Genomic DNA, 56,344 nt, shown 5'->3' on the forward strand with positions numbered 1-56,344 from the left:
GCGGCGCGACTCGCCGGGCGTCTCGTTTTCCTCGTCCAGCTCCTCGCCATCGTCGTCGGCTGCAGCATCCGAGACATCGTTCTCGCCCTCTTCCGGCTCATCATCGGAACGCTCGGCATCCTCGGCCTGAGCGTCTTCGCCGCCAGTTTCCTGCTCAGAACCGTCATCCTCGCTTTCCTCTGCCTGCGGCTCCTGATCCTCGTCAGGAGTCTCCGCGTCCGGCTCGTCGGATTCGTCCTCGATATCCTCCGCCATCTGCATGGCGCTCAACATGCGGCGCACAGCGCGGGCGAACGCATTCTGATCATCGAGCTCCTTGACGAGCCCGGAAAGATCTACGCCCGCCTTTTCCTCGATCCAGTCACGCCAGAGCGCAACAAGCGACTCTGCACTCTTCGGTACAGCCTGGCCGGTAAGCTTTTCACGAACCAGCATCGCAACCGCCTCCGAAAGCGGGGCGTCTTCGCGACTTTCCACCGTCTGCATATTGGCGCGACGGTATTTGTCTTCGAGCATCGCGCCAATATTAGCGGCAACACCCTCCATATTGCGCGAACCGATGGCTTCCACACGCGCTTGCTCGACGGCATCGTAGATGTCGCGGGCTGGCTTGGAAGCAGGCGCGAGGCGCGAATGCACCACAGTGTCATGACAGGCCAGCTTGAGCGCCATGGAATCACCCATGCCACGAATGACGGAGATTTCTTCCGCCGTGGGCTTGCGAGACGGTTCAGGCAGGCGCGCACGGTTGCCAACCAGCGATGGACGATCCTTTGAAAAGGCCACTTCCATCTCATGATCGCCAGCAATCGAGCGCACACAGACGGACACGGAGCGTTTCAGCACATCGCTATTGCCGACTGCCTTGTTTGCATTGCGGGTATTGTCACCAGGGCCTGCCAAAACGGATTATCCCAGAACGATGTTGGCCGCCGATTCCGGCAATTCCTCACCGAAGGCGCGCTGATAAAATTCCGCCACGACCGAACGTTCCAGCTCGTCGCACTTGTTGAGGAAGGTCAGGCGGAAGGCCAAACCGACGTCACCGCCGAAAATATGCGCGTTTTCGGCCCAGGTGATCACCGTACGGGGACTCATCACGGTTGAAAGATCGCCATTGATGAAGGCCGAGCGCGTCATGTCGGCGACACGCACCATCTTGTTGACGATCTGCTGGCCAGCCGTGTTCTGGTAATGCTTGGCTTTGGCGAGGATGATCGCAACTTCATTATCATGAGGCAGATAATTCAGTGTCGTGACGATCGACCAACGGTCCATCTGCGCCTGGTTAATCTGTTGTGTGCCGTGATAAAGGCCTGTTGTATCACCGAGGCCAACCGTGTTGGCAGTCGCGAACAGGCGGAAAGCCGGATGCGGATGAATGACGCGGCTCTGGTCGAGCAAGGTCAGGCGGCCCGACGATTCCAGAATACGCTGAATTACAAACATGACGTCCGGGCGACCGGCATCATATTCGTCGAAGACGAGCGCCACATTGTGCTGGTAAGCCCAAGGCAGGATACCGTCCTTGAATTCGGTAACCTGCATGCCTTCCTTGACCACTATCGCATCTTTGCCGACGAGATCGATACGGCTGACGTGGCTGTCGAGGTTGACGCGGATACAAGGCCAGTTGAGGCGAGCCGCAACCTGCTCGATATGGGTCGACTTACCCGTCCCGTGATAGCCCGAAACCATGACGCGGCGATTATAGGCAAAACCAGCGAGAATCGCCAGCGTGGTCTGACGGTCGAACAAATAGTCCGGATCGGTTTCCGGCACATGTGCGTCAGCTTCCGAATAGGCCGGCACGACCATCTCGGAATCGAAACCGAAAACGTCCTTCACCTTGACGGTGGTGTCTGGAAGATTGGCGATATCGCGGTCGACCTTGTTCATGCAAACTCCACAAACCGACAAGCGCCGGCATCTATCTCAATATGGCGAGTCCTCCCGGCGGAGAACTGCAAGTTCCCGAATTCGCTTAGCAGAAACCGGACTTCTTGAGCAAACGATATGCTTCAAGAACATTGCGGAACCGCTCCTCGGAAGCGCGATCGCCGCCATTGGCATCCGGATGATGCAGCTTGATCAGTTCTTTATAACGCGTCGTGATCATACCGCTAGTGGCGTTGGGGCCCAGGCCCAGCGTTTCGAGCGCCTTGGCCTCAAGCGGCTTAGGGCGTCGCGCCTTCGGCACGATGCTTTCGGGACGTGCCGCTTTCGCCTGCGGATCCCGGACGCGGCTGTAATAGGCCGCCGAGCCGGAACGCATTTGCGAAAAGTTTGGCGAGGACTGGTGCGTGGCGCTCGAGGTTGTGGCATTGGAGGCGGTTTTCCAGGTCGGACGATGTCCAGTCACCGCTTCTTTCTGGAACTTCGCGACTTCGCCATCGCTCAATCCGGAGAAGTAATTAAACTGCTTATTATATTCGCGCACGTGATCGACGCAGAAATGAAAATATTCACCCTCGCGCATGCGCCCGACGGGCGCCTTATGCGATCCGTCGGCATTGCAGCCGTCCCACTGACAGATCTGCTTGACGGGCTCGGCTTTCTTGCGCTTCTTGTCGGCAAAGCGGATGGAGGCGAATAAATCAGATTTTGCGTTCATCGGACCTGAATATCGGCACAAAGGCCGTTGCATACAGAATTAACATCCACGCAAGAATGAACCCCTAAGGGTGCTCATGCAAAGCGCGAAACGGTTGACACGAAGACCTCCGGATAGCGTCATGCGCCAACGCGAGGTCAGACGGCTGGTTCCCGGCATACGAATCGACCGATGCCAGAGGCATCAAGACGAAACCGGACAAGCTGAATACTCCCAAGAGGATTAACATGACGACCATACAAAACGCTATCGAAACCAAGCTAACGGAGAAATTTTCCCCCGACCGGCTTGCGGTTGTCAACGAAAGCCATCTGCACGCAGGACATAAACACGAAGATTCGGGCCATCATGCGGCATTTGACGGCTCCGGCGAGACGCATTTCCGCGTCCGTATCGTTGCCACCGCGTTCGAAGGAATGAGCCGCCTTGATCGCCACCGCGCAATCCATGCCCTTCTTGCCCATGAACTGGAAAACGGCGTACACGCACTTGCCATCGAGGCATCCGCTCCTGGCGAACCCACCCGCTGGTAATCAGCGTTCGAGAGACTGTTCCAGAAATGCCAGCACTTCCGATGATGGCACATCCCTAGCGATGAAACACTGTCCGATTCCTCGTGTCAGGATGAAGGTAAGCGCACCGCGCGATACCTTCTTGTCCTGCATGATATAGGTCAAAAGTGCCTCTGCGGTAGGTTTCATGCCTGGGATTTCATCGATGCATGTCGGCAAACCAACCGCACGCAGATGCGCTTCGACGCGACTGGCGTCGTCCGAGCTTGCCAGATTCAGCCGCGTCGAAAACCGATGCGCCAGCGCCATTCCTATTGCAACCCCCTCGCCATGCACCAGGCGCGCGGAGTCGTAAGCGCAGAAGGCTTCGAGCGCGTGGCCGAAAGTATGACCCAGATTGAGGAGTGCGCGATCGCCCGTCTCAAACTCATCGCGGCCTACGACATCGGCCTTGGCCTGGCAGGAAATGGCTATGGCCTGCTTGCGGGCATCGCCTCCGGAAAACACCTGGTGCCAGTTTTTCTCGAGCCAGACGAAGAATTCAGGCTTGTCAATCAGCCCGTATTTGACGACCTCCGCGTAACCAGCGCGGAATTCGCGCTCAGACAGCGTATTCAGTACATCTGTGTCCGCCAGCACCAGACGGGGTTGATGAAAAACTCCGACGAGATTCTTGCCGTGGCGTGAATTGATTCCCGTCTTGCCTCCCACGGAGGAATCGACCTGCGCTAGAAGTGACGTCGGGAGCTGCACAAAGCGCATGCCGCGTCGCACCACGCCGGCGGCGAACCCGGCCAGATCGCCGATTACCCCCCCTCCAAAGGCAATCACGATGTCGCCGCGTTCCAGACGTGCAGCAAGTATCGCTTCAACCGTCGCCTCAAGATGCGCGAAGCTCTTCGTCGTCTCACCCGTCGGCAGTACATGCGTTGCATGCTCGATCCCAGCATGCAAAAGCGAAGCTTGCAACGCCTCCAGGTGCGCAGCGGCGACATTCTCATCCGTAACGATCATCGCCCGCACCTTGCCCAGTCGGTCGACGATTTCAGCACCGGCGCGTGCAACGAGTCCGGAGCCTATCAGAATATCGTAGCTGCGCTCGTCCAGGCCGACGCGAACCTTGGCAATATCAGCGGTCATACAGTCTGGCCTTCAGTTGCGGAGAGGCAATGCCGGAGAACTTCTTCGATGACTTCCGCACAGATCACATCCTTCTGAACATCGCGCGAATGAATGATGATATTGGCTGTCTCATACACGGGATAACGCCTGGCCATAAGATCGGCCATCACGGCGCGCGGATCGGCAACCTTGAGAAGCGGACGGTTCTGGCGGCGCGAAACCCGCTCCATCAGAAGATTTAGGTCTGCCTTCAGCCACACCGAAATACCTTGGGCGATAATGGCGGCTCGTGTATTTTCGTTGATGAAAGCACCGCCGCCAGTGGAAAGAACTTGCGGGCCGCTTTCCAGGACGCGCAGGATTACGCGCTGCTCCAGTGCGCGAAACTCCTGCTCACCATAGGCCTCGAATATCTCGGGGATCGTCATGCGCGACACGGCTTCGATCTCGTGATCGCTGTCGACGAATGGCAAAGACAGCATCGCAGCGACCTGCTTGCCGATAACGGTCTTTCCGGCCCCCATGAGGCCGACAAATACAATCGAACGCCCCCCGAGAGCCTCGATGAGTGCATTTGCCTTGGCGCGTGGCAGCATTTTCATGGGCATCTTCCTTCAAGCCCGTTCGACATCAATTCAAACCAAAAATCAAGCTTCGTCGGTACGACCGAGCTGCTTGCAAAGCGCCTGAAGACAAAGCATAAATGCGCAATCATTCATGCAACCATTGCTCAACCAACGGTTCAATCTTAAAATTTGAGCAGCTTCTCGGGGACGTGCAGGACATATGCCGACATTGTTCAGGTTGGTCTTTTTCATGATGATCATGGCCGTTCTCATCTACGGTGCGATGTTTTCACTCGCGACCTTCGTCAAGCCGACCCAAACTCAGATGACGATCCGTCTTCCCCTCGAATCCCTGGTAAACTGAGCATCCCATGGATTTGCGCATCGAATCTTTTCTCGAAATGATGAGCGCCGAACGCGGCGCTGCGAAAAACACCCTGGAATCCTATCGTCGGGATCTTGAGGATGCCGCGGGCTTTTGCAAGGCGCACCAGTCTACGCTTCAGGAAGCCTCGACAGATCTGCTCCGCGATTACCTTGCCAGTCTTGCAGATGCGGGATTTGCAACGAGTTCACAGGCGCGGCGCGTTGCGGCACTAAGGCAATTCTACAAGTTCCTCTACCTGGAGAATCTACGAAGCGACGATCCCACCATCACCATCGACAGCCCGAAGAAAGAGGCAAGCCTGCCAAAGATCATGAGCGTGACGGAGACGAGCCGTCTTCTTGATCTAGCCGCGGAAGAAGCGGCGGAAGGCATCGGAACGCCCCGCGCCATCCGCATTCACGCTCTTGTCGAGGTTCTCTATGCTACAGGGCTTCGTGTTTCCGAACTGGTCTCGCTACCGGTAGAAGTTGCCAAGCGCGACGATCGTTTCTTCATCGTGCGCGGCAAGGGTAACAAGGAACGTCTCGTACCGCTCACCGCACCCGCGCGCGCGGCAATGAAACGTTGGCTGGCCGCGCGGAAGCTGCAGGGCGATGAAGATAGCCCATGGCTCTTTCCCGCAGCTTCCGAAACCGGACATCTGGCAAGACAGGTATTTGGCCGGGAGCTTAAAGAGCTTGCTGCACGAGCCGGAATCGCCAGTGCCAAAATTTCGCCGCACGTGTTGCGTCATGCTTTCGCCAGCCACCTTTTGCAATACGGTGCCGACCTTCGTACCGTGCAGCAATTGCTGGGCCATGCTGATATTTCAACCACGCAAATTTACACGCATGTGATTGAAGAACGACTGGTAAGCCTTGTGAATGACCATCATCCGCTTGCCGATTTGCCCCGGTGAGGGTATTGGGAAGCGACTTGCGGTAGCGTAAAGCCCGTTAAAACGCGCGCGATATAAGCGCAAATGCAACCGACTTTTGGCGATTGGTCCCCGAAAGAATGTACAATTACCTCGATTTTGAGAAGCCCGTGGCAGATCTCGAAGGCAAGATCCTCGAGCTCAAGAAGCTGTCGGAGGCCGGCGAGGCCGTCGACGTCAACGACGAGGTCGTCCGCCTGGAGAAGCGCTCGAAGGACGCGCTGATCGATCTCTATAAGGCGCTGACCCCGTGGCAGAAGGCGCAGGTCGCCCGTCATCCGGATCGTCCGCACTGCCTCGATTACGTTAAGGAGCTCTTCACCGATTTCACGCCAATGGCCGGCGACCGCTCCTTCGGCGAAGACCACGCCGTGATCGGCGGCTTTGCACGCTTCCGCGGCCAGGCAATTGCCTTGCTCGGCCATGAGAAGGGCAATGACACGAAATCCCGTCTCAAGCACAATTTCGGCATGGCGAAGCCCGAGGGTTATCGCAAGGCCGTGCGTCTCATGGAGCTGGCCGACCGCTTCGGCCTTCCGCTGATCACGCTCGTCGATACGGCCGGCGCCTATCCAGGCATTGGAGCTGAGGAACGCGGGCAGGCAGAAGCCATCGCTCGTTCGACTTCGGCTTGCCTTTCGCTCAAATCTCCCTCGGTATCAGTCATCATTGGCGAAGGCGGTTCAGGCGGGGCGATCGCCATTGCAGTTGCCAACAAGGTGCACATGCTGGAGCATTCCATCTATTCGGTGATTTCACCCGAAGGTGCCGCCTCGATCCTCTGGCGTGATCCCACTCGCGCGAAGGATGCCGCAACAAACATGAAGATCACCGCACAGGACCTGCTCGATCTCAAGGTCATCGACACCATCATCCCCGAGCCGCTCGGTGGCGCTCATCGTGATCGTGCAAAGGCTATTCGCGATACTGGCGATGTCATTGCCCGCTCATTGGACGAGCTCACCGCCTCTGGCGCGGACTTTCGAGAGCAGCGCCGCGAGAAATTTCTTGCCATTGGTCGCACCCTTTAAATGTCGAGAACGGCGGCGATCACAATTTCGCCGCTGTTTTTCCTTCTGACTGCCATCGGATAAGGTGATTCCGGCCTCTTCCGGTAAAGGTTTCGTAAGGTTAATCTCCGTATAGAATTCCATATGCATTGTGCAAAAAGGTGGAATTCGTGCTTAGTTCGGGTCACATCGTGAGGGACATGTCACAAGTCACCCCAGACGATCGACCACGCCGCATATCCGGCGTGATCGTCAAGCGTGCGCTTCAGGCGCTGATGCTGGCCTCCCTTGTGGCGCTCGCTGCCTGCCAGGACAAAACCCTTTCCGACATCGCCCCGAAGGCCAATGCCAAGTTGCCTGCCCGCATCGTGCAGCAGATGAAGGCCAAGGGCATGAATGAGAAGTCGCCCATCATGGTGCGTATCTTCAAGGAAGAGGCAAAGCTCGAAGTCTGGAAGCAGAAGACCAACGGCCGCTACGATATCATTGCCAGCTACGACATCTGCAAATGGTCGGGCAAGCTTGGCCCCAAGTTCAAGGAAGGCGATCGCCAGGCACCGGAAGGTTTCTACACGGTGGGACCCAGCTCTCTGAACCCGAATTCAAGCTACCACCTCTCCTTCAACATGGGCTTCCCCAACGCCTATGACCGCGTCAACAATCGCACCGGCATGCACCTTATGGTCCATGGAGGCTGTTCCTCGTCCGGCTGCTATTCCATGACGGACGAGCAGGTGACAGAGATTTACGCATTTGCGCGAGATGCGTTCTCCGGTGGTCAGCGCAATTTCCAGATCCAGGCCTTCCCGTTCCGCATGACACCCGCCAACATGGCGCGTTACAAGGACGATCCGAATATCGAATTCTGGAAGATGTTGAAGGAAGGCTACGACCACTTCGAAATCACCAAGGTGCCGCCTAAGGTCGATGTCTGCGACAAGAAATATGTCTTCAACCAGATGACGCTCGACGGGCAGCCGATTTCCCCGACATCCGCCTGCCCCGTAATGACACAGCCGGACAGCCTGAAACTTGCCTATCAGAGCTACAAGAACAACTATGAGAGTGCTTTTGACAAGGCGCTTGGCGGGAAGATCACGCGCCCTGCGCCAAGCATCCAGGGCCTGGCGGAAGTCGATCTCGTCGTTGACTGGACAAAGCGTCGTGCGCGCGGAGAAGCGGTAACGCGCGAACCGCCGTCGCTCTCGCCTGAGGGTGCTGTGCTCGCGCCACAGGACAACGCGATCGTGCGCATAGCCAACCCGGACGGTACACGCCGCGCCGATCCTGCTCCGCAGAACCGGACGCGATTCTCGCCAGCGCAACAGGCAATCACTACGCCGTCAGCCAGTGCACCAGCACCGGCTGCCCGTCCTGCGAACATCGCCCCTGCTGTGACACCGACGCCTGTCCCCGCCGACGTGCCAAGCGCTGCTGCCCCCTCTGCCGAGGTTCCTATCATGGCGGCGCAGCCAGAGCAGGAGAAGACCGGCTTTGGCCAGCGATTCCGTGGCCTGTTTACGCGCTAGAATGTCAAATAGCCCGGCCCTCCCCGAAATTTACGATCTCAGAGGGCTGAATTGCCCTCTCCCCGTTCTGAAGGCTCGAAAGCGTCTTGCTGCGATGCAGACGGGTGAGCGACTTGCCGTTGCCACCACCGATCCGCTCGCCGTGATCGACCTGGCCGCCCTCTGCAATGATGACGGCCACGTGCTCGTCGAAACCATACCCGACAAGCATGGCCATGTCTTCGTGATCCAAAAGGGCTAGCGCACCGTGAAGCCCGCAATCGCCAGCGGGTTGTCGCTGAGCGCGGCGTGATCGGCCATATCGATTTGTGGGGTACCGAACAGCGCCAGGAATGTCCGCTTGACCTCGTCAAGACTGCCGCCATCCATAATCACGACCATCCGCGTGCCGCGAGAGCTGTCTGGCCAGCGCTCAAGCCGGACCGGCGGATGAAACAGGCTCTGCACGCCATGCACAACCAATGGCCGTTCCGGATGTTCCATCGTTTCAACCAGACCCTTCAGCCGCAGCAGATGATCGCCCGCGATCGCACGCAACTGCCCTAAGAACGCGTCGACCACGCCAAAACTCACCGCTCCGTCATGAACGAGCGAGATAGTTTGAATATGAGAATGCGCATGATCGTGATGATGGTGCGCATGGTGATCATGCTCAAATTGGGGGGCGTGATCGTGCTCGGCCTTTTCGCCCAACCATTCGCGAACGGCGTCGTCTTTCTCGGAAAGATTGTAAGGCCCACAGGAAACCAGTCCCTTATCCGCCACCACGTCCGACATGTCGAGAAAAGCCGCGCGCGGATTGAGCGCACGCATATCGGCCTTCAATGTGGCAAGCACGGCATCATCAGCAATGAGATCGGTCTTGCTGATCAGGATGCGGTCCGCCACCGCCACCTGACGCCGCGCCTCTTCGTGCTTTGCAAGCGTCATCGAGCCGTTGACGGCATCCACCAGCGCAATCACACCATCAAGCCGCAGCATACCCATCAGGACGGGGTGCCCCATTAGCGCCTTCAGCACCGGCGAGGGATCGGCAAGTCCGGTCGTCTCGATGACGATCCGCGAAAGCCTGGGGATGCGCCGGGTCTGCGCCCGGTCCAAAAGGTCTGCCAGGGTATCGACCAGCGCGCCGCGCATGACGCAGCACACACAACCGTCCGGCAGTTCAACGATATTCTCGTTTGCCTGCTCGACAAGGAGGTGATCAAGCGAAACCGAACCGAACTCGTTGATGATGACGGCACAATCCGACAAGGAGCCGGAATTGAGCAGACGGTTGAGTAAGGTTGTTTTGCCCGCGCCAAGAAAGCCGGTCAAAATCGAAACCGGGACCGGCTCGTTCATTATGTGCATATCAGTAGAGTCCAGTTGCCGGTATTGACGAAGCCTGCGTCGCGCCTCGCAGCTCAAGCTCCTCGAAGATAGCACTTGCCTGCGGCTTCTTTTGCTCGAAAAGCCCCTGCGGCGCCGCGGGCGCGCGCTCGGTTGATCCCGTGGTCACGGTCGGTGTCGCCGGCGTGAACTCATAGACAGGACGCGGCGTTGGAATCGGAACATCGGCAATCTCGCCACCAATCAGACTGTCCGCCAGCGCCTTCGGCACCGGACCGGTCGCGCCACCTACCTTGATCACAGCTGCCCGAGGCTCATGTTTGCGCTCGTGCAGATAGGGGGAGTCGATCTTGAGGTTGCCATCTGTATCGCGGCCATCATATCGCTCCGCAGCCGCCTGCGGGTTGCAGATTACAGGGCGCATGTCGATCGGCGCCAGGGCATGCTTGGTGACAGGCTGCATCGCCATCAGATTCGTGCCGGCAGTGGCCGAGGTTTGAAATCCTCGCGTCAGAAGCTCGGCCGCCTTGATGGCACGTTCCTGCTGCGAGGATGCACCCAGCACCACTGCTGCGAGGCTGCGGCCGTTGCGTGTTGCCGAAGCGGCGAGATTGAAGCCCGATGCACAGACAAAGCCTGTCTTCAGCCCGTCAGCGCCATCGAAACGGCCGACGAGCAAATTGTAATTGGCTGTTACCTTGCCATTCACCTCGATACCTTCGAGGCCGAAATAGCTTGCAAAGTCAGGGAATTCCGAACGCAACGCCCGGATCAAAACGGCAAGATCGCGCGCCGTCGTATATTGCTGGGGATCATGCAGCCCATGCGCATTGATGAAATGTGTATCGTTCATCCCGAGCCGCCTGGCTTCTGCATTCATCCGCGCGACAAAAGCCTTCTCGCTGCCGCCAACATTATCGGCAACGGCAGTCGCGACATCATTCGCGGATTTGACGAGTAGGATCTTCAGCGCATTGTCGAACGTAATAATGGTACCCGGCGCATAACCCATCTTGCTCGGAGGCTCGGAGGCGGCATTCCGCGTCATGCGGATCGGCGATTCCAGCGTCAGTTCTCCGGCCTTTAATGCGCGCAGGCCCGTGTAGACCGTCATCAGCTTGGTCAGCGACGCCGGGTGCCAGCGTTGGTAGGCTTCCTGCTGGCCAAGAACCTGGCCGGTCTTGACATCGAATACGATCGAGGGATTGGCGTGGACAGGACCACTGAGGACGGAAAGGCAAAGAAGTATAGCTGCGCTGCGCTTCATCATTCGGTTTCCTGACCGATCTTCCTGCAAGATAGTCCTTGCACCCGAGGCACCTGCTTTTCTACAGTTCGCGCTTCGAGCGGATTGATACAAATTTCCGAGCCGGAAAACGAGGCGTTATCGGTCTACTGTGACCTGATGATGGCACGGAAGTAATTGCATCGATTTCTACCCATTTATACCGAGGATGAAAGTGGAAACTTGAGAAATGCCCATTCTTAACAGCGCTGCCGATCTTGCCACCGAAGCCACGCAATGGCGCAGAACACTCCACACCATCCCGGAACTGGATTTCGCCCTACACAAGACTTCCGCCTTCGTGGCTGAGCGCCTTGCCGAGTTCGGCTGCGACGACATCGTCACCGGCGTCGCAAAGACGGGCATCGTCGCCACCATAAAAGGCCGGCTCGGAGCCGGCCCCGCCATTGCCCTGCGCGCCGACATGGATGCCTTGCCCATCGACGAGGCGAGCGGCGTGGACTTCGCCTCCACGCATCCGGGAATCATGCATGCCTGCGGCCATGATGGACATGTCGCAATGTTGCTGGGCGCTGCAAAACACCTCGCCGAAACCCGCAATTTCGCGGGAACAGTGGTACTCTTTTTCCAGCCAGCGGAAGAAGGCGGGGGCGGCGGCAATGTCATGGTCAAGGAAGGAGTGATGGACCGTTTCTCGGTGAAGGAGGTTTACGGCCTGCACAACATGCCGGGACTACCGGTCGGAGCGTTCGCCACAACGGCCGGCCCGATCATGGCGGCAACCGCGGAGTTCGATATCACCATTACAGGCAAGAGCGGCCATGCTGCCATGCCGGACAAGGCAATCGACCCTGTCGTCATCGGCAGTCAGATTATCGGCGCCTTGCAGACCATCGCTTCGCGCAGCATCGATCCGCTGCAGTCAGTCGTCGTCTCCGCCACCAAATTCCATGCTGGCGATGCCTATAATGTCATCCCGGATACTGCGGTGATCTCAGGCACGGTGCGCACCCTCGACGCCAGGGTCGCAGAGACCGCTGCCGAAAAGCTCAGGGCCATCGCCACCGGAATTGCGAGCGCCCAGGGCGCCAGCGCCTTTGTCGATTACCGCCCGAACTATCCTGTGACGGTCAATCACCGGGATCAGACGGAGTTCGCCCTGTCGGTAGCGCAAAATGTCTTTGGGGCTGGTCAGATCAATCCCTCTGTTCCACCGCTAATGGCGGGCGAGGATTTTTCCTATATGCTCAATGCGCGGCCAGGCAATTTTTCGTTTATTGGAAATGGACCTTCCGCAGCTCTTCATAATGCGCGTTATGCCTTCAACGACGACGCAATCGCCCACGGCATCAGTTATTGGGTAGCGCTTGCCGAGAAAGCCCTGAAGGCGGCTTAAGACTATGGACAAGTCGCAGGGCAGTTGATCCTCGCCCTCGGCTGGTTTATGGGAAGAGCCAGTGTCTGCGTAGCTCAGCAGGATAGAGCACAGGATTCCTAATCCTGGGGTCGCAGGTTCGAATCCTGCCGTGGACACCATCTCAACGCGGTCCGTTCTGGACACACGTGAGTTACGATTTTCCCTGCACATAATTCTCGCCGAATCTATCCCTCTCTGTAGCGCAATGAATCGACGATCACCCGGAATGCCGGGAGGTTCTGTCGGCGGCTCGGGAAATAAAGATAATAACCGTCGAACAGGGGCACCAGTCTTCGAGCACGATGATAAGCGAACCTTCCGCAAGATGGCTTCGAACGATGTCTTCAGGAAGGTAGGCAATGCCGTAGCCGCTCACCGCCGCGTCGATCATCGCGTAGGAATTATTGAAGGTGAGTTGCCCATGGACGCGCACCCGAAGTGACTGGCCATCCTTCTCGAATTCCCATGCATAAAGCCCGCCCGAACTCTCATGGCGCATGTTGATGCAGAGATGCTGAATGAGTTCGTCGGGATGCGAAGGCACGCCCCGGGTTGTGAGATATTGCGGCGACGCCACGGCCACCAGGCGCCAGTCCGGCCCGATCCTCACCGCAATCATATCTTTCTCCACACTCTCTCCCAAGCGAACGCCCGCATCGAAGCCCTCCTCGACAATATTTCTGAAAGTGCTGTCGAGGATCATCTCGACCTTGATATCCGGGTAGTCCACTAAGACAGGCTCCAACTTTGGCCAGACAACGCTTTCCAGCGCGTGATCCGACAAAGTTAGGCGGATCGTGCCGGATGGACGCTCGCGAAACTCCATCAGCGCGGCGATCTCATCCTCGATCTCCGCCATACGTGGCGCAGTTGTTTGAAGCAGACGGGCGCCTGCCATCGTCGTCGCGACATTGCGGGTCGTACGCGTCAGGAGGCGAATACCCATACGCGTTTCCAGCTGGCTGATGGCGTGACTGAGAGTTGATTGCGCTACCCCGAGCCGCGCGGCCGCCCGTGTGAAGTTGCGCTCTTCTGCAACTACCTGAAACCAGACGAGTTGGTTGAAATCGGTTTTCGACATGTAAGCTCAAGAGGTGTGACGTCAGATTAATCGACAGTATCGATTAGTCCAATCAGTTTTGCCTGACTAATCGATACAAAGCAGAACTGCTATCTGGTCGATCGACAGGCAGACATATAGGACAGAACGTAAGCGAACCCCGCAAGCCGGCGGTCTATGGAAATAGGGGGTTCGGGGGGAGAAACGCCGATTGATCTTTGCTACTTTGCTCCGTGGGGCAATCCGGCTTTCTTCCATGGCTCGTACCGATGGTCGCGCAGCCGCATCCGGCCCGGGCGGCTCAACCAGGGAACAGTACCCTCTACACACGCGCGGCGAGCGCTCTTCGTGGTGAAATACTCTCTTAACAAAGGAAACGTCATGACTATCGCATTTGGCAATCTGGCAGCAGACAAACCGCTCGAACGACTGGAGATCACACGTCGGCAACCCGGCCCGCAGGACGTTCAGATTGCTATAGCCTATTGCGGCGTGTGCCACTCCGACCTTCACCAGGCACGCGGGGAATGGGCTGGTACGCTTTACCCTTGCGTTCCTGGTCACGAAATCGTGGGGCGCATCTCGGCGGTCGGCAGCGCCGTCTCCAAATTCAAGGAGGGCGATCTGGTCGGCGTTGGTTGTATCGTCGACAGCTGCCGTCACTGCTATCAATGCGACGATGGGCTGGAGAATTATTGCGATCATATGGTCGGAACCTATAATGGCCCGACGGCCGATGCGTCTGGTCACACCCTGGGTGGATATGCGCAGTCCATCGTGGTTGATGAGCGCTATGTCCTCCGCGTCAAGCATGACGAAGATCAACTTGCTGCCGTCGCGCCTCTGCTTTGTGCGGGAATCACCACCTATTCGCCACTACGGCACTGGAATGCAGGCCCCGGCAAAAAGGTTGGTATCGTCGGAATTGGTGGCCTCGGCCACATGGGGATCAAGCTGGCTCATGCAATGGGAGCTCACGTCGTCGCCTTTACGACGTCGGAATCCAAGCGCAGGGAAGCCACCCTGCTCGGCGCGGATGAGGTTGTCGTGTCCCGTAATGCCGATGAGATGGCAGCGCACCAACAGAGTTTCGACCTGATCGTCAACACCGTCGCTGCTCCCCACGACCTCGACGCGTTCCTTGTTCTCCTGAAACGTGACGGCACCCTCACCCTGGTAGGCGCACCTGCTTCACCACATCCGTCCCCGGAAGTTTTCAACCTGATCATGAAGCGTCGTTCGATTGCCGGTTCGATGATCGGCGGTATTCCGGAAACGCAGGAAATGCTCGACTTTTGTGCCGAGCATGGAATCGTTGCGGATATCGAGATGATCAGGGCCGACCAAGTCAACGAAGCCTATGAAAGAATGCTGATGGGCGACGTTAAATACCGCTTCGTCATCGACAATGCATCGCTCGTTTGAGTCGTGCCAGCATCAACCGAAACAAGGGACCGGTAGCATGAAAATCACGCGAGCAGGAACAAACCCCTCCATGAAGGGCCCGATCGACTGGTTTACGGGCGTTGTACGCGTCGATCCCATGTTTGCGGCGGAGGAACCCGGGAGGGTTTCCGGCGCACATGTCACTTTCGAACCGGGCGCTCGCACCGCTTGGCACACTCACCCGGCCGGACAGACACTTATCATTACCTCCGGCCTGGGACTCGTGCAGGTAGACGGCGGGTCTCTGGAACAGGTTCGACCCGGAGATGTTGTCTGGTTTCCCGCCGACGAAAAACACTGGCACGGGGCATCTGCTACCGTCGCCATGACGCACATCGCCATTCAGGAAGCGATCAATGGCAGCGCAGTCACCTGGATGGAAAAAGTCACCGACGAGCAATATCAAGGCTAATGGTCCCGTCCCCGTCATTGTCATCCGGGTCATCTGGGGGAAAGGAGCGCATGTTTTGCTGAACATGTGCTCCTTTCTCCCCTTACTGGTTACCAGGTGACGGCTCGCCCTACACACCACCTGACATGGTAATGGTTTCGCCCGTCATAAAGGAGCAGGCGTTTGACGAGAGAAATACGGCTGCACCGACCATTTCATTCACGTGACCTGCACGCCCCATCCAGTTTACCTGCCTTATATATGCGCCCCAGCCTTCTGGATCGGAATCGCGCCGCTGTGCATTGCGATCAGTGTCGATCAGGCCCGGCGCAAGCGTGTTCAGAAGCACACCGGAGCGGGCATACTGCTGAGCAAGGCTCTGAACGAGATTATGCTGGGCCGCTTTCGTAGCGGCATACATGGTGACGACCGGCTTGGGACGCGTCTGATTGATCGAACCGATCGAAACCACTCTCCCCCAGCCCCGGTCCCGCATTTTCGGCAGACAGAACTGAAGCATGTCAACGGTCGAACGCAGATTAACCGCCACGTGCAGGGCGAAGCTCTCCTCGTCGATCGTCTCAATCTGTCCGTTGATCTGTGCCGAGGCGTTGATGACCAGAATATCGACCGCGCCAGCTATTCTTTCCGCTTCTTCTACAATTCTTACGCCTGCATCTTTCTGCGAGAGATCGCACCCCACGGCGTGGCAGGTTCCGCCAGCACTCCTGATCTTGGCAGCTACGTCGTCGGTCGCGTCTCGCGTGGTTCCATGCAGAACGACTTCGGCACCGAAGGAGGAAAGCCCTTCCGCAATGGCAGCACCAATCCCACGGCTGGAGCCGGTCACCAAGGCGCGTCGGCCCTCCAGATTGAACAGCGTGTCTTTCAATGGTCGAGGCAACATCGGGCTACTATGCCTTTGAGTTGAACAGATTGAGCGGCAGGCCCTTATGTCCAGGCTTGCAGGCGAAGAGACCACCCGAAAGAGGAGCTTCGGCCAATGTCGATGCCGGCAGCCGAATGCGCGCGCTAGTAATATAAAGCGTAGAAAGATCCGCGCCGCCAAAGGCAACGCTGGTGGGACGCGGGACCGGCAGGGGAATCGAAAAATCGAGCTTTCCGTTCGGCAGATAGCGGTCCACCCGCCACCCATCCCAGATAGCACAGTACACACCGCCATCAGCATCGACCGCAAGCCCATCCGGTCGACCGCTATCATCTGGAACCTTTGCAAATACTCGACGATTTTGCAGTGCGCCGGAATGGCTATCGACATCGTAAGCCAGAATGAGACCAGGCACCGTATCGACGAAATAGAGCGTCGAGCCATCGGGTGTCCACCCGATGCCGTTGGAAACGGTAATTCCCGTCTCCATGCGCCGCACATCCGATGCGGAGGTGATACGGTAGAGACTTCCTTCCGGTTTACTGGCGTCCAATCGCATCGAACCGACCCATATTGCACCGTCTGGGTCCACCTTCGCATCATTAAGGCGGTTCTCCGACATTGCCGGCTCCGGATTGACATAAGCTTCGAATTGTCCGGATGTAAAATCGAGTTCTTCTATACCGTCTTGCGAGGCAACAAAAAGTCGATCGTCATCGGCAGGAAGAACTGCACTGACCAGCTTCCCCAAAGCGCGACTCTCATTGCGTCCTGTGGAAGGATCAAACCGATGGATCGCAGGCTCAAGCATGTCGACCCAGTAGAGCCGATCGGCCACCCAGACAGGCGCCTCGCCGAGTTGCGCTCCCCAAGGTAGAACACAGGCGACGTCGACCTGCGTCCGCGATGCTGATTGCGTTCTTGGTCGTGGCCCTGAACTGATGGCGACCGTTCCCGCCGATCCGGTGATCCGTCGTGCAGCAGCCATCAATTCGCGCCCGACGGGATGAATGCGTTCCTTATCGAGGCGCAAGGACGGTCCCAGCACAACAATCGCACCAAGCGGTGTGCCGTCGCGCCCGGGTAAAGCCGCAGCGACGGAGTTAACGCCGTTCAGATGCTCCTCATAGGAAATGGCATAGCCCCGAGCCCGCGTCAGCGTCACTTCCGTCATCAACTGCGCGAGGTCTGTGATCGTCGTGTCCGTATATTTTTCGAGCGTCAGCTTTCCTGTGATAGCGCGCAGAAAGGAAGGCTCCAACGCCGATATCATTGCCTTGCCGGCAGCTGTGCAGTGAAGGGGAACACGCCTGCCCTGATCCACGCGCACCCCTAGGCCGTCGCCGGAACGCTCCTCCATGTAGAGCGCTTGTTCCCCATCCAGGCGACACAGCGCCACGGTCTCGCCGAGTTCCGCCGAAAGTCGATCAAGCTCCGGCATGGCCGCGGAAGCCAGGTCGAAGGATTCCCAGACACGGTGGGACAGTTCGATGAAACGGTGGCCGAGTGTATAGGTGCCGGTATTGGCATCCTGACGCACGAGGCGGTAGGCGACCAAAGTACGTAATATTCGCGAGAAGGTCGGTTTTGGCAGGCCAGATGCGCGTAACATGTCGGCAAAACGCATGGGCTTCTCGGCGTCTCCTATGAGATCGAGAAGGCTCAGCCCCTTCGCTAGTGCCGCTGTCCCTGCCGGAATTTCCGGCTCGCCGCGTTCCGTCATGCTGCTCGCTCGCGCCATGCCATCGCTGCGTCGTTCAGCATCCGCTTGATTGTCCATTCAGGCTCAAATCCCAGTACATGTCTGATCTTCTCGTTCGACGTCTCATAGCACACGCCAGCACCGGGAAGGTCGACACTCACGACGGGCAATCCGGTAACCTCCGCCATGTCCCGTAAAAGCTCCACAAAATCAACTGGCTCCGTCGCTCCAAGATTGAAAACCTCTCCAGCGGCTTCTGGCTTTTCCAGTGCAAGCAGAATGCCCTGAACCATATCCCGCGTATCCGTAATATGCATCCGGTAGGGGCGGCTATTCTCGTTGCGCACCAGAACATGAGCCTCCTGCCCCGGATCGGCCGCACGAAGCACTGCAGCAACGGCATGATTGCCGAGCGCCTCCTGCTGGCGGATCCGCGGTCTCAGGAAAAAGCGGGGGCCTGAGAAGAAGCTGTCCGGATCGAGCAATTCCTTCGCATCTTGTGTATGAGAGAAGCGCAAAATCACGATTTCCATCTTGCCCGTACGTCCGTGAAACTGGACAAGCTCTTCCCCCAGGAGCTTGGTCAGGCCGTAGGGCGAAGTAGGATTGAGCGGATGACTTTCCGTGACAGGCAGGAAAGCCGGTAGGTTTTCCGGATAGACTTCTCCTGAAGAGGCGAAGACAAACCGCTGGACGCCCGCCTCGGAGGCTGCCTCCAGCAGGCGACGTGTGCCCTCGACATTCGCTGCAAAGAGCAGGTCCCTGTCTTCCGGCTTCCAGGACATGAATGCCCCCAGATGCAGAATGGCCGACGCGCCATCAACGGCCGCGGCACAGCGCTGTGGATCGTCAAAACTGCCAACGGTCTCGCTATAATTTGCAGAGGCATGGCGCGACGCGCGGGCATCGAATCCATGAACGATTTTTCCCCTCGCGAGGAGAGCCTTGACCACGGACGATCCTACGCGCCCGGATGAACCTGTGACAAGAATGGCCATATCAATTCAATGCCTCTCCGCTTTCCGCGTCGAAAAGATGTATCTGGTCGGGGTCAATGGACAATTTGACGGGTTCGCCCACTTTCAGATGAGCAGCATTGTTGAGGCGTGCGATCAGTCCTTTGCGATTTTCATCCTCGGACCGGAATCCTGGTGGAAGTGCATGTTCGCCGGCGCCGAAATAGACGTATTGTTCGGAGCCAAGGCTTTCGACCAGCGTTGGCGCGACCTCGAAGGTCAATGGTCCCTCGCCCAGAGAGATATATTCCGGGCGAATGCCCGCGATCAGCCCGCCACTGCCCTGCGTCCTTGACACATGCTGCGGGTCGACAGGAACTGCTTTGCCGAGGATCGAAACCGCGTTTCGGCCCTCCAGCAATTGCGCTGAAATGAAATTCATGCCAGGCGAGCCAATGAAACCTGCGACAAAAAGGTTCGCCGGCCTGCGGAAGAGCGTGTCGGGATCGGCGATTTGCTGAATAAAGCCATCTTTCATGATGACCACTCGATCGGCCATCGTCATCGCTTCGATCTGATCATGGGTCACGTAGATCGTGGTGACGCCGAGGCGCTGGTGAAGAGCACTGATCTCCGCCCGCATATGTACGCGGAGTTTGGCGTCCAGGTTGGAGAGCGGCTCGTCCATCAGAAAGGCTTGAGGCTCGCGAACAATAGCCCGGCCAAGCGCCACGCGCTGTCTTTGACCACCCGACAACTCTTTAGGGCGACGCTCCAGCAAATGCTCGACGGCAAGTATCTTCGCCGCTTCCTGGACACGCGCGGCTATGTCGGCAGCAGGCATCTTGCGCATCTTCAAGCCAAAGCCGATATTATCGGCGACCGTAAGATGCGGATAGAGCGCGTAATTCTGAAAGACCATCGCTATGTCGCGGTCACCGGGTGCGAGATCAGTAACATCCTTGTCACCGATCAAGATCTTGCCGCTCGATGCCGGTTCCAGGCCCGCGAGGATTTTCAACATGGTGGACTTGCCGCAGCCCGATGGCCCGACCAGCACGACAAATTCGCCGTTTTCGATCTCCAGGGAGAATTCCTTCAAGACGTTGAGCAGGCCGTAATTCTTGGTGACATTTTGTATGCTGATTTTTGCCATTCTTATTTCTCCGCACCGGCGGTCAGGCCACCAACCAGGTAGCGTTCAAGGAAAAGATAGATGAGGATGATGGGGGCGGCGATGAAGACGGCCGCTGCGGAGACCTCGTTCCAGTCTGTCACATACTCGCCCTTCATCGTCGTGATGCCGAGATTTGCCGTCCAGCTGCCCTGCTCATTGGTAAGGAAGGTTCGCGCATAGGCATAATCCGCCCAGCTCAACACGAAAGCGTATAAAGCGGTTGCCGCAAGTCCCGGGGTCGATATGGGCAGAATGACGCGAATCATGGCCGACATAGGCGAGCATCCATCCACCATCGCCGCCTGTTCGAGTTCGCGCGGGATCGTATCGAAATAACCTTTCAGCATCCACGTAGTGAATGGAATGATCAGCGTTGCGTGGGCAATGACTAGAGACCAGAGGCTGCCTATCATGCCGATCTGGCGGAAGATGCCGAAGAGCGGGATGACCAGAAGTGTGGCTGGCAACATCTTCGCCGTCAGGATGAACAGGCCGAGCGAGTGGCCTCCCCGGACGGAAAACCGGGAGAGGCTATAGCCTGCCAGGACAGAAACAACCATCGACAGCGAGACGGAGCCTATCGCTGCAAGCGTGGAATTGAGCAGCCAAAGACCGATCGGTCTCTCATTATAGACCTTCGCGAATGTGCTCCACTGAGCATCTTCAGGCCAGAAAGTCGGCGGCAGACTGCTGAGCTCGGCGCTGGTGGAGAGAGCAGTCACAAGCAGCCAGTAGACCGGGAAAAGCAGAAAGCCGCATATGATGATGACAGTCGCGTAAAGAAGGAAACTCTGGAGAGATGTGCGTTGCATGAAATCGCTCCTCAGTACATCGACTTGGTTTCACGGCCGAGCATCGCAATGCTCGCGACCACGCAGATGATCAGCGTAACGACGCCTACGGCCGAGGCGTAGCCAAAGTTGAAAAAGCCGAAAGCCTCGTTGTAGGTCATGATCGAAAGCGTCTGCGTCGATTTCAGCGGCCCCCCATCGGTCAATACTTTGATGATGGAGAAATCACGGAATACCCAAAGCACGACGAGGATGATCGTGACGCCCAAGACCGGCATCAGGGATGGAATGGTGATATATCGAAAACGTTGGAATACGTTCGCGCCGTCCACTTTGGCTGCGCTGTAGAAATCGGAGGGGATCGACTGTAGCCCCGCCAATGTCATGATCGAGACAAAGGGATATCCCTTCCAGATCATCGTGATTGCAACCACCCAGAATGCTGCCGTCGTATCCGAGAACCAATTGATCATTGTGTTGGACAGACCAAGCGTGACGAAAAGCCAGTTCATCAGTCCGAAAGAGCTGTCAAAGATCCACGCAAAGATCACCGTCGCGATAACCTCGGGAATGGCCCAGGGCAAGGCCACGGCGAGACGTGCCAGGTTGCGGCCTTTGAAATGATTATTGACAAGAAGCGCCGTGCCAAGTCCGAGAGCCAGACAGGCAGAGCTCACCACGACGACAAGCTTGAGGGTGACCCAGCAGGTCATCCAGAAATCGGGTGACGTAAACAGGCGCTCGTAATTTGCGAGCGTAAACGGCTTTCTCGCAGCATCCAGTCGAACCAGTTTGACCTGCTGGAAAGACAAATCCACCGAGATGATCAGCGGGTAAAGAATGATGAGCGCCACCAGCAGGACAGCAGGCGCAAGCAGGATGTATCCCAGCCAGTGCCGCCGGCTTGGACGTGCCAGATCAAGAGACGGAAATGTTGCCACGGGTCGAACCTCCGGTGCACGAACTCATATTGATGCCAAAGACGTATCCTCAGCACACGGCATGTCTTACCGTGCCGGCGCGCTTTCGATGCGCGCGGCACGGCGACACGGTTCTATTGCTGCTGGATCGCTTCCGCCTTTTCCTGCATCGTCTTCGCGACTTCCGCAGGCTCAAGATCATTGATGATCATGCGCTGGGCTTCCTCCATGACCATCTTGGCGAACTCGTTGAAATTGATCTCCAACCCTGTCGGGATGCGATCTACATTCGCCTCGGCTGCGGCCTTCTGCGTTTCGAGCAGGAGGTTGAAATGCGGAACTTCGTTTTCGGCGCCACTAACATCGGCCCCTGCCATCGGCGGAGTCGAGTTTGCAATCGTGGCATACTTGGTCTGGAACTCAGGCGACATGGCCGTTGCGATGAAATCCCAGACCAGTTCCTTTTGTTCGTCAGAAATGTCGACGGGCATGGCGAGAACATTGGACGTTCCACCATTCGGCGGCGAGAAAGGCGGCTTGGTAAGCTTGAGATTTTCGAACGCTGCACCCTGTTCCATGATCGGATAGAGCCACGGGCCCTCAAGCTTCAGCGCAATTTTGCCGTCGGCAAACAACTTGCGCACGTCGCCTGCGGTCATGTCGCGGGGCGTAAGATTTTCCGAAATGATCGTCTTCCAGCGTGTCAGACCTTCGATCATCTCGGGCGTGTCGATCGTTACTTTTCCTTCATCATTGGTCCAGCGACCGCCAGCGTCGAGAATGTAATTCAGCATTTCAGTCAGATACTGGCCGCCGCCGCCGCGGGTTTCGTGGCCAGTGCCGAATTGATCTGGGATGCCATCACCGTTGAGATCCTTGGTCGTCTTGCGCACGACATCGAGGAATTCTTCCCAATTCGTAGGGACAGAGAGCCCCTCTTTGCTGAGGATCTCTTCATTGTAACCCATGACGAAGCCGTAATAGAGCATCATGATGCACGCGGTTTCGTCATTCCACTCGCACTTCTCCTGCCCGGCCCAGCCTTCCATGTTAATGCCGGCTTTCTCAATCCAGGGATCGAGATTTTCCAGCATCCCGTTATCGGCAAAGGACTGGAATTCAAAGGATGCGAGATGGACGATGTGCGGTGGCTGCCCGCCCGCAAAAAGGGTAGTCATCGTGTCGGCGTAAGCGTTGCGCTCGACTTTCGTCCATTCGATCTTTGTGTCCGGATGCTTGGCCTCGAAGGCCTTGATCACCTCGCCCCACCAGTCGCCATACCCCTTCTCATCCTTCTGCCAGGAAACGAATTTCAGCGTTTCCGACATGGCCGGCAAGGCAAAAGTCGTCGAACACAGCGCCGCGAGCATCGCGGCTTTCAGAGTAGTATTGAAACGGTGCGTCATGGTCTCCTCCACGTGGCGCATTTTCTTCCTCCCTGGAGCTTCCCGCTCCTTCATTGATCTCCGTCAGGCTTTCTTCAAAAGAGCCATCGCCTCCTCAGACGGTTCGACTCCTAAGCCAGGCCCCGTCGGCAGATGATAGAAGCCTTCGCGACAATCCATGTCTCCCCTCAAGAGACGACGGTTCGGCTCGAATATCGAATGCTGAAATTCATGCGTCGTTACTGTCGGAAGCGCAAAGCTTGCGTGCAGACTGGCGGCCAGAAAAATACCTGCGCCGATGGTTGCATGCGGAATGACCTCCAGATGATGAGCATGTGCCAACTGCCCGATACGCATGAATTCGGTAATGCCCTTGTGCCCCATTTCAGGTTGCACGATCGATATACCGGCGTGGCGCACCCGCAGCACCATATCGTGGACCGTGCGCCACTCCTCACCCACAGCAACTGCCGTCAGGATCTTGTCCGCGACCCGGGCGAGGCCATTAATGTCTTCCGTGCGCACCGGGGCCTCTGCAAACCAAAGGTCATAGGCTTCCATCGCCTTGATCAGCGCGATTGCTTCATGTGCCGAATGGTTCCAATGCATGTCGCAGGCTATGCGAGCCGCACCTCCCAGTTTCTTGCGCAAGCTTTCCATCTCAGCGGCGACGCCATCATCGGCAACCGGAGAAGCGAATTTGAAGCTATTGAACCCTCTGTCCTGCCATCGCACAGCAAGCTCCGCACGTTCGACTCGCGTTTTCTCCGGAAGGCCGGAAATATAGGCCGGGAGAGATTTGCGTCGCTTCCCGCCCAGCATGTTGACGAGCGGCACCCCTGCGAGACGTGCGGCTATGTCCCATAACGCAATATCGACAGCTGCGAGCGCGTCGAGATAGAAGCCGCCCGTGTAGCCCCGCACACGCATCAAATCGTAAAGATCATCATGGATGGGGGCAGGATCGAGCGGATTGCGACCAATGACAAAGTCGGCGATCACGTCGGCGATCAGTGCGAGAACCGCTCCCGGCGCCACGATGCCATAGGTTTCGCCCCATCCAATAATGCCATTTTCCGTTTCCACCCGAACCAGAATACTGCGATCAAAGATCGGATAGATCGTTTTGTTGTTCTGGCGAACGAGATAGCCTTTGGCGTTTGGTTCCTCGCCCGGCCGCGATGAACCCAGATAGGGCGTGTCCCGCGGAATTGTAAGCGTGAAGGCTTCGACGTTTTTAACACGGTCGCTCATGGAAGAGCCCGCTGAAGCAATCTGGATTTATGTGTGCTTGCCAATGCCTCTTCAAGGCACAGATCTATGTCGGCCAAAGCGTCTCTGTCCAGCTCAGGCGTGGTCGCGCGAACGCCGATACTCCCACTGTCGAGGACTCCCTGTCGCATAAGCGCGTGCTTGGTCAGGCGCATGCGATAGACCGCCTGCAAAACCAGAAGAGGCAAGGTATCGACATAGATTTGACGCGCGGTGACCGTGTCTTTTCTACGAAATGCCCTGTCCAACGCCACATGCTGCGCTGCGATTTCCAGCGCTGGCATGGCTGCGGTTGCGCCGCGAGCATATTCGTCCAGTATATAGCGCGCTCCACCTCCACCGATTACGGCCTTCAGGGATGGCGGCCGGTTTTGGAGGATGTATGTGATAGCAGGGCCGGCGGGAAGCGTCTCCTCCTTCACATATGTCACAGCCGGAATGCGTTTAAGAATTTCGACAATCGCCGCCGGCGACAGATCCGACCCCCTGGGCGCTGGCGCATTCTGGAGAATGATCTCCATGCCGGGAAGCGCACGACTGACAGCCTCGATAAAATCCCCGACTGGGACAGCACCCGCACCGATACTGCGGGGCGGCTGTATCATCAGGTGACGAATGCCAAGCTGTTGCGCTTGTTGCCCGTGAGCAACGACGGCGTTCACCTCGGCTGCACTCGCCCCTGCTACCACCGGGCACTCGCCGCCAGCTTCCTGGACGACAATTTCCAGAAGTTCAGCCCGCTCGTCGGCGGTTAGCGTTTCGACTTCGCTGGCAAATCCCGGAAATACAACTCCATCGACTCCTGCATCCAGCGCGTAGCGCACGATGCTGCGCATGGCAGCCGGGTCGATACCTCCGTCGACGAAAAAGGGCGTCGGAAGGACCGGTAAAATGCCAGTCAGGTTCATGTCACTCCTCCACATTTAAAGGTATCAAAATATGGTACCTTGTTTCATTAATTGACACTATCGCGAAAAGAACGCTATGACAAGCCCCGAGCGGTGGGGAGCAACAGCCGCCGGCTATGAAGAGGAGAAGACATGCCCCAAACGCCAGTATCCATAATCGTTGACTGGGGAACCACTTCCTTAAGAGCATCCCTCGTTTCCGATGCCGGGGAGACGCTTGCCCATCTCGAAACGCAAGGGGGCATCCAGTTCATCAAAGATGGTCGTTTCGAAGAAGCCTTGATGGCCGCAATCGAACCCTGGTTTGCTGAACATGGGCTCTTGCCCGTATTTGCAATCGGAATGATCACCAGCCGCAATGGCTGGCTGGAGGTGCCGTATGTAGACACGCCCGCCAATGCTACCGATCTGGCAGCCGGTTCGCGGCAACTCAATCTTGCAAATGGTGCGCCCGTGACCTTCCTTGCCGGCCTGCGGAATCCCAAGGGCGATCCGTTCCCCGATGTCATGCGCGGCGAAGAAACACAGATCGTTGGACATGGCCTGGAAAAAGACCAGACCCTCGTCCTGCCAGGCACCCATAGCAAATGGGCGCGCGTACAAGCTGGCAGGATCGTCCGCTTTCAAACCTACGTGACCGGGGAAATATTTGCGCTTCTCACCCAACATTCCTTCATTGCAAGAGCTGCCGTCCCCCAGGCGAATGCTGCGATCGATTGGCAAGCCTTTGATCGCGGGGCAGCGCTCGCGGCCGGCAATTCCCGGGCGGCGGATTCGTTCTTCGCTATCATTTTCAGCGCGCGCACGGGCTTGCTTGATGGAAAGCTGAAGCCCTCCGAAACTCTAGACTATGTCTCGGGACTGGTCATCGGTTCGGAATTCCGGCAGGCGCGGTCCTGTGGCTGGTTCCAGCCCGGCGACACGATCGGCATTATTGGCAATGATGGGCTGAATGACCGCTACAAACGCGTCGCGCCCATGTTTGAACTGAGGGTCGAAGAGGGGCACAACGACGAAGCCAAACAGGGCGTGCTGCTGATAGCGGCAGAAAAAGCGCCTGCCGGAGTTTGAACCGGACTTCACGCAGAACTGGTAAGAGAAGGGGCTGAGATGAAACTCGATAATTACCTTGGGCAATGCGGAATAATCGCCATCCTGCGCGGCATAGCACCGGATGAGGCCGTATCAATGGCTCAAGCGCTCATCCAAGCCGGCATTCGCATTATCGAAGTACCGCTGAACTCGCCCAATGCCTTGGAAAGCGTGCGCCTCATCTCCGATAATGTGCAGGACCGCGCGCTGATAGGCGCCGGAACGGTTCTGACATCGACCGAGGTAGAGATGGTGGCAGCCGCGGGAGGGCGGCTGATCGTTTCCCCCAACACAAATGAGGCCGTCATCCGCTCGACGCGCAATGCTGGCCTCATCAGCATACCGGGTGCGGCGACCCCGACGGAAGTCTTCGCCGCCATCCATGCAGGCGCAGATGCCATAAAGGCTTTTCCTGCGGAGATGATCTCGCCCGCGGTGATAAAGGCATGGCGCGCAGTCATTCCTTCTGCCATCCCGATCCTTCCCGTCGGCGGTATAACACCCGAAGACATTGCCGCATATAAGGATTCTGGGGCTGCGGGCTTTGGGATTGGTTCCGCTCTCTACAAACCCGGAAAGCCGTTGCAGGATATAAAAGAATCGGCGGTGCGTTTCGTTCAAACGGATCGTCGCTCCTCTTCCTGAAAAAAGAAGAGGAAGCGCCCCACATGCGGCCTCTGGCATATGGCCCCGCCTTTGCCGACGCTCCCCTTCCGGATACACGAAAGCCGCTATTCCTCGGGCCGGTTTATCCTCAGCATCCTTAACACCGACGGCTTGTCCGCCTGCAGGAATATCGAGTTCCTGGCGACTTGCTTCGTGCGACTCGTGCCTTCGGGCTCGCCTGTATTCGGATTGACGTCGAACTTCGGAAAATTGGACGATGAAATGTCGAGCCGGATGCGGTGCCCCTTTTTGAAGAGGTTTGCGGTCGCGAAGGCCTTGATCGTGATCCTGAAGACTTCACCCTTTTCAACCAGCCTGGGCTTGTCGAAGCCGTCGCGATAACGGACCCGAAAGATGCCATCCGATATGTTGAGCGCGTAGCCGCGCGGATAATCTTCCGATGGCGGATAGACATCAACGAGTTTCGCCGTGAAGTCCGTATCAGGTGCGTCGGTTGTCGCCCAGAGGTCGATTTCGACGGGACCGACAACTGCGACATCTTCATTCAGAGGTTCGGTTTCAAAACACAGAACGTCCGGGCGGGCGTTCAAAGGCAGCCCAGGGCGCGTGCAGCCAAAAAACTCTTTGGCTTCAACTTGATCAAATCCGCCACCCGTGAAGATCGGCTCGCCGGACGTGAGCGCACCACCAATGGTGGGAACTGGATTGGCGGGATCGAAATCATAGGTGATCGAAGCTTCGGTGTCTGTCGGCGGAACCTCACCTAGCGACATATCGCATCGAAGATAAAGATCGAGCGGCTTTGCGTCCGGCAAAGGCCAGTCAGTGCTCTGGATCCAGCGGCCACCATGATCGAGATGGCCTTCCGAGGTCTTTCTCCCACTGCCAGTTCCCATCAGGAAAAGATGCACCTGCCCTGCGCGATCTTCCGTTTCTTTACCCTGCAAATGCCGGGCAAACCAGTTTTCACGATAGGCGAACCAGTCCTCATCGACCTGGCCATCAAAAATGGCTGCAGGACCGAAATCGACATCGCCGAAAACGCTTCTCGTCCGGTTGCCATGCGTCCATGGCCCCATGATCAGAGTAAGCGGACGCTCTGGGTTTCCTTTCAGCGCTGTGAAATTCTCAAGTGTCGTGGGCACATAAACATCGTACCAGCTCGACATGAAAGTGATCGGGACCTTCGGAAAGGTTTCGTAATAGCCTGCGGCATAAATGCCGACTTTCTTCCAGAAATCCCCGAACGTGCCTTCCTGCCACTGTTCAAGCAGATAGGCCTCATATTCCGGGTTCCAGCGAACCGGCGAGCGCCCCTTTGTCCAGGGCATCATGGCGAACCAGTCATGAAGGCTTTCAGCCGCCACAGCCGCCGCCGTGCGCTCATCCGTGCCTTCCTGCGCCCTGTGATAGGCCCAGGTTGCCTGCTTCAGCTCGAATGCTCCGCCCTGTCGAATGCCGCAGGTATAGGCATTCGAAAATCCGCCGGAATCGACTACCATGGCAGCCAGTCCGGGGGCATTTAGCGACGCAAGCGCGATCTGGGTATGCGCATTGTAAGAAAGACCTTGCGTGCCGATCTTGCCATTGTTCCAAGGCTGCGCTTCGATCCAGGCCATGCTGTCGAAGCCGTCTTCCCCTTCGGATAGGTATTTTGTGAAGTGCCCCTCGCTATCGTAGCGACCACGGCAATCCTGCCAGATGACAATATAGCCTTTTCGCACCAAGCGCATGGCATATTCAGGTCGCGACAGAGGCGTTGGCGACGCGACGGAGAACTCCGTGCGTGGCGTTCCCGCCTTGTCGTAAGGCGTACGTTCGAAAATGACCGGCAGCGGCGTTTCGACCGGCTTTCCACCGATGGCCGGACGATAGATGTCGGTTGCAAGGTGAACGCCATCCCGCATCGCGATCATGACGTTACGGTGCACGACGACGTCGTCAGCTACCGCAGTAGCTGACGTGAGTTCATTCGGAATGAAGGTCATTTTGCTTTTTTCACATCCTGCGCCAAGGTGCGTTCGGCAAGGTTCGGCGTGAAATCCAGCCCATCCCGCGACGCCCAGTATATCTTCTGGAAATACAGCGGAACGAGTGCCTGATCATCCATCGCGATACGTGTGGCTTCCTGAAGCTTGTTCATCCGGGCGTCGTGATCGAACTCCTCCATCGCCGATTGCAAGGCTTCGTCGAACTTCGGATTGGAATAACGCGTGCGATTGAAGCCGCCGGTGCCCGCTTCCTGATTATAGGTCTGAAGCAGCGAACGCAGATTGGCCTCCGAATTCGGGGTGGACGAACCGAGCGAGAAGATGAAAGCACCATACTCGCCCTTGGTCGCGGCCGAGGCATAGACGTTATAGGGCTGGGTCTGGACCCCATTGACCTTCAAGCCGCCACGCGCCAGCAACTGCCCCATAGCCTGCGCGATTTCGCCGTCGCCGGGGAAACGATCGTTAGACGAATAGAGCGTAATGCCGAAGCCATCCGGGAAACCAGCTTCGGCAAGCAGACGCTTTGCTTCTGCCGGATCGGCGGGCTTCGGGGTCAATTCAGGCACATAGCCGCCGAGAACCGAGGGTACAATCTGTGCAGAAGGAACACCGGAGCCTCCCAGGATACGATCCACCAGCAACTCGCGGTCGATCATCGCGGAAATAGCCTTGCGCACCTTCACATCGCGAAACGGATTCGGCTCAATCGCCTTGCCCGAGGCATCGACAACGCCCGGCGCGGTATCATTGCGCATGTTCAGCGCCAGATAAACCAGACGGCCCGATTCGATCGGATAGACCTTGATATTGTTCTGTCCTTCTAGCCGCGGCACATCGGCTGGAGCCACGGAATCGATCAGATCGACAGAACCGGAAAGCAGCGCTGCAGTGCGCGCTGCATTGTTTGCAATGAAGCGGAATTCCACATTTTCGAAATCCGGCTTCTCGCCCCAGTAGTTCGAGTAAGCCTTCAGCGTCAGGGATTCAGCCGGCTTCCAGGAGATAAACTGATACGGGCCGGTACCGATTGCGGCCTTGCCCGAATTGAAATCTTCCAGCGTTGCGTTTTCGGCAGCCTTCTTCGAAACCATGAAGACGCGGCCGATCTGTTCCATCAGCGGGGGATTAGGCGTCTTCGTCTTCACGCGAACCTTATGGTCATCAATTGCTTCGACATTCGCGACGGAACTGACCATATCGCTGAAGGGAGCCGGGCTGTTCGGCACCTTGTCGGTCCGATCGAGCGAGAAGACGACATCATCGGCCGTAAACGGTGTGCCATCATGGAACGTTACGTCGTCGCGAAGCGTGATTTCCCAGGTCAAGGGATCGATGTTCGTCCACTCGGTTGCAAGATTCGGATGCATTTGCAGGTTCGCATCCGTCATCAGCAATGTTTCGAACATGTTGTCCGCGGTCATCTGGTTGTTGCCAGTACGCGAAAACTGCGGATCGATGGCCGACGGCTCCGTCGCACGACCGATGACGATGTCGGCTGCGAGAGCAGAGAGCGATGTCGTTGCAAGCAGTACCGCGGCGATGGCCGCCTTTCCGATAAATTTCCTCAAAGTCATGATATGTTCCCTTCAGTTCCCCAGATTGTTGAAGATTGGTCGTTCAGGCAGATCATTGAGATGGCACGCGCTGTCATGCTCACTGCCAACCGAGCGCAGCGCTGGCCGCTCGATCCGGCAACGCTCGAAGGCATGTGGACAGCGCGGATGAAAATGGCATCCGGACGGCGGATTGACGGGCGACGGTATCTCGCCCTTGATGGTGTTGAAGGTCCTGTGCCTCTTGTCGATGCTTGGCACTTCCGACAGAAGGGCGGCGGTATAGGGATGGTTCGGATGCTCGAAAATGTCTTCGACCGATCCGGACTCGACGACCCTGCCGAGATACATGATGACCACGCGGTCAGCGATGTGATTAACCACGCCCAGATCATGGCTGATGAACAGGTATGTCAGGTCGAATGTCTCGCGCAGGTCCATGAAGAGGTTGATCACCTGCGCCTGAATGGAGATGTCCAGAGCGGCAATACTCTCGTCGCAGACCAGGAACTCCGGCTTTACCGCCAGTGCTCGCGCAATCCCGATACGCTGGCGCTGTCCGCCTGAGAATTGATGCGGATAGCGGTTTGACATTGACGGATCAAGGCCGACCGTTTCCAGCAGATCTTCAACGAGTTTGCGCTTCTCCCGTGCCTTGATCAGGCCATGCGCAACAGGCGCTTCGCCAATAATATCAATCACACGCTTACGTGGATTGAGTGATGACATCGGGTCCTGGAAAATGATCTGCGTCTTGAGGCGCGCCGCCCTTGCCTCCGCACCGCGCAGCGCGTCGCGCCCCCTGCCGTTGACCAGCACTTCGCCTTCGGTGGCAGGAAGCATTCCTGCAATGACACGGCCAAGCGTGGACTTGCCACAACCGGATTCGCCAACCAGGCCGACAACCTCGCCCTTCCGCACCGCCAGATCGACGCCATCCAGTGCATGTACCACCTTCCGCGTCGATACCGCACCAAGCTTGGAAGCGATGCGTTCGGCGAAATCAGGCTCGTGAGTAAAACGTTTCGAGACGTTGCGCGCTTCTGCGAAAATCTCGCTCATTGGATCGCCTCCGCAGTTTCGGCTTGAAGGGGATTGAAGCAGCGCCAGCGATGTCCATCCTTGCCAAAGGTCTCATCTGGCTCCTGCAGACAGGCTTGCGAAGCGAAGTCGCAGCGCGTTCGAAACGAACATCCGTCAGGACGCCGGAGTGGATGTGGCGCCGCCCCGCGTATCTGGGTCAACCGCTCGCCACGACGATTGACCGCCGGAGCAGAACCGATGAGACCGGCAGTATAGGGATGCTTGGGATGGTCAAGAACATCATCGACGCTACCCTGCTCGACTATTCTGCCGGCATACATGACGGCAATGCGATCTGCGAGACCGGCTACCACGCCAAGATCGTGGCTGATCCAGATCAGCCCCATACCCAGTTCCCGGCAGAGTGTCTGGACCTCCGACAGTATCTGGCTCTGGATCGTCACATCGAGTGCGGTGGTCGGTTCATCCGCGATGATGAGATCGGGTTTGTGCAGGAGCGCGATGGCAATGGCCACGCGCTGCCGCATACCGCCCGAAAACTCGTGCGGATAGCTTTCGATGCGTGTCTCCGGCTGCGAGATACCCACCATGCGCAGAGCCTCGACGGAACGCCGAAGCGCCTCTGCCCGCGACACGCTTTCATGAGCAAGAACCGTTTCGACCATGTGCGTCTTGACGGAGAGAACCGGATTCAAGGTCATCATCGGGTCTTGAAAGATCATCGCGATGCGATTGCCTCGCAACGAGCGCAAACGCCTCGGCGATGCCTTGAGAAGCTCCTCACCCTTGAACAGAATTGAGCCTGCAACATTGCGCCCGGGTGGATCGACCAGACCAAGAATGGAAAAGCCGGTGATCGATTTGCCGGAGCCGGATTCGCCGACCAGGCCAATGATCTCGCCGCGGCGGACCGTCAGGCTCACATTATCCACGGATTTGACGACCCCGGCACTCGTGAAGAAATGCGTTTGCAGGTCAGTGACTTCGAGGACCACCTCGGACATGTTCGGGTTCTCCATCATTTCACCAATCTCGGGTTCAGAACCTCGCGCAGGCGATCGCCCACGATGTTGATAGAGAAGACGAGAGTGAGGAGCAGGAGTCCCGGATAAACGCTGATCCAGTATAGCCCTGCGAGCAGCACCTGATAGCCATTCGCGATCAGAAGGCCCAGAGATGGCTCCGTGATCGGCAAACCAATACCTAGAAAGCTCAGTGTCGCCTCGGTTGCGATCGCCTGAGCGATCTGGATCGTGCCTATGACGATCAGCGGCGGCATGCAGTTGGGTAGGAGCTGTCCGAACAGAATTCTTGTCCGGCTGAGACCTAGACAGCGCGCCGCCTCGACATAATCCCTGTTGACCTCGACCAGTGCTGCCCCTCGCGATGCACGTGCGAAATAGGCCCATTGGACGAGAACCAGAGCGAAAATCACCTTCCAGGTGCCTTGCCCGAGTACAGCAAGAATCAAGAGAGCGATAAGGATCGTCGGGAAGCCCAGCATCAGGTCGACCACGCGCATGATGAATGCGTCCAGGCGTCCGCCTGCATAAGCAGCGATCAGACCAAGGGATGCACCGACGATCAGCGCCAGCAACCCCGCGGTAAGCCCGACGCCGAGGCTCGTACGCAGACCGTAAAGCATGGCGGAAAGCATGTCGCGCCCTTGCGTATCGGTCCCGAGCACGTAGAGCATGCCGTTGAAACCTTCCGACATAGGTGCAAGCCTGGCATCGAAAATGTCGATCTGCATGAGATCATATGGGTTCTGCGGCGCGATGAACGGCGCAAAGATCGCTGCAAGAATCAGGATCGTACACACGAACAATGCGATAGTTGCCTTGGCGCTGCCAAGTATGCCGGAGATCGCCGTTGCAACGACACCCTCTCCCAGAACGCGTTGGGCGAGAATACTCATCGTGCTTTGCTCCTTATCCGCGGATCGAGCACCGAGTAGAGGATGTCGACGAAGAGGTTGATGAGAATGAACATCGTCACCACGACGAGGATGTAAGCCACCACGATCGGACGATCGAGAATGTTGATGCTGTCGATGATAAGCTTGCCAACTCCTGGCCAGGCGAAGATCGTTTCGGTCACCACGGCGAAAGCAATCAATGAACCGAATTCGACACCAATGACCGTGACGATCGGGATCAGAATGTTCTTCAATACATGTACGAAAACAATACGGCGCGAGGAAAGTCCCCTCGCTCGTGCGAACTTGACGAAGTCGAGCGGCATGGTCTCCTGAACGCCGGTACGGGTCAGGCGGATAACCAGGGAAATCTTGGCCAGAGACAGGTTGAGGGCCGGAAGGATGAGGTGGCGGATCCCGTCCCAGGTGGCGAGACTCGTCTCAATTCCCAGAATACTTCCCGTCTGGCCTCGTCCGGTTGAAGGCAGCCAGCCGAGATAGACCGAGAAGATCATGATCAGCATCATGCCCTGCCAGAAATTCGGTAGGCTGAAGCCGAGGATCGACCCGGTCATGATTGTCTCATCCGTTGCCGTTCCGGATTTCAGACCAGAAATCAGCCCCAGTGGAATGCCTATCAGAATTGCAAGCACAAGCGCACAGAACGCCAGCTCGAGCGTGGCGGGCAGACGGCTCAGAATAACGCTGATGGACGGCTGGTTATAGACGAAGGATGTCCCTAGGTCGCCCTGTAACGCGTTCAAAAGAAAATGGCCGTATTGCACGAAAACCGGCTTGTCGAGACCGAGAGCCTGGGTGACCTGAGCGCGTTCTGCCATTGTCGCGTCCGGTGGCAGCAGAATTTCCAGCGGGTCGCCGATCGCATAGATTCCGGCAAAAACAATGACCGAGGTTGCAAACAGGACGATAATCGCCTGGAAAATCCGCCTGATAATGAATGCCGTCATCGCACTTGTCCTTGAGACAAGCCAAACGGTGAGGTGATCATGTACTCTCCCAACATGTTCCCGGTTCTTGTTTTGATTAGATCATGCATGGCGTAAGGGCACTTGCAAGATTATGAGATAACTGGAATTGTCTATGCGTTATACGCATAGAGGCGAACGATGAAAATCAAGGATCTGGAAGCCTTTCGCGCGGTCATGAGCACTGGCTCTACTCAGGCTGCCGCCGAACTTCTGGGAATTTCTCAGTCGGCAGTGAGCCGCCGTCTCGCGCAGCTCGAAGCTGATCTGGAGCTCGAGCTTTTCTTTCGAGACGGCTCACGACTGACCCCATCGCGCATAAACGGCCTGCTTGAGCCGCGCATCGCCGATGTTCTGGAGCGGGTCAGCATGTTGCAGCAGGCCGTCAATGATTTGCGGTCGGGCCGGCTGTCAGAAGCGCTTTTGAGAGTAGCGGTTCCGCCTGGCATCTCCAAGGTTATCATGCCGAAAATCATCGCCGATTTTCTGCGGGATTATCCGGACGCGCGTTTCGAGGTGTTACACGGGACATATAATGTCATTGAACGCATGCTGGAGGAGAAACAGGCCGAAATCGGTTTCCTGCGTCTCCCGTTCGCAGACAAGAATCTCCATAGCTCCGAGCTGATACGTGCGCGTTCGGTATGCGCCATTCCGGTCGGACATCCCCTGGCGTCAAGGAGTGTAATCAGGCCGGACGACCTCCATAACGTGCCTCTGGTCATGCTCGGCAGAGGGCGCCCGCCTCGTCACGATATAGATCTGACCTTTTCTTCAAACGGTCTGGCACCGCACATTCGCCTGGAAGCCCATTCCGTGAGTTCGGCATGCGGCTTTGCAGCCCAGGGAATTGGAATCGCGCTCGTAAATTCCCTGTTGATCCAGGACTGTGCCCACCTGGAAATCATTATTCGTCCCTTCGTACCCGATATTCCTCATCATTTCGCGTTCGCCTATCCTGCCAAGCCTGACTTGCCGGAAGTGGCGAAGCTGTTCATCGAGCACGCCATCAGCGCCTTGAAGAGCTTTGATCATGAGTTGAAATGATATTCCGTCTGCTTCACGGCCGCGAGATGAAGCGAACGGGAAAACGGCGGCAATTTGCCACCGTTTTTACCTGTCTTAGAGGCTGCTCAGTCGCGATCGTCGTTCCGAAAAACAGCCCCGCTTCGGCGGGTGTTCTCCTTGAAGATCAAGTAAGCTATAACTGCGGCAGCAGGAATACCGATCTTCATCAAGGGATTTCCCTTCAGAAGCGCAGGCGCGACGGCAAGGGCAGTCGCGATTCCAACAGTACTGTAATCGGCCGCGCGCCGTGCCTTTGCTTTCTTTTTCTCATTGGCGAGATACAGGCGATAGGCGATATAGAGTATGAGCGCGACGACGAGAAAGCCGAGGCTGAAGCCGATTGCCGCTTCGACCGAGCCAAACCGGGAAGCTGTAGCAATAAAACCCGCCACGAGCGCGAAGAACAATCCCATCGCAACCAGAAGCCCTATCGCCGCAAAGAAGAGAACGGTCGCTTTGGCACGACGGGTCAATGCCCCTGTTTCGCCGGCCAGCACCGTCGTGAGCAGCGTGGCGAGTATAGGAGAACGCGGCAGCATCAGCGACGCAGGATAAGGGCCGTGAGGAAACCTACACCAGCTGCAATGGCAAGCGAGGTGATGGGCTTTTCGTGCACGTGATCTATGATCTGCGCTTCCACATCTTCGGCATTGGCGCGAGCACGCTCGACCGCATCTTCACCACGGCGGCGAAGTTCCTCTGCCTTGGCATAGGCAGCGCCCTTCGCAGCCTGGGCCTGCTCTTTACCAGCCGCAGCAAGCTGCGAAGCTAGATTGGCGATATCTTCGCGCAGTGCCTGAATATCGCGTTCGATATCCTTTACTGCATCGCGCGGTGCCGTTTCGGATTTGTTGGTCGTTGCCATTCCTGAAACTCCTGTTCGTAATATTGGGGCGGCTAGGCCTTAGGCGGCGCCCATCACTTGGGAGGAAATCGCATCCGGGCCAAACTCGCCATCGCCTTCAATCGACAGCATTTCATGCAAACGGGTGCGGGCACGGCTAACGCGGCTCTTGATTGTGCCTACTGCGCAATCGCAGATATTTGCAGCTTCCTCGTAGGAGAAACCCGAAGCACCGACGAGAATGATGGCCTCGCGTTGGTCTTCTGGCAACTGATCGAGAGCATCGCGAAAGTCGTCAAGATCCAGCTTGCCCTGCTGGCTCGGATGAACGGCAAGCCGACTCGTCATGATGCCGTCGCTATCCTGCACCTCGCGGCCGCGCTTGCGCATCTGGGAGTAGAATTCATTCCGCAGGATGGTGAAAAGCCACGCTTTGAGATTGGTGCCGGGCTCAAAACTCGATTGTTTGTCCCAGGCTTTGACGAGGGTCTCCTGAACCAGATCGTCTGCCTTGTCGGCATTCTGCACGAGTGAAAGCGCGAAAGCACGAAGGCTGGGAATCGCACCAAGCAGGTCGGTCTTGAAACTAGCTGTTTCCCCCATGGGCATTCATCCCTTCGCCTTGGTCATTTCGACCTTCTCGAGCTGGTTGAGCAGATCCGCAAAGCGATCAGGAATCTCTTCCGTGACCAGCTCGTCGTAGTACTGCTTCAGCTTGCGCGCCACCTCGGAATTGGCACCGAGCGCGTCTTTCGTATGCTCGGCTGGAGGGAATACAGGAGTTGTATTTTCAGTTTTATTGGACATCCGATTCATTCGCTTTGTTCTCCTGACGGCCGTTCCAGAAACGACGAAAGGCCTGTCGCCGAGCATGGCCGGGCCACAAACATCTGTTGCTCGCTCGCCCAGCTGTAACCTTAAACTCGCCCACGCTGAAATCGTTCCCCGGTACTGGAACTTTTTCTTGAAATAAGCATTGTAACGGTTCTGCCACGGAATGTGGCATTCTATCCGCATCCGCTCAGGAAAAGGCTTATTTTCATGAATCTGTCCAGCAAGATCGCTCCGCACCTGCCATTTCTGCGCCGGTTTGCTCGAGCGACATGCGGCTCCCAACCCAGTGGCGACGCGCTCGTTGCTGCTACGCTTGAAGCGATCATCGTAGACCCATCGACCCTGCCAGAGGCCTCCTCCGATCGTATCGCGATCTATAAAGCCTACGCAAAGCTCTTCTCGTCTATTGGTCTTCGCGTTCCACAGATCGATCGCCTCGGCGGCTGGGAGGAGCGCGCAGTCGTTAATCTCAGCACACTTGCTCCTCGCCAGCGCCAGGCCTTCCTCCTTATCTCGGTCGAAGGATTCAGCAATGAGGAAGCTGCTGAAATTCTCTCCGTAAACAATGCCGAGTTTGAGGAATTGTTGCGCGCCGCGAGCGAAGAAATCTCCCAGCAGATGGCAACGGATGTTCTTATTATCGAAGACGAGCCGCTCATTGCCATGGAGATCGAGGAAATGGTGACCAGTCTCGGTCACACCGTGGTCGGCATCGCACGCACCCACAAGGAAGCAACCGAGCTCTTCAGGAAAACCCAACCCCACATGGTTCTGGCCGACATCCAGCTTGCCGATGGCAGTTCGGGTATCGATGCCGTCAATGAGATACTGGAGGCCTCCCAGCTTCCCGTCATCTTCATAACGGCCTTCCCCGAGCGTCTGCTGACCGGACGGCGGCCGGAGCCGGCGTTTTTGGTCACCAAACCTTTCAATCCCGAAATGGTGAAAGCCCTTATCAGCCAAGCTCTGTTTTTTGAAAACCGGACGGCGGCAGCAGCCTGATTCAAGCTGCGAGCGCCAGTCGGAACCGAACCAAAGAGCACGCGTTTATGTGCACTTGATGGAGAAAACGAGATGCTTTACTGGGCTTTGGTCTTCCTGGTGGTCGCGATTATCGCGGCAGCTTTGGGATTTGGGGGAATCGCCGGCACCTCTGCCGGCATCGCTCAAATACTCTTTTACATCTTCCTCGCATTCCTGGTCATTTCGCTTCTTGCGAGCCTGGTACGCAGGACACGTTCGTAAATCCCGCACATGCGGCCCCGGTAGGCGCCCCGTCGGGCCATCGACGGGAGAGCTAGCGGCAACACGAATATGCATGGGATGACGGCGTGACGGATTTGAAGCTGGAAACCGCAGATAGCCAGACAGGCGTGGGGCTGGAGAGCACGCGCGATGCTGCTCCCAGCCTTCTGCGTTCTCTGCGTCACAGCGGGATTTCGGTCCTTTACCAATCTCCCGATCTCAAAACGCTGTGGGGTGAGAATATTCCGCTTGTCTGGACCAATGAAAGCGTTGTCGGTAAACGCGACGCCGACATATTTTCCCAGGAAAACGCCGACAAGCTGCTCGGCTTGAAACAGGATGTTCTTCGCTCGGGCGAACGACAGCTCATCGAGCTCCAATTTTACGGCAAGGACGGCATGCAATGGTTCGACATATGGATCGACCTTGACCGCGACGACCACGGGCCGATCCATGGTGTCGTCATGACGGCTATCGAAACGACGGAAAAGAAACTCCGTGAGCAGACTTTGCGTACCTTGCTGCGCGAAGTCAGCCACCGCTCCAAAAACCTGCTGGCAATTATTCAGAGTGTCGCTTCTCAGACAGGCCGTTACTCCGAAAGCATCGAAGGCTTCATCGCCCGCTTCCGGGGCCGCCTGCAGTCGCTCGCCTCCTCCCAAGATCTGGTTACCTCGTCCAATTGGCGTGGCGCCGACCTGCACGATCTCACTCTCAGCCAGCTCAGCCGCTATTGCGCCGACCCCGATCGCAATATCCGCTTCACCGGCAAGAACCCTTATCTTACCCCCAACGCGGCTTTGCATATCGGCTTGGCCTTGCATGAGCTGGCCGTCAATTCGGTAAGTTATGGCGCATTACGCAGTTCCGAGGGCTACGTGACGCTTTCTGTCGAGCTTTCAGATAAAGACAATCCGCAGAGCGATATCGTTCTGACCTGGGATGAAAAAATCCGACGAGACCACCCGAGCCAGGATCGGCGCTTCGGCTCCGTTGCCCTTGAGCGCGTCGTTCCGGCCTCCTTATCAGGCACAGCCGAGCTTCGAATCGACAATTCGGAGCTGGTCTACCGTCTCATCGTTCCACGCAACAATTTCGAACTCGACCGATAAGAAGCAACGTCATTGCTTCGTGCAATAGTCACATCGTGAAACAAATTTTCATGTCACCTGATCTGCCCAGAACGTAATTGCGCAACCATTTTGCGAAGAATGGGTTATGTATCGGATGACCGCGCTTCTTGATCATTTCATCGAGTGGCGTTGTGTCCTTCGGAGGAGAGCCGCTCGTGAGCGGAATTCCGCTGTCGCTATGAATGGAAGTAACAGAGCATGTTTCCTGCTCATTCGAGGAGAGTTTCTATGAAAGGCATTCTATTCGCGCTTGGCGCTGCCGTTCTCATTACCGGTTGCACGACCGCCGAAAAAACTGCCGGCGTTGGCGCGCTTGGTGGCGCAGCGATCGGCGGCCTTGCTGGCGGCAATATTGAAGGTGCAGCGATCGGTGCCGCTGCCGGTGCGGTAGGCGGCTATCTGATCGGCCGCGCGGCAGACCGTCCTGGTTACTGCCGTTATCGGGACCCTTACGATGGCCGCACCTATGAAGCACGTTGCCGGTAATTAAAGCTCGGCAGCCTCGACATTTTTTCGCGGGGTTGTCTATGTGCTTGGCCCACGCGTGCCTGTGAGACATTGTGGGCAAAGAAAATGGCGGGATCCCCGCCATTTTCTTCATCCGCTAGCGGCTACGCCTCGCGTATCGCATAGCCGGCCCCGCGAATAGTGCGGATGATATCCGGCATTTTGTTCGTGTTCACCGCTTTGCGAAGCCGACCAACGTGAACATCCACCGTGCGTTCATCGATATAAATGGTTTCGCCCCAGACATTGTCCAGCAACTGTCCACGCGAGAAGACCCGACCGGGATGCTGCATCAGGAACTCGAGCAAACGAAATTCGGTAGGACCAAGGCGGATTTCGCTCTGTCGACGATAGACGCGGTGTGCCTCGCGGTCGAGAACAATGTCCCCTACCTTGAGCACTGAGGACAGCACCTCCGGCTTGGCGCGTCGCAAAAGGGCGCGTACACGAGCCACGAACTCCGGCGTCGAAAAAGGCTTTACAAGATAATCATCCGCTCCGGTGGAAAGACCGCGGACGCGATCGCTTTCTTCACCGCGCGCCGTCAGCATGATGATTGGCAGGCGCTCGGTTTCAGGCCGCATGCGCAGGCGCCGGCAAAGTTCGATGCCGGAAACACCCGGCACCATCCAGTCGAGCACCAAAAGATCGGGAACCATTTCCTGCAGACGGATTTCGGCGTCGTCGCCGCGAGTGATAACTTCGACCTGATAGCCTTCCGCCTCCAGATTATAGCGCAGGAGAACGCATAGCGGTTCCTCGTCTTCCACGACGATGATCTTGGGTGCAATCATGCTTGGACCTCTTCTTCTGCTTTGGCCTGCCGGAGAACGGCAGGTTCAGCCAAACATTGGCGGCATTCGCCACTTTTCTCCCGTCCACGCCAAACGAAAAATGTCCGGCGCGAGAGCGAGAAGACGACCAGGCCCCACTCCGGCCGCCTTCATAAATCCCGCTTATACGCTGGCGGTCTCGTCCACCTTGGGACGATGCGCCGGCAATTGCTCGCCAGTGATCACATAGAAGGCATTTTCCGCCACATTGGTAACGTGGTCACCGATCCGCTCCAGATTTTTCGCGCAGAACAGAAGATGGGTGCATGCAGAGATTTTGCGTGGATCTTCCATCATGTAGGTCAGCAGTTCGCGAAATACGGAAGTGTATTTTATGTCAATCAGCTCATCGGCCTCGCGCAAGGAAACCAGCCCCTCCGCGTTGCGTGTCACATAATAGGTGATGACATTGTTGATCTGGTCCAGAACCAGCTTCGACATCGCCTCGATGCTGTGCGAAAGCGGTGTCTTGATTGTACCGGCATCAACCGAGCCGACCCGCTTGGCAATGTTCTTCGCCAGATCGCCGATCCGCTCCAGATCAGCGGCAATGCGAATGGCTGCAACGACCGCGCGAAGATCCTGAGCCATCGGCTGTCGCTTGGCGATCAGCGTGATTGCACGTTCGTCGAGTTCACGCTGGCGTGCATCCATCACCACGTCATCGGAAATGACGCGTTGTGCACTGGCTTCCTGCGCCTGCAGCAACGAACGCGTGGCATCAGCAACCATCGACGAAGCAAGATCCCCCATATCGCGGATCAGCCTGTCAATATGGTTCAACTCGTCATCAAAGGACGAAACGGTGTGACCGCTCATGGCACTCTCCTGATTGGACATGCTCATTATCCGTTCGGGTACGACGCAGATGCCGGAGCTTCCACGGCGCTGACCGGAATGCCCGCATTGTGGGCGCGGGCGATAAATCTTAGCCGAAGCGGCCCGTGATATAGTCCTGCGTCCGCTTCTCACCCGGGCTGGTGAAGATGACGTCCGTGGGACCTTCTTCAACGAGAACCCCCAGATGGAAGAAGGCAGTGCGCTGCGAAACGCGAGCTGCCTGCTGCATCGAGTGCGTGACGATGACGATCGTGAAGTTCTGGCGCAATTCGTCGATAAGCTCTTCGATTTTCGCCGTGGCGATAGGATCGAGCGCCGAGCATGGTTCATCCATCAGGATCACTTCAGGCGACACCGCAATGGCACGTGCGATGCAAAGGCGCTGCTGCTGGCCACCCGAAAGACCGGTACCGGCTTCGTGCAGGCGATCCTTCACTTCCTCGTAAAGACTTGCCTTCTGCAAACTCGACACGACGATTTCTTCGAGATCGGTCTTGTTCTTGGCAAGACCATGGATACGTGGGCCATAAGCTACGTTCTCGAAGATCGACTTCGGAAATGGATTGGGCTTCTGGAAAACCATCCCGACGCGGGCCCGCAGTTCAACAACGTCGAGCTGCGGGTCGTAGATGTCGCCGCCATCCAGCTTGATCTGCCCCTCGACGCGACATCCTTCGATCGTGTCATTCATGCGATTAAGACAGCGCAGAAAAGTTGACTTTCCGCAGCCCGAAGGACCGATGAATGCTGTAACCGAACGTTCGGGGATGTCTATGGAGACATCGTAAAGAGCCTGCTTCTGACCGTAGAAGACCTTCACGTCACGCGCTGTCACGCGAACCGGAAGCGGGTTCTGGTCGGGAGTACGGACAGTACCGCCCTTCTGCGAATAAAGATCGGACTGCTCGACGATCTTGTCGGTCGACATATGCATCTTGTTCGTCTCCGTAATGACGTCGTTGGTCAAGTGCGCCGCTCCAATTTGGTTCGAAGGTAGATGGCAATCGCGTTCAGCAGGATCATGAGGCTAAGAAGTACCATGATTGCCGCGGATGTGCGCGCTTCGAAGAAGTTGCGATTCTCATTACCCTGCCAGAGATAGATCTGAACTGGAAGAGCGGTAGACTGCTCGAGCGGTGAGCCAGGAACGGCTGCCACGAAAGCGTTCATGCCAATCAGAAGCAGCGGTGCCGTTTCGCCAAGGGCCTGAGCGACGCCAATAATCGTAGCGGTCAGAATACCCGGATAGGTGATGGGCAGAATGTGATGGAAAACCATCTGCGTACGCGATGCACCAAGACCGAGTGCCGCTGCCCGCAAGGATGGCGGCACTGCACGCAGCGCCGAGCGGGTCGCGATTATGATGGTAGGCAGGGTCATCAGCGTCAACACCAGACCACCAACCAGCGGAGCAGAAAGCGGCAACCGGAAATAGTTGATGAATACGGCTGCGCCTAGAAGGCCGAATACAATGGACGGGACGGCCGCGAGATTGTTGATATTGACTTCGATCAGATCCGTCAGCTTGTTCTTCGGCGCGAACTCTTCAAGATAGACCGCGCTTGCGACCCCTATCGGGACGGCCAGCAGGATGACGACAAGCATCATATAGAGCGAGCCCATGAACGCTCCGGCCAGACCAGCAGACGCAGGAGCGGAACGAGAATCGACATTCGTAAGGATCTGGCTGGCGAAGGTGTAGCGTATCACGCCATCTTCCTTCAGCTGGTCCGCAAGCTGGCGGGCTGGCGCTGAAAGCTGCTGTTGCGCATCGGGAAGACTGCGATCGATATTGCCCTTGAGCCAGTTGTCGGCATTCGCCGATGCGGTCAGGTCGATTTTTACCGTCTGTCCGAGAAGCTCGGGGTTTGCAACGAAGTTGTCCCGAAGCGTAAAGCGCGCATTGGTTTCGATCAGCGACAATATCTGGCGAGTGTCCGCCTGTGTGTCCGGGGCAGCCCCGCGAACGGCAGCTTCGACCACGCGGTTCCAGTTGACCATGGTGACAGACCGCTGCCAGTCGAGCATGGCGCGGTTGAAATCGGCCGGGGATTGACCCGCCTGGATTTCAGGCTTTGGGTCGACCTTGATAATCTCTGGATCGTAAAAAACGTCCAGCGAAGCGGTGGCCTGCATGAAGGCTGGCAACCCCTTGGAGATAATGTTGCCAAACAGCATCGCAACGAAACCCAGCGCCAGCGCGATTGCCGCAATGCCGTAGGCTTTGAAGCGTTTTTCCCGAGCATGGCGTGCCGAAAGACCGTTACGGATCAGCTTGAGGCGCTCTTCGGAACTACTGTCGGTCGTCGAACCGGTTAAATTCTGGAATGATTGAGCCATGACTATTCGTACTGCTCCCGATAGCGACGGACGATAAACAGGGCAACGACGTTCAAAAGAAGCGTCATCACGAAAAGGGTGAGACCGAGGGCGAACGCGACCAACGATTGCGGAGAGGCAAAGTCGGTATCGCCGGTCAGCTGATTGACGATAGACACGGTCACGGTCGAGACCGGTTCACCGGGATTGAGTCGCGGGAACGGACTGTTGCCGGCAGCCAGAACCACGATCATGGTTTCGCCAATGGCGCGGCTAACCGCCAGCAGGAACGCGCCCACGACGCCGGGCAGCGCCGCCGGGAGGACGACCCGCTTGATGGTTTCCGACTTGGTGGCTCCAAGCCCCAGCGAACCGTCGCGCATGGTGCGGGGGACCTGGCGCAGAATGTCATCTGAAAGCGACGAGATGAAGGGAATGATCATCATCCCCATGACGAGGCCCGCCGTCAGTGCACTGGTTGCGCGAATATCGAGACCAAGGACATTTCCTATGGACGCCAGGAACGGTCCGACCGCGACGAGGGCGAAGAAACCGTAGACAATGGTCGGGATACCCGCAAGAATTTCAACGATCGGCTTGACCGCGTTGCGGACCGCAGGCTTCGCATATTGCGAAAGGTAGATAGCCGTCATCAAGCCAACCGGAAGAGCAACCAGCATTGCGATGGTCGCAACCATTATCGTGCCCCAAAGCAATGGAAGCAGCCCAAAATCGCCGTGGCTGCCGGCGCCGGTAGACGAGAACCGCGGGTTCCAGACAGTACCGAAGAAGAAGTCCACGGGACTGATGAAGGTAAAGAAGCGAATGGCTTCTGTAAGCAGCGAGACAACGATACCGACCGTTGTCAGGATGGCGATGCCGGAACATAGGAGCAGAAGGTAGAAGACGACGCGCTCGACCTGATTACGTGCGCGAAGCCTTGGATCGATGCGCTTGTGGGCCATGAAAAGCGCAATGGCGCCAAGGCCCGCCGCAGCAGCAAGAACGACCGCGGAGACTATTGTCTGGAAACTGCGCAACGAGTTCCCGGCAGCCTGTTCATAGGGAGCCAGTTCCCCCACGACACCGTAGCCCGAGGCAATCTGGCGCACTCGGGCGACTGCATGGTCAAGCGCACTACCGCCTGCTGATACGAGATCGGCTGGTAAAAGCGTCAGTATATAGGCACGCGAGATGGACTGGCCGAACATGGCCCACAGGCCAAGTACAAGCAAAGCCGGAACGAGCGTCCATATTGCAACCAGCGCGCCATGATAGGTAGGACGCGAATGGAGTTTTCCGCCAGCAGCAACAAGACCGCGACTGCGCGAAGTGCCTAGTTGATAGGCGAGCCCCAGAAGAACAAGGAGCAGTGTGGCAACGATTGCAGAGTTCACTTTGGCTTGGCCCCCGTCGCGAAATGGTTCGCAAACTCGTCATGCTTGAGACAACCGAACACGCCGTACACATGTTCTGCCAGATGCTCTTACTAAAAGAAGGAGCCCGGTCAAACCGGACTCCCGACTTTTCAAGCGAATTAGCTCTTCGGGCCAGCCTTGAAGGCTTCGAGAACTTCAGCGGTCTTTTCAGCTGGCTGAGCAATCAGACCGGCATTTTCGAGCGCACCACCGGCGCCGGCCATCTGTTCCGACAGGAAGAATTCAACATATTCTTCAAGGCCCGGGATCTGGCCGATATGCTGGCCCTTGACGTAGAAGAACAGCGGACGCGAAACTGGATATTCACCACCAGCGACAGTTTCAGCCGAAGGCGTTACGCCGTCGATGGTCGCAACCTTCAGCTTGTCCCTGTTCTGGTCATAGAAGCTCAGGCCGAACACGCCGACGGTGTCCGCATTTGCGTTGAGACGGGCAAGCGTCTCGGTGTAGTCGCCAGCAATCTCGACAACAACGTCCTGACGAACGGCGGTGCAGGCATCTTCGCCGGCATCGGCTGGGAGCTCGGCAGCTTCACAACCTGGATGCATGACGCGTTCTTCGAAAACTTCACGAGTACCGTGGTTGGACGCCGGGATCGCCAGAGCGATCGGCTGATCCGGCAACGAGGAGTCGATTTCCGACCAGTTCTTGTAAGGGTTGGCAGCAAGCTTGCCGTCGACCGGAACCTGAGCGGCAGTGGCCTTGAAAATCTGTTCCGGCGTCAGAGCGAAATCGGCCTTCGAAGCCGAAGAGGCGAAGACGATGCCGTCGAAGCCGAACTGAATTTCGCGAATGTCGGTGACGCCAGCCTTTTCACAGGCTTCAGTTTCGGAATCCTTTATCGGGCGCGATGCATTAGCAATGTCGATCGTGTTTTCGCCAACGCCCGAGCAGAACTGCTTCAGACCGCCGCCCGTACCGCCGGAAGCGACGACCGGAGCCTTGAATTCAGGAAATGCGCCATTGAACTCTTCAGCCACGATCGAGGCGAAGGGAAGAACGGTCGAGGAGCCGGCAATCTGGATGGTGTCGCGCGACTGTGCGAAAGAGAGGCCAGCCGAAGCAGCCAGAACGACAGCGGTTGCTGCCGACGAAAGAATGAGTTTCTTCATAGGATCGCTCCTGTCCATTGTTAACTCTGGACGCCCGCTTAGCGCCTGGGAGCAGGCATTAGACCTGCTATGTAACAGTTAAATGACAGTTTCGTGTCGAGTCGATTAAGCAACCGGAAACGTCGGAAAAACCAGTAATCTGCGCGAAAACTCGTGGAAACGACGCGCAATTATGGCGCTGTTAAGCAACCGCGCGCAAGTGTGCAACCGAGAAATATTACAATTCAATAATAGATTGAAATACACTAGCGCGGCGGCATTTCATGCCATTCTACCTGCTCAATATGACAGCGAGGTCACAAACGCACGTGAGCGGTATCCGACGGGAAATCTGCGGGGTCTGGTAAGCCAAAAGTGACGAAGATGAGAAGTGGAGTATTAGATTTACTCGATGATGCAAGAGGCTCAAATCACGCTCCCGCAACCAGCTCCAGCACAATCACCCCATTGTTCAAGTATAATAACAGCTTCCTGTGCCCGGTCGACTCGCCCCCTCTCGACACCGGCCTTCTCACTGAAGATATCGTTGTTCCCATTCCTCGCGGAGTAGAGACATCAAGATGTGACCCTGTCGGCCTTGACCTATACGCAACGACGCGCGCATGACGCCCTCTTTTACGAACCCCGGGGCCTCATGAATACGGGCTGCACGCGCATTGGAAGGAAGTAAGTCAAGCCACAGGCGGTCGATATCATCCTTATTGAATACCTAGCAGCAAATTTCCTGCAGGATGCCGAGCCATAACCGTTCCCTGGCGGTGCCACGGTATGCGGTGCAACTGGCTGTCCCCTCCAAAAATGGAACTAGTCGCTAGCGGCTAGTTATTGGCCTCGAAGGGATCTATATTGGCCACCATGTGAGGGGGTCCACGGTTGCAGCCAGCGCCAGGTTTTCCAACAGAAAGCTCCATCGACGCAAGACGGCAGTGCACCGGGAGGCACGCTATCAGACAACCGGAGCAAACGAGGCCTGTGGAGCATGGGTTTCGCCATGACCAGTTGGCGAACGATCCGCCTGCGTACCGTCATTGCCGGGTTTACGCGAGAGGCTCTGACCATTGAACCCGTCCCGAAACTGCGCGGCAAGCATGTAGCAGCAGTTCTAAATCGTCTAATCTATCGGCATGGAGCGCCACGAGCCGTTTTTGTGACAATGACGCGGAATTTATCGGACAGATCGTCAATCTTTGGGCTTACACGCACAAGGTCAAACCGGACTTCTCGCGATCTGGTACGCCCAAGGGGAATCGAACCCCTGTTTGCGCCGTGAGAGGGCGCCGTCCTGACCGCTAGACGATGGGCGCGTACCTGATAGGGCTGCATTTAGTGCGGGCCGAAGCCAAATGCAACTTGAATCTGTAAGACGGCTATTCTTGGGGGATCGCACCGCCGATCGTGACGCGCGAAATTATCCGCCCCTCTATCACGTCATAGATCAAGAAGGAGTGCGAGCCATCTGCATGGCGCAATTGCAATGAAAGACGATCACCATCAAGCGTCTGCGATACGATTTCGGCCCCTTGCGGCAGATCGATCCTGCCGTGCGCCATTGCCGTCGGAGCGACTGGCCCCGAAAGCCCCTTGTAGACAAGTGCTGCAACCACGACCATAAGGGCAAGGAACAGAAGCCCCAGATTGATTGCCATGAAGCGGATCATCTTGCGGCGTACATTTTCCACTGCCGGATCGAGCGGCTTTTCGTCAGAGAAGTCGGTTTCGTTCGTCATACCCGAGGCCTGTTAGAGCAAATGAGCACTCCTGATAGCGAAGCCAATGCCCAAAAGGAAGCGCAAAGCACGATCTTGATCGTTCCTGCCGAGGCGGCGGGCCAGCGTCTCGATCAGTGGCTGGCCGCGCGGCTTGCGCCCGATCTGTCGCGCAGCCGCATCCAGGCTCTTATCAAGCAGCAGGCAATCCTCATTGACGGCAAGCCTGCCGCCGACCAGAAGCGTAAGCTTGGCGGCGGCGAAAGCATTGCACTAGAAATGCCCGAACCCGACCCCGCCGAGCCGGAAGGTGAGGATATCGCACTCGACATTCTTTTTGAGGATGACAGCATCATCGTCATAAACAAGCCGGCCGGCCTCGTGGTGCACCCGGGCGCAGGCAATTGGACCGGAACCCTCGTCAACGCGCTCATTCATCATTGCGGCGACAGCCTTTCCGGCATTGGCGGCGTCAAGCGTCCCGGCATCGTCCATCGGCTTGATAAGGATACGAGCGGCGTTCTCGTCGTGGCCAAGAACGATGAGGCCCATCGCAAACTTTCCGCCGCCTTCGCCGACCACGGTCTGACGGGAGACCTCGAACGCGCTTATATTGCCGTCGTTTGGGGTGAACCAGCGCGCATGGCCGGCACGATAGATGCCCCCCTTGGCCGCGGGCGCGACCGTACAACACGCGCCGTGGTCTCGGAGACGGCGCAAGATGCGCGCCATGCCGTCACCCATTTCACCGTGCTGGAACGTTTTGGCGAGAATTACGGGAAGTCGCCGGAGCCCATCGCTACTGCGGTGGAGTGCCGCCTCGAGACCGGACGTACTCATCAGATCCGCGTGCACATGACGCATATCGGCCATCCGCTCATCGGCGACCGCGACTATGGCCGTGCATTGCGGACCAAGGCCAATATCCTTCCAGAGGAGTTGAAAACCATGGTGAATGCTTTCCCTCGCCAAGCTCTTCACGCGCAACTTCTTGCCTTCCGGCACCCGCGGACGAACGAACTTATGCGTTTTGAAGCCCCGCTGCCCGCAGATATGGTGGAACTCGTCGACGGTTTCCGTCGTTTGCACCACACATAAGACATTATTGCCGCACGAAATGACTCGTGACTCGGTCATGCGAGGCTGAGCTATGGGGTTCTGGCCATTGTCGGAATCCTTGCGATCGTTCACTAGAACATGACAAATTGTTCATGTCGAACAAAACACTGGCTTTCATCGTTGATTTACGATAAAAGAAATCCGTGCAGTGCAGTAAACGTTACTGACTGGCCATGCTCGCCTTGGAAAGGGGGCATGTTAGCTGAAAGGAGGGTGCTAGAATGGCCCAGACATTACCCAGCATCGCATCGGGCGAAGCAGGCCTGACGCGCTACTTTGAAGAGATTCGTCGCTTCCCGATGCTTGAGCCGCAGCAGGAATACATGCTCGCCAAGCGCTATCAGGAATATGAAGACACCGAAGCGGCTCATAAACTTGTTACCAGTCACCTGCGCCTCGTTGCCAAGATTGCCATGGGCTATCGCGGCTACGGCCTGCCTATTGGCGAGGTCGTTTCCGAAGGCAATGTCGGCCTGATGCAGGCTGTCAAGAAATTCGAGCCGGAACGTGGTTTCCGCCTTGCCACCTACGCCATGTGGTGGATCAAGGCTTCGATTCAGGAATATATCCTGCGTTCGTGGAGCCTCGTGAAGATGGGCACCACCGCCAACCAGAAGCGCCTGTTCTTCAACCTGCGCAAGGTCAAGAGCAAGATCCAGGCACTCGACGATGGCGATCTGAACCCGGAGCAGATTGCGGAGATCGCAACGCGTCTCAGCGTTTCGGAAGAGGAAGTCGTATCGATGAACCGTCGCCTTTCCGGGGACGCATCGCTCAACGCTCCCATCCGTGCGACTGAAGGCGAATCCGGCGAATGGCAGGATTGGCTCGTCGACGATAGCGACAGTCAGGAGCAGATTCTGATCGAGCAGGATGAGATGGAAAATCGCCGCTCCATGCTCTCGAGCGCCATGAGCGTCCTCAATGAGCGCGAAAAGCGCATCTTCCTGGCTCGCCGACTGACGGAAGACCCGCTTACGCTGGAAGAACTCTCCGGTGAGTTCAATATCAGCCGCGAACGTGTGCGTCAGATTGAGGTCCGCGCGTTCGAGAAGATCCAGGATGCCGTCAAGGCTGCTGCTCAGCGTCAGTCCGAAGCATTGGTTCCAGTTGGAGCCTGATCCGCGCAGGCACCTTAAAGAAAAGGCCGTCGCATCGCTGCGACGGCCTTTTTCTATGTCAGCTCGTTAGCTGAGCATCAATTGCTGGTCTGGGAGGCGGCCTGTTCCCAGGCATCAAGCGCCTGCTGGAAGATTTCTTCGCCCGGCACACCCTTTTCGACCGTGATGAGCGCGCGGCGACCGGACTTGTAGATCATCGGAATGTCTATCCAGCTGTCGCGGCGCAACAGGTTCAGATTGATGCGGCGGTCGGCTTCCGCATCATTGAGCGCCACGAGGAAGAACCCGTCAGCGATCTTGGCTGGTATGCCAAGAAGCGGCTGGCCTGGGGCCTGCTCATTATCCTTCATCGTTACGCGCAGCACGCGGTCGATGCCACCGCCTGCAAATCCGTCCGGCGTGAGGAAGATCATCTCGACGATGTGGCTCGCCGGCAACGAGGCATCCGTATTACGACGAATAGTCATGCGCAGCTGCACATCCATGTCCGGAATTGTCGCCTCGGCACGAATAGCAGCTTCCGGCGGACCTTCACCACCCGGCGATTCCTGGACCAGTGACCAGACGACCGAACCGGCTTGGGCCGAGCCCTGCGCGACATTGGTCCGCTCTTCGTAGAAGATCGCGCGCTGCCCGACTGCGACGGCCTGATTGCCCTGCTGGTTCGGATCGTTCGCCGCCTGACCGCTCTCCGCCTGCGTTTCAGGCGGAGAGGCTTCGGCAATCGAGGTGCCCTCGCCTATCGTCTGCTCGCCGCCCGATGGTCCTGCATCCGTTTCGCTACCATCCTCATTGAGACGTTGCGTCAGCTTCGGTGCCTGTTCAGGCTCCGGTTGGGACGCTTGCGTGCCCTCCGGCTGCGCAGAACCATCGGCAGCGCCTTCATTGCTCGCTACGTTGGATCCGCCTTGCAGCCCAAGGGCGGTGCTGATTTCATCTCCCTTGAACCAGACGGCGCTACCGACGGCTGCGACCACAAGCAGACTGATCAGACCGGCGACGAGGCCACGCCTGCGCCGGCGCGCACCTGCCTTCGTACGCCGCCGCGGGGCTTGCGCAAGCGCCGGACGATCATCCTCATCGTCCCGATAGGCGTATGGCTCTTCTTCGCCATCCTCGGCCGCATCACGGCTCACGCCAAGGGGAGCGTCGTAATCCTCGTCATTATGTCGGTCACGATAGCCGTTCCCGTGCGCTTCTTCATCAAACGCAGGTTCAGCGCTGCTTTCCTGCTCATAAGCGTCCGAAGAAAACGCCCGTGGCGAAGCCTCTGGCTCCTCCTCCTGAACGGGTGCCGGGACAGGGGCTGGTTCGGGCGAAAAATCGCTGAAGATGGACGCAAAACTATTATCCACCGGATCGACAGGTTCGGCATAGGATGCTTCGACCTCGAGAATAGCCTCCTCCAGCATCGACTTTTGTCGATCGATCACGGTCTGCGAAGGCGCTGGCGTAATCGATGCGAGCTTGGCCTCGAAAGCCTTGCGCGCTTTCTCGTAGACTTTTTCGCGCATGGCTGGCGTGTTTTGAGCCAGACCGTCGATCGTTTTCTTCAGAACGGGAACGAAGTTTGCCATTCAGCTACCTGTTGGAAGACCAGCGAGCAGGATGATTCATGCTGTCTTGTCCTGCATCTATAAAAGAGGCTTTTTTGCAAGCCTAGCGCATCGTCGCGACGGGGAAAACCTTTTTCGCCAAAGATTGGTCGCGCAATCAATCGTTTAGCTTTTCAATTCATGACGACATTCCAACATAGAAAAAGGCCGAGGTGCATCTGCACTTCGGCCCGGTTTTCATCGTCTGGTACGGATCAATCCTCGAAAGGATCGGTAACCAGGATCGTATCTTCGCGCTCCGGACTGGTCGAGAGCATGGCGACCGGTGTACCGATCAACTCTTCGATCCGGCGTACATATTTGACTGCTTGCGCCGGAAGATCATTCCAGGATCGCGCTCCCGCAGTGGTTTCTGACCAGCCGGGCATGGTTTCGTAAATCGGTTTGACGTTGGCCTGCGCGCCCATCGAAGAAGGCAGGTAATCAATGCGCTCGCCATCGAGCTCGTAGCCGACGCAAATCTTGATCTCTTCAAGACCATCAAGAACGTCGAGCTTGGTCAGGGCGATACCGGTAATACCCGATGTACGCACTGTCTGCCGCACGATGACGGAATCGAACCAGCCGCAGCGACGCTTACGCCCCGTCACGACGCCAAACTCATGGCCTCTAGTGCCAAGAAAATTGCCGATCTCGTCATCGAGTTCTGTCGGGAAAGGTCCCTCGCCGACGCGCGTCGTGTAGGCCTTGGTAATGCCAAGCACGTAACCGATCGCCGTAGGTCCAAGACCCGAACCAGCGGCTGCCTGACCGGCGACCGTGTTGGAGGACGTCACGAACGGGTAAGTGCCGTGGTCATTATCAAGCAGAGCGCCCTGCGCGCCTTCGAACAATATGCGATCGCCAACCTTGCGACGCTCGTCCAGTACGCGCCAGACCTGATCGACATAGGGCAGGATTTCCTCGCGCACCGCGTTCAGCTCATCGAGAATGGTCTGCAAGCCAATCTCCTCATAGCCCATGCCGCGGCGCAGCAGATTGTGATGAGCGAGCAGACGCTCCACCTTTGGCTCAAGCGTTTCCGGCTCCATCAGATCAATGACGCGAATAGCGCGACGACCGACCTTGTCTTCATAGGCCGGACCGATACCGCGTTTCGTCGTGCCTATCTTCAGCCCGGAGGTCGCACCCTCGCGCATGGCATCGAGATCGCGATGCAACGACAGGATCAGCGGCGCGTTGTCGGCGATGCGCAGCACGGCTGGCGAAATGTCCACCCCTTGGGCGCGCAGTTTTGCAACTTCCATGACGAAGTGATGGGGATCAACAACCACACCATTGCCGATGACGGAAAGCTTGCCGCGCACCAGGCCAGAAGGAAGAAGCGAAAGCTTGTAGCTCGTGCCGTCGATAACCAGCGTGTGCCCGGCATTGTGGCCACCTTGATAGCGCACGATCACATCGGCGCGCTCGGAAAGCCAATCGACGATCTTACCCTTGCCTTCGTCGCCCCACTGCGAGCCGACGACCACAACATTGGCCATGGAAACTCCTTCGCCTTGTCCGCACGGCCTTGAGCTCTTCAGAGCGCGAGGCCGGATTGTATCTTCATATCTATAGCGGCAAGCCCGGAGACTTGCGGCCCTTCTTTCCAGACTTAGGAACAGAGTGCAAGTGCAATTTATACATGGCAAGGCCATTTACAGCAGGGTTTTACGCCAGTACGCAGGTGCACGGGGAGAGTGATTATGCACGCGCGCGCCTATCTTTTTCTGTTTCTGACGACCCTTATGTGGGGCGGCAATGCTGTTGCCGGCAAGATGGCAGTCGGTCACGTCTCGCCTATGATGCTCACCGCCATGCGCTGGTTTTTCGCCTTCGCCCTGCTTTGCATCGTGGGTTGGCCGCAGGTGAAGCGTGACTGGCCGCGCATTCGTGCCCGGTGGACTTACTTTCTCATATTGGGCGGCATCGGTTTTGCCCTGTTCAACGTCGCGCTCTACAACGCGCTGCTTTACACGTCCGCCATCAATGTCTCCATTGAACAAGCCGCAATTCCCATGATGATCTTCATCATCAATTTCGCGCTATTCAAGATCCGCGCCACATGGGGACAGGTCGCCGGCTTTTCTCTCTCCGTTCTTGGCGTCGCGTTCGTTGCCAGCCATGGCGATCCAGCACAATTGCTGGCGCTCGATCTCAATCGCGGCGATGCAATGATGCTGTTCGCGGTTCTGGTCTATGCCGTCTACACCGTCTATTTGCGTTTCAAGCCGGACATACACTGGTTAAGCCTGATGACGGCTCTGACGGGAGCAGCCACAATTGCCTCCATCCCCTTCGCAATCTACGAAGCGGCCAATGGTACGATGATCTGGCCGGACGCAACCGGCTGGGGCATCGTCGTCTACACGACGCTTTTTGCCTCTATAGCCAGCCAGACGCTTTACATAATGGGCATCGCTCTGATCGGTTCGAACCGCGCTGGTCTGTTCGTCAACCTTCTGCCTGTCCTGGGCACGATCCTTTCGATCGTGGTTCTGCGCGAACGTTTCGAGCCATTTCACGCGGTTGCGCTATCCCTGGTTATTATCGGCATCACGCTTGCCGAATTTTCAGGACGCCGCGCCGCCGCCGCCTTGAAATCCTGAAATAAAGAAGGCGCGGATCGGAACCCGCGCCTTTCCTTCTGCCTGTTCTGGTGGGCCTTACACCTCTTCCACATCGAACTGCAACGGCTTGGCAGAGCCGATGAATTCGTGGCCCTCAAGTTCGGCCCGCACTTCTTCCGGAAACGCTTCATCGAGATAGAGCATGGCGATCGCATTGCCGCCAGCATTGTCGCGACCAAGAGAGAAATTGGCGATATTGATGCCGTGCTTGGCGCAGATCGAACCGATGACGCCAATGATACCCGGCACGTCCTTATTGGCCATATAGAGCATGTGACGACCGACTTCAGCATCCATGTTGATGCCCTTGATCTGGATGAAGCGCGGCTTGTGGTCGGAAAACACCGTACCGGCGATCGAGCGGACGCGTTTGTCGGTTTTGACGGTGAGCTTGATATAACCGTCGAACACGCCTGACTTGTCGCGCTTGACTTCCGAAAGAACGATGCCGCGTTCCTTGACCATGATGGGTGCCGAAACCATGTTGACGTCGGCAACCTGCGGCCGAATCAAGCCGGCAAGTGTGGCCGAAATCAGCGCACGGGTGTTCATGCCCGCGGTAGCACCGTCAAACAGGACTTCGACTTCCTTGATGGGCTCTTCGGTCACCTGGCCCACGAACGCGCCCAGCACTTCGGCAAGCTTGACGAAAGGCTTCAAGCGCGGCGCTTCCTCAGCCGAGATCGATGGCATGTTGATGGCGTTGGTAACCGCACCCTTGACGAGATAATCCGACATTTGCTCCGCAACCTGAAGCGCAACGTTTTCCTGCGCTTCATCAGTCGATGCGCCCAGATGCGGCGTGCAGACGACGTTCTCCATGTTGAAAAGCGGGCTTTCCGTTGCAGGCTCAACTTCGAACACATCGATGCCAGCACCGGCAACCTTGCCGCTCTTGAGACCTTCGATAAGATCCGCCTCAACGATCAGACCACCGCGCGCGCAGTTGATGATGCGCACACCTTTCTTCATCTTGGTGATTGCGTCCTTGTTGATGATATTTCGGGTCTTGTCGGTCAGCGGCGTGTGCAGCGTTATGAAATCCGCGCGCGCGAAGAGTTCCTCAAGCTCGACCTTCTCGATGCCAAGTTCGATGGCGCGGTCATCCGACAGGAACGGGTCGAAAGCCACGACATGCATCTTCAATCCGACCCCGCGCTGCGCGACAATCGAACCGATATTGCCGCAGCCGATGACGCCGAGCGTCTTTCCAGTGATTTCAACGCCCATGAA

Annotated in this window: 54 protein-coding genes, 2 tRNA genes and 2 pseudogenes (2 of these 58 running past the window's edge); 20 read left to right on the forward strand and 38 right to left on the reverse strand. The window is 57.2% G+C overall.

Annotated elements, in window-relative coordinates:
* The 3 genes from cobT to IE151_RS13515 form a co-directional block, all read right to left on the reverse strand.
* On the reverse strand, positions 1-903 hold the beginning of the coding sequence (gene cobT, locus IE151_RS13505) for a cobaltochelatase subunit CobT (RefSeq protein WP_189491142.1). 990 nt of this gene lie to the left of the window's left edge; the window shows 903 of its 1,893 coding nt (coding positions 1-903); the start codon lies at positions 901-903; its stop codon lies off the left edge, out of view.
* A 6-nt stretch (positions 904-909) separates the two neighbouring features.
* Positions 910-1,899, reverse strand: a complete 990-nt coding sequence (cobS, locus tag IE151_RS13510) for a cobaltochelatase subunit CobS (protein ID WP_189491144.1) — start codon at positions 1,897-1,899, stop codon at positions 910-912.
* An 85-nt stretch (positions 1,900-1,984) separates the two neighbouring features.
* Complete coding sequence (locus IE151_RS13515; RefSeq protein ID WP_189491147.1) at positions 1,985-2,614, reverse strand: J domain-containing protein; 630 nt, start codon at positions 2,612-2,614, stop codon at positions 1,985-1,987.
* Positions 2,615-2,841: 227 nt separating this feature from the next.
* Here IE151_RS13515 and IE151_RS13520 point away from each other — a divergent pair, with 227 nt between their 5' ends.
* Positions 2,842-3,147, forward strand: coding sequence for a BolA family protein (locus tag IE151_RS13520; RefSeq protein WP_189491151.1), 306 nt, complete (start codon positions 2,842-2,844; stop codon positions 3,145-3,147).
* Here IE151_RS13520 and aroB read toward each other — a convergent pair whose 3' ends face one another.
* On the reverse strand, positions 3,148-4,266 hold the full coding sequence (gene aroB, locus IE151_RS13525) for a 3-dehydroquinate synthase (RefSeq protein WP_189491155.1): 1,119 nt from the start codon (positions 4,264-4,266) through the stop codon (positions 3,148-3,150).
* Complete coding sequence (locus IE151_RS13530) at positions 4,263-4,850, reverse strand: shikimate kinase (protein ID WP_244636751.1); 588 nt, start codon at positions 4,848-4,850, stop codon at positions 4,263-4,265. Before IE151_RS13530 ends, aroB begins: the two co-directional genes overlap by 4 nt.
* Before the next feature lie 184 nt (positions 4,851-5,034).
* Between IE151_RS13530 and IE151_RS13535 the strand changes: the two genes are divergently transcribed.
* The 5 genes from IE151_RS13535 to IE151_RS13555 all read left to right on the forward strand — a co-directional run bounded on the left by IE151_RS13535 (position 5,035) and on the right by IE151_RS13555 (position 8,898).
* Complete coding sequence (locus IE151_RS13535) at positions 5,035-5,178, forward strand: histidine kinase (protein ID WP_189491161.1); 144 nt, start codon at positions 5,035-5,037, stop codon at positions 5,176-5,178.
* Between the two features lie 7 nt (positions 5,179-5,185).
* A complete protein-coding gene (gene xerD / locus IE151_RS13540; protein WP_189491164.1) occupies positions 5,186-6,100 on the forward strand; it encodes a site-specific tyrosine recombinase XerD in 915 nt (304 codons plus the stop codon).
* Positions 6,101-6,198: 98 nt separating this feature from the next.
* Positions 6,199-7,149 carry an acetyl-CoA carboxylase carboxyltransferase subunit alpha gene (locus IE151_RS13545; RefSeq protein ID WP_189491167.1) on the forward strand — a complete coding sequence of 317 codons (951 nt, stop codon included), beginning with the start codon at positions 6,199-6,201 and terminating at the stop codon, positions 7,147-7,149.
* 179 nt (positions 7,150-7,328) lie between these two features.
* The gene (locus IE151_RS13550; RefSeq protein ID WP_189491170.1) at positions 7,329-8,657 is read left to right on the forward strand and encodes a L,D-transpeptidase family protein; all 1,329 of its coding nucleotides are present in this window, start codon (positions 7,329-7,331) and stop codon (positions 8,655-8,657) included.
* A 1-nt stretch (position 8,658) separates the two neighbouring features.
* Positions 8,659-8,898, forward strand: a complete 240-nt coding sequence (locus tag IE151_RS13555) for a sulfurtransferase TusA family protein (protein ID WP_189491173.1) — start codon at positions 8,659-8,661, stop codon at positions 8,896-8,898.
* Here the strand turns inward: IE151_RS13555 and IE151_RS13560 are convergent.
* Positions 8,895-10,001: a CobW family GTP-binding protein gene (locus IE151_RS13560; RefSeq protein WP_189491175.1), complete on the reverse strand. Its 1,107-nt coding sequence runs from the start codon at positions 9,999-10,001 to the stop codon at positions 8,895-8,897. The genes IE151_RS13555 and IE151_RS13560 overlap by 4 nt on opposite strands.
* Before the next feature lie 187 nt (positions 10,002-10,188).
* Positions 10,189-11,259, reverse strand: a pseudogene (locus IE151_RS13565) (D-alanyl-D-alanine carboxypeptidase family protein); the annotation flags it as partial.
* A gap of 205 nt (positions 11,260-11,464) precedes the next feature.
* Here IE151_RS13565 and IE151_RS13570 point away from each other — a divergent pair.
* Positions 11,465-12,631 (forward strand): M20 aminoacylase family protein, encoded by a 1,167-nt coding sequence (locus IE151_RS13570; protein WP_189491179.1) that lies wholly within the window; start codon positions 11,465-11,467, stop codon positions 12,629-12,631.
* Positions 12,632-12,694: 63 nt separating this feature from the next.
* Positions 12,695-12,771 (forward strand) — tRNA-Arg (locus IE151_RS13575).
* Between the two features lie 66 nt (positions 12,772-12,837).
* On the opposite strand, the pseudogene IE151_RS13580 reads toward IE151_RS13575, so the two are convergent.
* Positions 12,838-13,733: pseudogene (locus IE151_RS13580) on the reverse strand (LysR family transcriptional regulator).
* 360 nt (positions 13,734-14,093) lie between these two features.
* Here IE151_RS13580 and IE151_RS13585 point away from each other — a divergent pair.
* Both IE151_RS13585 and IE151_RS13590 read left to right on the forward strand, forming a co-directional pair.
* Positions 14,094-15,137 (forward strand): NAD(P)-dependent alcohol dehydrogenase, encoded by a 1,044-nt coding sequence (locus IE151_RS13585; protein WP_189491181.1) that lies wholly within the window; start codon positions 14,094-14,096, stop codon positions 15,135-15,137.
* A gap of 37 nt (positions 15,138-15,174) precedes the next feature.
* Complete coding sequence (locus tag IE151_RS13590) at positions 15,175-15,570, forward strand: (R)-mandelonitrile lyase (RefSeq protein WP_189491183.1); 396 nt, start codon at positions 15,175-15,177, stop codon at positions 15,568-15,570.
* Positions 15,571-15,679: 109 nt separating this feature from the next.
* Here IE151_RS13590 and IE151_RS13595 read toward each other — a convergent pair whose 3' ends face one another.
* The 9 genes from IE151_RS13595 to IE151_RS13635 all read right to left on the reverse strand — a co-directional run bounded on the left by IE151_RS13595 (position 15,680) and on the right by IE151_RS13635 (position 25,549).
* Positions 15,680-16,456 (reverse strand): SDR family NAD(P)-dependent oxidoreductase, encoded by a 777-nt coding sequence (locus IE151_RS13595; RefSeq protein WP_189491186.1) that lies wholly within the window; start codon positions 16,454-16,456, stop codon positions 15,680-15,682.
* 7 nt (positions 16,457-16,463) lie between these two features.
* The gene (locus IE151_RS13600; protein WP_244636772.1) at positions 16,464-18,179 is read right to left on the reverse strand and encodes an SMP-30/gluconolactonase/LRE family protein; all 1,716 of its coding nucleotides are present in this window, start codon (positions 18,177-18,179) and stop codon (positions 16,464-16,466) included.
* Complete coding sequence (locus IE151_RS13605; RefSeq protein WP_189491191.1) at positions 18,158-19,138, reverse strand: NAD-dependent epimerase/dehydratase family protein; 981 nt, start codon at positions 19,136-19,138, stop codon at positions 18,158-18,160. The genes IE151_RS13600 and IE151_RS13605 overlap by 22 nt, the downstream gene beginning before the upstream one ends.
* 1 nt (position 19,139) lies before the next feature.
* Positions 19,140-20,252, reverse strand: coding sequence for an ABC transporter ATP-binding protein (locus IE151_RS13610; protein ID WP_189491195.1), 1,113 nt, complete (start codon positions 20,250-20,252; stop codon positions 19,140-19,142).
* A gap of 2 nt (positions 20,253-20,254) precedes the next feature.
* On the reverse strand, positions 20,255-21,085 hold the full coding sequence (locus IE151_RS13615; RefSeq protein ID WP_189491197.1) for a carbohydrate ABC transporter permease: 831 nt from the start codon (positions 21,083-21,085) through the stop codon (positions 20,255-20,257).
* Positions 21,086-21,096: 11 nt separating this feature from the next.
* A complete protein-coding gene (locus IE151_RS13620) occupies positions 21,097-22,005 on the reverse strand; it encodes a carbohydrate ABC transporter permease (protein ID WP_189491199.1) in 909 nt (302 codons plus the stop codon).
* A 113-nt stretch (positions 22,006-22,118) separates the two neighbouring features.
* The gene (locus IE151_RS13625; protein ID WP_382345270.1) at positions 22,119-23,390 is read right to left on the reverse strand and encodes an ABC transporter substrate-binding protein; all 1,272 of its coding nucleotides are present in this window, start codon (positions 23,388-23,390) and stop codon (positions 22,119-22,121) included.
* 63 nt (positions 23,391-23,453) lie between these two features.
* Complete coding sequence (locus IE151_RS13630; RefSeq protein ID WP_189491203.1) at positions 23,454-24,623, reverse strand: mandelate racemase/muconate lactonizing enzyme family protein; 1,170 nt, start codon at positions 24,621-24,623, stop codon at positions 23,454-23,456.
* Positions 24,620-25,549, reverse strand: coding sequence for a dihydrodipicolinate synthase family protein (locus IE151_RS13635; RefSeq protein WP_244636752.1), 930 nt, complete (start codon positions 25,547-25,549; stop codon positions 24,620-24,622). The genes IE151_RS13630 and IE151_RS13635 overlap by 4 nt, the downstream gene beginning before the upstream one ends.
* Before the next feature lie 132 nt (positions 25,550-25,681).
* Between IE151_RS13635 and IE151_RS13640 the strand changes: the two genes are divergently transcribed.
* On the forward strand, positions 25,682-26,620 hold the full coding sequence (locus IE151_RS13640; RefSeq protein WP_189491207.1) for a 2-dehydro-3-deoxygalactonokinase: 939 nt from the start codon (positions 25,682-25,684) through the stop codon (positions 26,618-26,620).
* Positions 26,621-26,659: 39 nt separating this feature from the next.
* A complete protein-coding gene (locus IE151_RS13645; protein ID WP_189491210.1) occupies positions 26,660-27,286 on the forward strand; it encodes a 2-dehydro-3-deoxy-6-phosphogalactonate aldolase in 627 nt (208 codons plus the stop codon).
* 86 nt (positions 27,287-27,372) lie between these two features.
* Here IE151_RS13645 and IE151_RS13650 read toward each other — a convergent pair whose 3' ends face one another.
* The 6 genes from IE151_RS13650 to IE151_RS13675 are packed head-to-tail and all read right to left on the reverse strand — an operon-like array spanning position 27,373 to position 34,745.
* Complete coding sequence (locus IE151_RS13650) at positions 27,373-29,256, reverse strand: CocE/NonD family hydrolase (protein WP_244636753.1); 1,884 nt, start codon at positions 29,254-29,256, stop codon at positions 27,373-27,375.
* On the reverse strand, positions 29,253-30,836 hold the full coding sequence (locus tag IE151_RS13655; protein WP_189491213.1) for an ABC transporter substrate-binding protein: 1,584 nt from the start codon (positions 30,834-30,836) through the stop codon (positions 29,253-29,255). The genes IE151_RS13650 and IE151_RS13655 overlap by 4 nt, the downstream gene beginning before the upstream one ends.
* A 12-nt stretch (positions 30,837-30,848) precedes the next feature.
* Positions 30,849-31,877 (reverse strand): ABC transporter ATP-binding protein, encoded by a 1,029-nt coding sequence (locus IE151_RS13660; protein ID WP_189491216.1) that lies wholly within the window; start codon positions 31,875-31,877, stop codon positions 30,849-30,851.
* A complete protein-coding gene (locus tag IE151_RS13665; protein WP_189491219.1) occupies positions 31,874-32,863 on the reverse strand; it encodes an ABC transporter ATP-binding protein in 990 nt (329 codons plus the stop codon). The genes IE151_RS13660 and IE151_RS13665 overlap by 4 nt, the downstream gene beginning before the upstream one ends.
* A gap of 14 nt (positions 32,864-32,877) precedes the next feature.
* Positions 32,878-33,777 (reverse strand): ABC transporter permease, encoded by a 900-nt coding sequence (locus IE151_RS13670; protein ID WP_189491222.1) that lies wholly within the window; start codon positions 33,775-33,777, stop codon positions 32,878-32,880.
* On the reverse strand, positions 33,774-34,745 hold the full coding sequence (locus IE151_RS13675) for an ABC transporter permease (RefSeq protein WP_189491225.1): 972 nt from the start codon (positions 34,743-34,745) through the stop codon (positions 33,774-33,776). Before IE151_RS13675 ends, IE151_RS13670 begins: the two co-directional genes overlap by 4 nt.
* A 159-nt stretch (positions 34,746-34,904) precedes the next feature.
* Here IE151_RS13675 and IE151_RS13680 point away from each other — a divergent pair, with 159 nt between their 5' ends.
* The gene (locus IE151_RS13680; RefSeq protein ID WP_189491228.1) at positions 34,905-35,810 is read left to right on the forward strand and encodes a LysR family transcriptional regulator; all 906 of its coding nucleotides are present in this window, start codon (positions 34,905-34,907) and stop codon (positions 35,808-35,810) included.
* Positions 35,811-35,896: 86 nt separating this feature from the next.
* On the opposite strand, the gene IE151_RS13685 is transcribed toward IE151_RS13680, so the two are convergent.
* The 4 genes from IE151_RS13685 to IE151_RS13700 are packed head-to-tail and all read right to left on the reverse strand — an operon-like array spanning position 35,897 to position 37,482.
* On the reverse strand, positions 35,897-36,370 hold the full coding sequence (locus IE151_RS13685; RefSeq protein ID WP_189491231.1) for a hypothetical protein: 474 nt from the start codon (positions 36,368-36,370) through the stop codon (positions 35,897-35,899).
* Positions 36,370-36,696 (reverse strand): ElaB/YgaM/YqjD family protein, encoded by a 327-nt coding sequence (locus IE151_RS13690; RefSeq protein WP_189491234.1) that lies wholly within the window; start codon positions 36,694-36,696, stop codon positions 36,370-36,372. Before IE151_RS13690 ends, IE151_RS13685 begins: the two co-directional genes overlap by 1 nt.
* A gap of 39 nt (positions 36,697-36,735) precedes the next feature.
* On the reverse strand, positions 36,736-37,278 hold the full coding sequence (locus tag IE151_RS13695; protein ID WP_189491237.1) for a sigma-70 family RNA polymerase sigma factor: 543 nt from the start codon (positions 37,276-37,278) through the stop codon (positions 36,736-36,738).
* A gap of 6 nt (positions 37,279-37,284) precedes the next feature.
* The gene (locus IE151_RS13700; protein WP_189491559.1) at positions 37,285-37,482 is read right to left on the reverse strand and encodes a NepR family anti-sigma factor; all 198 of its coding nucleotides are present in this window, start codon (positions 37,480-37,482) and stop codon (positions 37,285-37,287) included.
* A 234-nt stretch (positions 37,483-37,716) separates the two neighbouring features.
* Here IE151_RS13700 and IE151_RS13705 point away from each other — a divergent pair, with 234 nt between their 5' ends.
* The 4 genes from IE151_RS13705 to IE151_RS13720 all read left to right on the forward strand — a co-directional run bounded on the left by IE151_RS13705 (position 37,717) and on the right by IE151_RS13720 (position 40,373).
* Positions 37,717-38,511 carry a response regulator gene (locus IE151_RS13705; RefSeq protein ID WP_189491240.1) on the forward strand — a complete coding sequence of 265 codons (795 nt, stop codon included), beginning with the start codon at positions 37,717-37,719 and terminating at the stop codon, positions 38,509-38,511.
* A 72-nt stretch (positions 38,512-38,583) separates the two neighbouring features.
* Positions 38,584-38,754 (forward strand): DUF1328 domain-containing protein, encoded by a 171-nt coding sequence (locus IE151_RS13710; protein WP_189491244.1) that lies wholly within the window; start codon positions 38,584-38,586, stop codon positions 38,752-38,754.
* A gap of 86 nt (positions 38,755-38,840) precedes the next feature.
* Positions 38,841-39,866 (forward strand): PAS domain-containing sensor histidine kinase, encoded by a 1,026-nt coding sequence (locus tag IE151_RS13715; protein WP_244636754.1) that lies wholly within the window; start codon positions 38,841-38,843, stop codon positions 39,864-39,866.
* 249 nt (positions 39,867-40,115) lie between these two features.
* The gene (locus IE151_RS13720; protein WP_189491245.1) at positions 40,116-40,373 is read left to right on the forward strand and encodes a YMGG-like glycine zipper-containing protein; all 258 of its coding nucleotides are present in this window, start codon (positions 40,116-40,118) and stop codon (positions 40,371-40,373) included.
* Positions 40,374-40,498: 125 nt separating this feature from the next.
* Here IE151_RS13720 and phoB read toward each other — a convergent pair whose 3' ends face one another.
* From phoB to IE151_RS13760, 8 genes are all read right to left on the reverse strand, one after another.
* Positions 40,499-41,188 carry a phosphate regulon transcriptional regulator PhoB gene (phoB, locus tag IE151_RS13725; protein WP_382345287.1) on the reverse strand — a complete coding sequence of 230 codons (690 nt, stop codon included), beginning with the start codon at positions 41,186-41,188 and terminating at the stop codon, positions 40,499-40,501.
* Positions 41,189-41,350: 162 nt separating this feature from the next.
* The gene (gene phoU / locus IE151_RS13730; RefSeq protein ID WP_189491248.1) at positions 41,351-42,046 is read right to left on the reverse strand and encodes a phosphate signaling complex protein PhoU; all 696 of its coding nucleotides are present in this window, start codon (positions 42,044-42,046) and stop codon (positions 41,351-41,353) included.
* A gap of 109 nt (positions 42,047-42,155) precedes the next feature.
* Positions 42,156-43,001 (reverse strand): phosphate ABC transporter ATP-binding protein PstB, encoded by an 846-nt coding sequence (gene pstB / locus IE151_RS13735; protein WP_189491567.1) that lies wholly within the window; start codon positions 42,999-43,001, stop codon positions 42,156-42,158.
* 29 nt (positions 43,002-43,030) lie between these two features.
* A complete protein-coding gene (gene pstA, locus IE151_RS13740; RefSeq protein ID WP_189491251.1) occupies positions 43,031-44,407 on the reverse strand; it encodes a phosphate ABC transporter permease PstA in 1,377 nt (458 codons plus the stop codon).
* 2 nt (positions 44,408-44,409) lie between these two features.
* Positions 44,410-45,783 carry a phosphate ABC transporter permease subunit PstC gene (gene pstC, locus IE151_RS13745; RefSeq protein ID WP_189491254.1) on the reverse strand — a complete coding sequence of 458 codons (1,374 nt, stop codon included), beginning with the start codon at positions 45,781-45,783 and terminating at the stop codon, positions 44,410-44,412.
* A gap of 140 nt (positions 45,784-45,923) precedes the next feature.
* Positions 45,924-46,937: a substrate-binding domain-containing protein gene (locus IE151_RS13750; RefSeq protein WP_189491257.1), complete on the reverse strand. Its 1,014-nt coding sequence runs from the start codon at positions 46,935-46,937 to the stop codon at positions 45,924-45,926.
* Positions 46,938-48,166: 1,229 nt separating this feature from the next.
* Positions 48,167-48,241: transfer RNA gene (locus IE151_RS13755), tRNA-Glu, on the reverse strand.
* Positions 48,242-48,304: 63 nt separating this feature from the next.
* The gene (locus IE151_RS13760) at positions 48,305-48,664 is read right to left on the reverse strand and encodes a fimbrial protein (RefSeq protein ID WP_189491259.1); all 360 of its coding nucleotides are present in this window, start codon (positions 48,662-48,664) and stop codon (positions 48,305-48,307) included.
* Positions 48,665-48,685: 21 nt separating this feature from the next.
* On the opposite strand from IE151_RS13760, the gene IE151_RS13765 reads away from it, so the two are divergent.
* Positions 48,686-49,741: an RluA family pseudouridine synthase gene (locus IE151_RS13765; protein ID WP_189491262.1), complete on the forward strand. Its 1,056-nt coding sequence runs from the start codon at positions 48,686-48,688 to the stop codon at positions 49,739-49,741.
* A 242-nt stretch (positions 49,742-49,983) separates the two neighbouring features.
* Positions 49,984-50,883, forward strand: a complete 900-nt coding sequence (rpoH, locus tag IE151_RS13770) for an RNA polymerase sigma factor RpoH (RefSeq protein WP_189491265.1) — start codon at positions 49,984-49,986, stop codon at positions 50,881-50,883.
* Positions 50,884-50,960: 77 nt separating this feature from the next.
* Here rpoH and IE151_RS13775 read toward each other — a convergent pair whose 3' ends face one another.
* Entirely contained in the window at positions 50,961-52,460 is a 1,500-nt protein-coding gene (locus IE151_RS13775) for a hypothetical protein (RefSeq protein WP_189491268.1), read from the reverse strand.
* A gap of 233 nt (positions 52,461-52,693) precedes the next feature.
* Positions 52,694-53,983, reverse strand: a complete 1,290-nt coding sequence (locus IE151_RS13780) for an adenylosuccinate synthase (RefSeq protein ID WP_189491270.1) — start codon at positions 53,981-53,983, stop codon at positions 52,694-52,696.
* A gap of 204 nt (positions 53,984-54,187) precedes the next feature.
* On the opposite strand from IE151_RS13780, the gene IE151_RS13785 reads away from it, so the two are divergent.
* Positions 54,188-55,090 carry a DMT family transporter gene (locus IE151_RS13785; protein ID WP_189491272.1) on the forward strand — a complete coding sequence of 301 codons (903 nt, stop codon included), beginning with the start codon at positions 54,188-54,190 and terminating at the stop codon, positions 55,088-55,090.
* A 57-nt stretch (positions 55,091-55,147) separates the two neighbouring features.
* On the opposite strand, the gene serA is transcribed toward IE151_RS13785, so the two are convergent.
* Positions 55,148-56,344, reverse strand: partial view of a phosphoglycerate dehydrogenase gene (gene serA / locus IE151_RS13790; protein ID WP_189491275.1) — the 3' portion only. It continues 402 nt past the right edge of the window; only the last 1,197 of its 1,599 coding nucleotides appear in the window; the start codon falls outside the window, past its right edge — the gene reads right to left on this strand; it ends in the stop codon at positions 55,148-55,150.

It is taken from the genome of Limoniibacter endophyticus, assembly GCF_014652835.1.
Lineage (GTDB): Bacteria > Pseudomonadota > Alphaproteobacteria > Rhizobiales > Rhizobiaceae > Limoniibacter > Limoniibacter endophyticus.

Bases quoted from the DNA above. Each gene is read 5' to 3' on its own strand.
- cobS (WP_189491144.1), bottom strand. From the start codon at position 1,899: ATGAACAAGGTCGACCGCGATATCGCCAATCTTCCAGACACCACCGTC.
- IE151_RS13515 (WP_189491147.1), bottom strand. From the start codon at position 2,614: ATGAACGCAAAATCTGATTTATTCGCCTCCATCCGCTTTGCCGACAAG.
- IE151_RS13520 (WP_189491151.1), top strand. From the start codon at position 2,842: ATGACGACCATACAAAACGCTATCGAAACCAAGCTAACGGAGAAATTT.
- aroB (WP_189491155.1), bottom strand. From the start codon at position 4,266: ATGACCGCTGATATTGCCAAGGTTCGCGTCGGCCTGGACGAGCGCAGC.
- IE151_RS13530 (WP_244636751.1), bottom strand. From the start codon at position 4,850: ATGAAAATGCTGCCACGCGCCAAGGCAAATGCACTCATCGAGGCTCTC.
- IE151_RS13535 (WP_189491161.1), top strand. From the start codon at position 5,035: ATGCCGACATTGTTCAGGTTGGTCTTTTTCATGATGATCATGGCCGTT.
- xerD (WP_189491164.1), top strand. From the start codon at position 5,186: ATGGATTTGCGCATCGAATCTTTTCTCGAAATGATGAGCGCCGAACGC.
- IE151_RS13545 (WP_189491167.1), top strand. From the start codon at position 6,199: ATGTACAATTACCTCGATTTTGAGAAGCCCGTGGCAGATCTCGAAGGC.
- IE151_RS13550 (WP_189491170.1), top strand. From the start codon at position 7,329: ATGTCACAAGTCACCCCAGACGATCGACCACGCCGCATATCCGGCGTG.
- IE151_RS13555 (WP_189491173.1), top strand. From the start codon at position 8,659: ATGTCAAATAGCCCGGCCCTCCCCGAAATTTACGATCTCAGAGGGCTG.
- IE151_RS13560 (WP_189491175.1), bottom strand. From the start codon at position 10,001: ATGAACGAGCCGGTCCCGGTTTCGATTTTGACCGGCTTTCTTGGCGCG.
- IE151_RS13570 (WP_189491179.1), top strand. From the start codon at position 11,465: ATGCCCATTCTTAACAGCGCTGCCGATCTTGCCACCGAAGCCACGCAA.
- IE151_RS13585 (WP_189491181.1), top strand. From the start codon at position 14,094: ATGACTATCGCATTTGGCAATCTGGCAGCAGACAAACCGCTCGAACGA.
- IE151_RS13590 (WP_189491183.1), top strand. From the start codon at position 15,175: ATGAAAATCACGCGAGCAGGAACAAACCCCTCCATGAAGGGCCCGATC.
- IE151_RS13595 (WP_189491186.1), bottom strand. From the start codon at position 16,456: ATGTTGCCTCGACCATTGAAAGACACGCTGTTCAATCTGGAGGGCCGA.
- IE151_RS13600 (WP_244636772.1), bottom strand. From the start codon at position 18,179: ATGGCGCGAGCGAGCAGCATGACGGAACGCGGCGAGCCGGAAATTCCG.
- IE151_RS13605 (WP_189491191.1), bottom strand. From the start codon at position 19,138: ATGGCCATTCTTGTCACAGGTTCATCCGGGCGCGTAGGATCGTCCGTG.
- IE151_RS13610 (WP_189491195.1), bottom strand. From the start codon at position 20,252: ATGGCAAAAATCAGCATACAAAATGTCACCAAGAATTACGGCCTGCTC.
- IE151_RS13615 (WP_189491197.1), bottom strand. From the start codon at position 21,085: ATGCAACGCACATCTCTCCAGAGTTTCCTTCTTTACGCGACTGTCATC.
- IE151_RS13625 (WP_382345270.1), bottom strand. From the start codon at position 23,390: ATGACGCACCGTTTCAATACTACTCTGAAAGCCGCGATGCTCGCGGCG.
- IE151_RS13630 (WP_189491203.1), bottom strand. From the start codon at position 24,623: ATGAGCGACCGTGTTAAAAACGTCGAAGCCTTCACGCTTACAATTCCG.
- IE151_RS13635 (WP_244636752.1), bottom strand. From the start codon at position 25,549: ATGAACCTGACTGGCATTTTACCGGTCCTTCCGACGCCCTTTTTCGTC.
- IE151_RS13640 (WP_189491207.1), top strand. From the start codon at position 25,682: ATGCCCCAAACGCCAGTATCCATAATCGTTGACTGGGGAACCACTTCC.
- IE151_RS13645 (WP_189491210.1), top strand. From the start codon at position 26,660: ATGAAACTCGATAATTACCTTGGGCAATGCGGAATAATCGCCATCCTG.
- IE151_RS13650 (WP_244636753.1), bottom strand. From the start codon at position 29,256: ATGACCTTCATTCCGAATGAACTCACGTCAGCTACTGCGGTAGCTGAC.
- IE151_RS13655 (WP_189491213.1), bottom strand. From the start codon at position 30,836: ATGACTTTGAGGAAATTTATCGGAAAGGCGGCCATCGCCGCGGTACTG.
- IE151_RS13660 (WP_189491216.1), bottom strand. From the start codon at position 31,877: ATGAGCGAGATTTTCGCAGAAGCGCGCAACGTCTCGAAACGTTTTACT.
- IE151_RS13665 (WP_189491219.1), bottom strand. From the start codon at position 32,863: ATGTCCGAGGTGGTCCTCGAAGTCACTGACCTGCAAACGCATTTCTTC.
- IE151_RS13670 (WP_189491222.1), bottom strand. From the start codon at position 33,777: ATGAGTATTCTCGCCCAACGCGTTCTGGGAGAGGGTGTCGTTGCAACG.
- IE151_RS13675 (WP_189491225.1), bottom strand. From the start codon at position 34,745: ATGACGGCATTCATTATCAGGCGGATTTTCCAGGCGATTATCGTCCTG.
- IE151_RS13680 (WP_189491228.1), top strand. From the start codon at position 34,905: ATGAAAATCAAGGATCTGGAAGCCTTTCGCGCGGTCATGAGCACTGGC.
- IE151_RS13685 (WP_189491231.1), bottom strand. From the start codon at position 36,370: ATGCTGCCGCGTTCTCCTATACTCGCCACGCTGCTCACGACGGTGCTG.
- IE151_RS13690 (WP_189491234.1), bottom strand. From the start codon at position 36,696: ATGGCAACGACCAACAAATCCGAAACGGCACCGCGCGATGCAGTAAAG.
- IE151_RS13695 (WP_189491237.1), bottom strand. From the start codon at position 37,278: ATGGGGGAAACAGCTAGTTTCAAGACCGACCTGCTTGGTGCGATTCCC.
- IE151_RS13700 (WP_189491559.1), bottom strand. From the start codon at position 37,482: ATGTCCAATAAAACTGAAAATACAACTCCTGTATTCCCTCCAGCCGAG.
- IE151_RS13705 (WP_189491240.1), top strand. From the start codon at position 37,717: ATGAATCTGTCCAGCAAGATCGCTCCGCACCTGCCATTTCTGCGCCGG.
- IE151_RS13710 (WP_189491244.1), top strand. From the start codon at position 38,584: ATGCTTTACTGGGCTTTGGTCTTCCTGGTGGTCGCGATTATCGCGGCA.
- IE151_RS13720 (WP_189491245.1), top strand. From the start codon at position 40,116: ATGAAAGGCATTCTATTCGCGCTTGGCGCTGCCGTTCTCATTACCGGT.
- phoB (WP_382345287.1), bottom strand. From the start codon at position 41,188: ATGATTGCACCCAAGATCATCGTCGTGGAAGACGAGGAACCGCTATGC.
- phoU (WP_189491248.1), bottom strand. From the start codon at position 42,046: ATGAGCGGTCACACCGTTTCGTCCTTTGATGACGAGTTGAACCATATT.
- pstB (WP_189491567.1), bottom strand. From the start codon at position 43,001: ATGCATATGTCGACCGACAAGATCGTCGAGCAGTCCGATCTTTATTCG.
- pstA (WP_189491251.1), bottom strand. From the start codon at position 44,407: ATGGCTCAATCATTCCAGAATTTAACCGGTTCGACGACCGACAGTAGT.
- IE151_RS13750 (WP_189491257.1), bottom strand. From the start codon at position 46,937: ATGAAGAAACTCATTCTTTCGTCGGCAGCAACCGCTGTCGTTCTGGCT.
- IE151_RS13760 (WP_189491259.1), bottom strand. From the start codon at position 48,664: ATGACGAACGAAACCGACTTCTCTGACGAAAAGCCGCTCGATCCGGCA.
- IE151_RS13765 (WP_189491262.1), top strand. From the start codon at position 48,686: ATGAGCACTCCTGATAGCGAAGCCAATGCCCAAAAGGAAGCGCAAAGC.
- rpoH (WP_189491265.1), top strand. From the start codon at position 49,984: ATGGCCCAGACATTACCCAGCATCGCATCGGGCGAAGCAGGCCTGACG.
- IE151_RS13775 (WP_189491268.1), bottom strand. From the start codon at position 52,460: ATGGCAAACTTCGTTCCCGTTCTGAAGAAAACGATCGACGGTCTGGCT.
- IE151_RS13780 (WP_189491270.1), bottom strand. From the start codon at position 53,983: ATGGCCAATGTTGTGGTCGTCGGCTCGCAGTGGGGCGACGAAGGCAAG.
- IE151_RS13785 (WP_189491272.1), top strand. From the start codon at position 54,188: ATGCACGCGCGCGCCTATCTTTTTCTGTTTCTGACGACCCTTATGTGG.